This is a genomic window from Streptomyces hygroscopicus subsp. hygroscopicus (assembly GCF_030269125.1).
GTDB classification, from domain to species: domain Bacteria; phylum Actinomycetota; class Actinomycetes; order Streptomycetales; family Streptomycetaceae; genus Streptomyces; species Streptomyces hygroscopicus_C.
In genome coordinates, this window is record NZ_BSSM01000016.1 from 55,918 (window position 1) to 111,485 (window position 55,568).

Consider the following 55,568-nt stretch of genomic DNA (forward strand, 5'->3'; position numbering starts at 1 on the left):
CTTCCGGCTGCCCGACCTGCTGGTGTCCACCGGCGCGCGGCTGCGCGAGGTGGGGACGACGAACCGCACGACCGCCGCCGACTACGCGGCGGCGATCGGCCCCGCCACCGGGTTCGTGCTGAAGGTGCACCCGTCCAACTTCCGCATCACCGGCTTCACCCGTGCGGCGGAGGCCGGTGAACTCGCGGGGCTGGGCGTCCCGGTCGTCGTGGACATCGGCTCCGGACTGCTCGCCCCGCACCCGGGCCTGCCTGGGGAACCCGACGCCGACACCCAGCTGCGGGCGGGCGCCGCCCTCGTCACCGCGAGCGGCGACAAGCTGCTCGGCGGCCCCCAGTGCGGGCTGCTGCTCGGCGACCGGGACCTCGTGCGCACCCTCGCCCGGCATCCGCTGGCCCGCGCCCTGCGCGTGGACAAGCTGACCCTGGCAGCCCTGGAGGCCACCCTCGCCGGACCGCCCACCCCCACGGCGCGGGCCCTGACGGCCGACCCGGCCGGTCTGCGGGCCCGCGCGGACCGGCTCGCCGCCGAGCTGGGCGCCCATGGGATCGAGGTACGCGCCGTCGACTGCACCGCCACGGTCGGCGGGGGAGGGGCACCTGGGGTCGGACTGCCCAGCGCGGCCCTCTCCCTGCCCGAGCCGTACGCCGCCGCGCTGCGCGCCGGCCGGATCCCCGTCGTCGGCCGCCTGGAGGCCGGCCGCTGTCTGCTGGACCTGCGCTCGGTGCCGCCGCAGGACGACGAGCGGCTCGGGCAGGCCGTGCGCTCGGCGCGCACGAGCGGCGATCCGGCCGCGGGGAAGGAGCGGGCGTGATGCGGGTCCTCGCCACCGCCGGCCATGTCGACCACGGGAAGTCCGCCCTGGTGCGGGCGCTCACCGGCATGGAGCCCGACCGGTACGAGGAGGAGCGCCGCCGGGGTCTCACCCTCGATCTGGGCTTCGTGTGGACGCGGCTCGACGCGCTCGGTGACCACCTCGCCTTCGTGGACGTGCCCGGCCACGAACGCTTCGTGCCGACCATGCTCGCCGGCGTCGGACCCGTGCCCGCCGTGCTGTTCGTGGTCGCCGCCGACCAGGGCTGGCAGCCCCAGTCGCAGGAGCACCTGGCCGTCCTCGACGCGCTCGGCGTCCGGCACGCCGTCCTCGCGGTGACCCGCAGCGACCTCGCCGACCCCGGACCGGTGCGCGCGGACGCCGTCGGGCGGCTGGCGGACACCTCCCTCGGCAAGGTGGCCTCGGTCGCCGTGAGCGCCGTGACCGGCACGGGACTCGACGAACTGCGCGCCGCACTCGCCCGGATGGCGGCGGAGCTGCCCGCCCCCGACCCGGCCGCCGACGTACGGCTGTGGCTGGACCGGGCGTTCACCGTGCGCGGCCACGGCACCGTGGTGACCGGCACACTCGGCGCGGGCACCCTGCGCCTCGGCGACCGGCTGGTGACCGGGGACGGCTCGGCGCCGCTGCGGGTGCGCGGGCTGCAGAGCCTGCACGAGGACCGGGAGGCCGTCAGCGGGGTGGCCCGCGTGGCGGTCAACGTGCACGGGCAGGGCGACGCGGGACTGCGCCGGGGGCAGGTGCTGCTGACCCCGGAGCGCTGGCGGGAGACCGAGGTGATCGACGTCAGGGTGAACGGCGCACCGGTGGCCGGTCTGCCCCGCCGGGTCACCCTGCACATCGGCACCGCCGCCGTCCCGGTGACCGTCCGCCCGCTCGGCACCGACACCGCCCGGCTGACCCTCGCCCGCCCGCTGCCCCTGCGGATCGGCGACCGCGCGGTCCTGCGCGAACCGGGCGGCACCCGGACGCCTCAAGGGGTCACCGTCCTCGACGTACGGCCGCCCCGCCTGACCCGGCGCGGCGCGGGCCGGGCGCGCGCGGCCGAACTCGCCGCTCTGACCGGCCGCCCCGACGGAGCCGCCGAACTGCGCCGCCGCAAGCTCGTCCGCCGCGCCGACCTCACGGCCATGGGCGTCGCGGCCCCCGCCGATCCCGTCGCGGGCGACTGGCTGGCCGACGCGGCGTACTGGCGCGAACTGCGCGACCGGCTGGCCACGGAGGTCGCACGACACGCCCGCGCCCACCCGCTGGAGCCCGGCCTGCCCACCGAGGCCGCCCGTCGGCTGCTCGGCCTCCCCGACCGCGCCCTCGTCGACGCGCTGGCCGAGGAGTGCCCCCGACTGCGATGCGGACAGGGCCGGTTGTACGCGTCGGGCGACTCACACCCCGACCTCCCCCCGTCCGTGGACGCCGTACGCCGGGACCTGGCCCGGAACCCGTTCCGCGCGCCCGAGGCGGGGCGACTCGCCGCCCTGGGACTCGACCGCCGGACGCTGGCCGCCGCCGTGGCCGCCGGTGCCCTGCTGCGGATCGCCGACGGCATCGTGCTGCTGCCCGGCGCCGACGCCGAGGCCGCCGCCGTCCTCGCCGGCCTGCCCCAGCCCTTCACCCTCAGCGAGGCCCGCCGCGCCCTGGACACCACCCGCCGGGTGGCCGTACCCCTGCTGGAGTTCCTGGACGCCCGCGGCTCGACGGAACGCGTGGACGACCAGCGCAGACGCTGCCGACCCGGGCCGGGGAGCGGAGGCGCGGGAGAGTCGCGCCGGCCGGGCACCGCACGCGGGGACGACTAGCGGATGGTTCCCGCACGGGCCCGCGGCCGCGATCCGGCACCGCCGGTACGGCAGCCGAGGGGGATGCGCACGGCCGGCGTTTGGCCGTGACGTCCACCGGTACAGGTAGGGAGCGGAGGCGGACGGGAATCGAACCCGCCTGCCCGAGATCCTCGGGCACCTCGGTTTTGAAGACCGGGAGGGCCACCAGGCACCCACACGCCTCCACCGCTCGTCAGGCTAGTGCCCCAGGAGACCGCGATGACACCGACCCGCCAAGCGACCGTCCGCCTCACGCAGTTCGCCCACGGCGGCGGCTGCGCCTGCAAGATCCCGCCCGGTGAGCTGGAGGAGGTGGTCAGCGGGCTGACCGTGCCCCAGCTCGCCGGGGGCGACACCCCGCTGCTGGTCGGCCTCGCCACCGGCGACGACGCGGCCGTCGTCACCCTGCCGGGGCAGCCCGGTACGGCCATGGTGTGCACGGCCGACTTCTTCACCCCGGTGGTGGACGACCCCTACGACTGGGGGCGCATCGCCGCGGCCAACGCGCTGTCCGACGTGTACGCCATGGGCGGCCGGCCGGTGCTCGCCGTCAATCTGCTGGCCTGGCCGCGCGACCGGCTCCCCTTCGAACTGGCCCGCGAGGTGCTGCGTGGCGGCCTCGACATCGCCACCGAGGCCGGCTGCCACGTCGGCGGCGGTCACAGCGTGGACGATCCGGAGCCCAAGTACGGCATGGCCGTCACCGGCGTCGCCGACCCCGGCCGGCTGCTGCGCAACGACACCGGCCGGCCGGGACTCCCGCTGTCCCTGACCAAGCCGCTCGGCCTCGGTGTGCTGAACAACCGGCACAAGGTCACCGGCGAACGCTTCGAACAGGCCGTCGCCACCATGACGGCGCTCAACCGCGAGGCGTCCGAGGCCGCGCTCGCCGCCGGAGCCACCTGCGCCACCGACATCACCGGGTTCGGCCTCCTCGGTCATCTGCACAAGCTGGCCAAGGCCTCCGGGGTGACCGCCGTGCTCGACACCGCGGCCGTGCCCTACCTGGACGGCGCCCGCGAGGCGGTTCGGGACGGCTACGTCAGCGGCGGCACCCGGCGCAACCTCGAATGGGTCGCCCCCTACACGGAGTTCGGCACCACCGACGCCGACACCCGGCTGCTGCTGGCCGACGCCCAGACCTCCGGCGGGCTGCTGGTCGCCGGCGAGGTGCCGGGGGCGCCGGTGGTGGGGGAGCTGGTGCCGTACGAATCCCACACCATCGTGCTCGAATAGCCCGCCCGCGCGGGGGACCCCGCAACCGCCGTCCCGTTGCGGAGGACCTCTCGAACGCCCGCCGGCGCAGGGGCTTACGGCTCCATGCCCGTGTGCTCGTCGATGCCCGCCCGCGCCCGGTAGCCCCGCACCAGCTCGATCGCCGCCGGGCCGCGCGGCCTGCGGCCCGGCCGGATGTCCACCGCGATCGCCTTGGACTCCTGGATGTGGGTGTTGGGGTCCAGGGACAGATGCAGCAGTTCGTTGGCCGCGTCGCCGGTGGTGTAGCCGTTGGGGCCCCAGTGGTAGGGCAGGCCCACCTGGTGCAGCCGGCGGCCGTGCACGGTCAGCGGGGCCATCCGGTCGGTGACCAGCACCCGCGCCTCGATCACCCCGCGGGCGCTGACGATCGTCGCCCACCCGGTGTGCTCCAGGCCCCGCTCGTCGGCCAGCTCCGGGGAGACCTCGCAGAAGAACTCCGGCTGGAGCTCGGCCAGATACGGCTGCCAGCGCGACATGCCGCCCGCCGTGTGGTGCTCGGTGAGCCGGTAGGTGGTCGCCACGTACGGGAACACCTGCGAGCCGCGCTCGTCACCGCTCGGCTGGTAGCGGTTGTCGGGCACCGGGGGCATCAACTGCCGTACCGGGTTGCGCTGCTGGTCGTAGAGCAGGTTCGGGAACGGCGAGTCCTGCGGCTCGTAGTGCGTGGGCAGCGGACCGTCCGTGAGCCCCGACGGCACGTACAGCCACGCCTTGCCGTCGGCCTGCATGATGAACGGGTCGCGGCCGGACAGCGCCGCGGGCCCGGTCGCGTCCTCGGCCGGCTCGTAGTCCGGCGCCCTGTCCTTCTTGAAGTCGGGGACGTCGTGCCCCGCCCACTCGCCCTTGTCCGCGTCCCACCACACCAGCGCCTTCCGCTCGCTCCACGGCCTGCCCTCGGGGTCGGCGGAGGCGCGGTTGTACAGGACGCGGCGGTTGGCGGGCCACGCCCACGCCCACTCGGCGGCCACCCAGTCCTGCTCCCGGCCCGGCTTGCGGCGCGCGGCCTGGTTGACGCCGTCGGCGCGCACCCCGCAGTAGATCCAGCAGCCGCAGGAGGTGGAGCCGTCCGGCTTCAGCTGCTCGTACGAGGACAGCGGCTCGCCCTGGGCGTCCTGGCCGTTGATCTCGGCGAGCACCGCCTCCGCGTCCGGCTCGGTCAGCGGGCCCTTCGTCGGGTAGTCCCAGGCGAGGTCCAGCACCGGCCGGTCCATCTCGTCGGCCGACCCGGCCAGCTTCTCCCGGATGATCCGCCCCAGATGGAAGGCGAACCACAGATCGCTGCGCGCCTCCCCGGGCGGTTCCACCGCCTGGTGGTGCCACTGGAGCAGCCGCTGGGTGTTGGTGAAGCTGCCGTCCTTCTCGGTGTGCGCGGCGGCCGGCAGGAAGAACACCTCGGTGCGGATGTCCTCGGTGCGCAGCTCCCCGGTCTCGATCTCCGGGCCGTCCTTCCACCACGTCGCCGACTCGATCAGCGAGAAGTCGCGCACCACGAGCCAGTCCAGGTTCGCCATGCCGAGCCGCATCAGCTTGGTGTTGGCGTTGCCCACCGCGGGGTTCTCACCGAACAGGAAGTAGCCCTTGCAGGTGCCCTCCAGCTGGGCCATCGTCGTCTCGTACGCCGAGTGGGAACCGGTCAGCCGCGGCAGGTAGTCGAAGCAGAAGTCGTTCTCCTCCGTAGCCGCGTCGCCCCAGTAGGCCTTGAGCAGGCTCACCAGGTACGACCGCATGTTGCCCCAGTAGCCCTTGTGCGCCGCCTCCGCCTCGACGAAGGCGTCCAGGTCCTGGTTCTGGTGCGCGTGCGGCATCGGGATGTAGCCGGGCAGCAGGTTGAACAGGGTCGGGATGTCCGTCGAACCCTGGATGGAGGCGTGTCCGCGCAGCGCGAGGATGCCGCCGCCCGGCCGCCCGATGTTGCCCAGCAGCAGTTGCAGGATGCAGGCCGTGCGGATGTACTGCACGCCCACCGTGTGCTGCGTCCAGCCCACCGCGTAGGCGAAGGCCGTCGTGCGCTCCCGCCCGGAGTTCTCCGTGACCAGCTCGCACACCTGCCGGAACAGATCCCGCGGCACCCCGCACACCTGCTCGACCATCTCCGGCGTGTAGCGGGAGAAGTGCCGCTTGAGCACCTGGAAGACACAGCGCGGGTGCGTCAGCGTCTCGTCCCGCTCGGGCTCGCCCTCGCCGATCACCGCGCCGCCGGAGCCGTGGGCCTCGCCGCGCGCGGCCTCGGTCACCGACTTGCCGCCGTGGGTGCGTTCGTCGTACTCCTGGTCGCGCTCGCCCGAGGCGGCCTGTACCTCCGTGCCCTCGTACTGCCAGCTGGCGTTGTCGTACGAGCGGGTCTCGCTGTTCAGACCGGAGAAGACGCCGGACAGGTCCTCGGTGTCACAGAAGTCCTCGCGCAGGATCATCGGCGCGTTGGTGTAGGCCACGACGTAGTCGCGGAAGTACTTCTCCTGCTCCAGCACGTAGTTGACGATCGCGCCGAGGAACGCGATGTCCGAGCCCGCGCGCAGCGGCACGTGCAGGTCGGCGAGCGCGCTGGTGCGGGTGAACCGCGGGTCGACGTGGATCACCTTCGCGCCCCGCGCCTTGGCCTCCATCACCCACTGGAACCCGACCGGATGGCACTCGGCCATGTTCGAGCCCTCGATGACGATGCAGTCCGCGTTCTGCAGGTCCTGCTGGAAGGTGGTCGCGCCGCCGCGTCCGAACGAGGTTCCCAGACTGGGAACGGTGGAGGAGTGTCAAACGCGCGCCTGGTTCTCGATCTGGATCGCGCCGAGCGCCGTGAACAACTTCTTGATCAGGTAGTTCTCTTCGTTGTCCAGCGTGGCCCCGCCGAGACTCGCGATGCCCAGGGTGCGCCGGGTGCGGGTCCGGTCGACCTCCCACTGCCAGCCCGCCCGGCGGGCCGCGATCACCCGGTCCGCGATCATGTCCATCGCGGTGCCGAGGTCGAGACGCTCCCACTCGGTGCCGTGCGGGCGCCGGTAGAGCACCTGGTGCTCGCGGGCGTCGCCGGTGGTCAGCTGAAGGCTCGCCGAGCCCTTGGGGCACAGCCGGCCGCGGGAGACGGGGGAGTCGGGGTCGCCCTCGATCTGGGTGACCTTCTCGTCCTGGACGTACACGTTCTGGCCGCAGCCCACCGCGCAGTACGGGCAGACGGACTTCACCACCCGGTCGGCCGAGGCCACGCGGGGGGTGAGCCGTGCGCTGCGGCCGCTCTTCGCGGCGGCGCCCCGGCCCAGCGGGTCCGTCCCGGTGAGCTGGCGGTAGACCGGCCAGGAGTCGATCCAGGTGCGTACGCCCACGGCCACTCCTCCCACTCGTCGTCCCGATTGTCCCGCGCCGGTGCCGCCGCGGCATCTCGTGCGGCGCCGGGGTACCCCGGCCGGCGGGGGTCAAACGGCCTCCGCGGGCACGCACCGCCCGGGGGCCGAGGGCGACCGGCGGACACGCACCGCCCGCCGCCGCGGACGGCGCTCGCAGGTGTGAGGCCGCTCCTCCGGGGGACCCCGGCGCTGCGGTGTGTCGGCCCACGGACCGTGACGGGCGCCCGTAATGTCCTGATGGTCACGGTCCCGGGCGAACGAGACGGCGGGAGTGAGCGCATGGCGGGCGGAGGCCCCGGCGGGAGGGGGACGGTGCGGTGAGGCAGCGGCATGTCTTCGGAACCGTGTTCACCCTGGAGTCGGCCGTCGCCGGGCTCGTCTTCCTCGTCGTCCTCGGGCTGCTGACGTGGGTCGTGGTCGAACGGCGCACGCAGGAGGCGTCGGACCGGACCGAGCGGCCTCGTGTGGAGGCCTTCTACGTCGCCGCTCTCGCCGCCTTCGCCGTCTTCCTGGTCGCCTGGACCGCCTGGCAGAACTCCCGGGAGCCCCGGACGGCCGTCGTACGCCCGCTACGGGTGGACGTCACCGGTTTCCAGTGGTGCTGGACCTTCGCCTACCCGCAGTCCCCGGCCCACCGCCAGGTCACCGGCGACTGCCACGGACGGTCCCTGCCCACCCTCGTCGTGCCGGCCGGCCGGCCGGTGCAGCTGCGGCTCACCTCCCGGGACGTCATCCACTCCCTCTGGGTGCCGGCCCTGCGCTACAAGATGGACGCCTTTCCGCGCCACGTGAACACCTTCACCCTCACCCTCGACCACGAGGGCCGCTGGCGCGGGCGCTGCGCGGAGTTCTGCGGGCAGCGGCACTACGCGATGGACTTCTGGATCAAGGCGGTACCGCCCGAGCGGTACGACCGCTGGGCGCACGGCGCGGCGGCCGCCGTATGACGGTCGCGCCCCCGGCGGCGCGGCGCGACGGCGCCGGGCGCCCGGTGCCGCCGGGCAGCTGGCTCGGCTGGGTGTCCAGCACCGACCACAAGCGCATCGGCCTGCTGACCGTCGGCACCTCGCTGGTCCTGCTTCTGGTCTTCGGCGTCTTCGCGCTGCTGATGCGCACCCAACTCGCCCGGCCCGACGAGACGTTCCTCGCCGCGCAGGCATACGACCAGCTGTTCACCCTGCACGGCTCCGGCATGATCTACATGGTCATGACGCCGTTCGCGCTCGGCATGGGCGTCTACCTGGTGCCGTTGCAGATCGGCGCCCCCGGCATCGCGCTGCCCCGCCTCACCCTGCTCGGCTACTGGCTCTACGCGCTCGGCGCGCTCACCATGCTCGCCGGGTTCGCCGCCCCGGCCGGGGCGCACGCCGGCGGCTGGTTCTCCTACCCGCCGCTCGCGGACAGCGCGTACTCGCCGGGCGCCGGCACCGATCTGTGGATCGCGGGCGTCTTCGTCGCCGTCACCGGCACCATCCTGATGGGCTGGGCGGTGCTCTGGACGGTGCTGCGCCGGCGCACCCGCGGGATGACCATGCTGCGGCTGCCCGTCTTCTGCTGGGCGATGATCGCCACCTGTCTGATGGTGATCGGCGCCTTCCCCGCGCTGCTCGCCGCGCTCACCCTGCTCGCCGTGGGCCGCGCGGACGCCTCGGTGTTCCTGCACAACACGTGGAACATCGGCTACCAGCACATCTTCTGGTTCTACGGCCACCCGGTCGTGTACGTCATGTTCTTCCCCTACCTGGCCGCGGTCGCGGAGGTGCTGGCGGTGTTCTCCGGGCGCCGCTTCTTCGGCTACCGGGGCACCGCGCTGTCGCTGCTGGTGTTCGCCGCGCTGTCGATGAGCGTGTGGGGCCACCACATGTTCGCCACCGGGCAGGTCGCCAACGACTACTACTCGTTGACCTCCATCGCCCTGCTCGTGCCCGCGGGCGTGGAGTACTTCGGCATGCTCGGCACACTCCTGGGCGGGCGGCTGCGGGCCACCACCCCGATGCTGTTCGCGCTCGCCTTCCTGCCGCAGTTCCTGATCGGCGGCCTCACCGGGATCATGGTGGGCACGCCGGTCATCGACTACCACGTCACCGACAGCTACTTCGTCGTGGCCCACCTGCACTACGTCCTGTTCGCCGGCAGCGCGTTCGGCCTCTTCGCGGCCGTCTACTTCTGGTTCCCGAAGGTCACCGGCACGCGGCTCGACGACCGGATGGGCCGCTGGCACTTCTGGCTCCTGGTGATCGGCACCAACCTCACCTTCCTGCCGATGTTCGCGCTCGGCTACCTGGGCATGCCGCGCCGCGTCTCCACGTACGCCCCCTTCGACGGCTTCGGCGCGCTGAACCTGCTCGCCACGATCGGCGCCGGGTTCCTCGCGGCCGGCATGGCGGTCTTCGTCGTCAACGTCCTCGCGACCCTGCGCCGTTGCTCCCTCGGCCGCGCCCGGCCGGCCGGGGACGACCCCTGGCAGGCGCACACCCTGGAGTGGGCCACCACCTCACCGCCGCCGCGCCTCAACTTCCCCGCCGACCGGCCCCTGCCGCCCGTCACCAGCTTCGCGCCGCTGCTGGACCTGCGGCGGCGGGAGAGGAGCGGCGCGTGAGACGGCACCTGTCCGCCGCGGTGGTCGCCGGCTGGGGCCTGCTCAACGGCCTGCTGCTCGCCGTCCTCGCGGTCTACGGCGAGAGCGCGATGGTCTACTGGCTGTGGGGCTCGGTCGTGCTCGTCCTCCAACTGGTGGCCCTCGCCGTCCTGTTGTCCTCCCGCTCGGGCCCGGACCAGCATGTGCGCTACCGGGTCCCGGACCGGGGCGCGGGCGCCGTCCTGCCCACCGCGATCGGCCTGCTCCTGGTCGCCCTCTGCTTCGTCTACGGCCGCTGGCTGCTGGTCGTCGCCGTCCCCCTGCTGGCCGTCGCCGCGGTCATGCTGGCGCGGGGCACGACGGCACGGGAGCGGTGAGGACCGTGGGGCACGCGGCGTCCATGTCCGTCACGGGGATGGCCTGGTCGGCGCTCCTGGTGTCCGTCGCGGTCCCGGCCGCCGTCCGCGCCCTGCGGCACTCCCCCCTGTGGAACCGGATCAGCGTGCCCGCGCCCCTCGCCCTGCCCCTGCTGGTCCTGACCCACGCCTGGGCGATCCTCGCCGGTCTCGCGGACCTGGGCCCACCGGGCGCCGCCCTCGTCACGGAATCCCTCCTGCCCGTCACCGCCGTCCTCTTCTGGCTCCCGGTGCTCACCCGCACCCGCCACCGCCTGGACGAGGGGGCCCGCTGCCTGTACCTCTTCCTCGCGGCCCCCCTCCTCGACCTGCCCGCGGTCGCCGTCATCGCCGCCGGCCACTCGGCGGCCGGCCTGGCCATGATCGTCGGCATGCTGCCCCTCGGCGGCGCGGCGGCGGCGCTCACGTGGTCCTGGGCCGACCGCGAGGAACGCGAGGCGCGGCGCCTCGCCCCGAACGCGTCCGGAGGCGATCCCCTTGCCCGTTGACCCGCGGGTCGTGGTGTTCGACGTCAACGAGACGCTCACCGACATGAGCCCGCTCGCCGAGCGCCTCACGGCCGCCGGCCTGCCCGGCCACCTCCTCGCCGCCTGGTTCGCGGGGGTGCTGCGCGACGGCGTGGCCCTGACCCTCGCCGGCGGATACGCGTCCTTCGCGGCCGTCGCCCGGGACGGACTGCGGGCACTGGCGGCCGAGGAGGGCCTCGGCGGCCGGGCCGCGGACCACATCCTGGCCGGTCTGGCGGAGTTGCCCCTGCACCCGGACGTGCCCGAGGGCGTACGAGCCCTGCGCGCGGCCGGGTTCCGGCTGCTCACCCTGACGAACGGCGCCGCCGACACCACCCGTGCCGTCCTCGACCGCGCCGGCCTGACCGGCCTGTTCGAGGCTCACCTGGATGTGGCCGCCCCGGCCCGCTGGAAACCGGCCCGCGAGGCCTACGCGCACGCGCTGGCCGCGGCGGCCGTGCCCGCCGCCGCGGCACTCCTGGTCTCGGTGCACCCCTGGGACCTCGACGGCGCCGCCCGCGCGGGCCTGGCCACCGCCTGGCTGTGCCGGGCCCCGCGGCCGTACCCCTCGGCCCAGCACCCCGCCGATGTGACCGCCTCCTCGCTGCCCGAGCTGGCGCGGAAGCTCAACCCGCCCGCCGGGTGAGCCTCTCCCGCTGCGGTACCACCGTGTACCGCGGGTCCTCCGCCGAGGCCACGCCCGCGTGGAAGACACCGAAGCGCAGGGCCGCCGAGCCGGTGAGCAGCGCGGCGCCGGCGGCCATCGCCACGCGGCGGTCTCTGCGGCGGCCGGAGAGGAGGGCCAGGCCGGCCCCCGCGACGGTCAGGGCCTCGGAGGCGCGCAGCAGGACGCGGGGCCGGCCCTGGTCGAACGGCTCGGCCGGCAGACCCATCCCGCGTTTCATCAGCTGGAAGGCGCCCAGCTCCAGTGCCGCGCCGAGCAGGGCCATCCGGCGGGCCGGGCCGGCCTGCGCGGTCGGGGCGGCGACCAGGGCCAGGCCGGAGGCCGCCGTCGCCGCGGAGCCCGCGAAGACGAAGGGCAGCCGGCGGTAGCCCTCGTGCCAGGAGGGGACCGCCGTGTCCGAGAGCAGGACCGCGGTGTAGGTGGCCACGGCGGGGCCGAGCACGGCCGCGGCCACCGTCGCGGCCGAGCCCACCAGCCGGTAGCGGCCCGCCACCTCGGTGGCCGCGGCGGCCACGGTCAGCGGCGCGTAGCCCACGAGGATCCAGGAGCCCACGCTCATCGGCGAGGTCGGCTTGAACACCCGCAGCATGTTCAGGAACCGGGCCGGGCGGCCCAGGTCGTGCACCAGCGCGGCGAGGGAGAGGGAGATGGCGCCGGCCGCTCCGAGCTTCGCCGGGGCCGCGAGCCCCGGTCGGCCCGTCAGCTGGCCGCCCGCCGCCAGCAGCGAGGAGGCCCCCGCCAGGCCGCCGAGGTACAGGTACCCGGCGATGTCCAGCGCCTTCCACGTCGGCTTGTTCAGCACGGGTCTGCCGTAGTACGACGAGAACGACGCGTCGGGCACCATCGGCTGCTCGCCCCGACCGCGCCGCCGCCTGCGCCGCCCCGCGTACGCCCCGGTCGGCGCCTCCCGGCCGGGCCGCTCGTCCCCGGCACCGCGCCGGGTGCCGTCCGGTCCGCTCATCACGCCCTCCTCGAACGACCGACGAATCCACCCACCGCGAGCCCTACCAGCGTCGCCGCCGCCAGTGCCGCGTGCCGCCACATGTCCGGCAGATCCCGGGTGGTGACCACCGGGTCCGGGGGCAGCCCGTAGACCTCGGGTTCGTCCAGCAGCAGGAAGAACGCGCCGTCGCCGCCGACCCCGTCCCGCGGGTCCTCGCCGTACAGCCGCGCGTCCGTCACCCCGGCCGCGTGCAGTTGCGCCACCCGGCCCCGCGCCCGCTCGCGCAGCTCGTCCAGCGGCCCGAACTGGATCGAGTCCGTCGGGCACGCCTTGGCACAGGCGGGCTCCATGCCGGCGCCCAGCCGGTCGTAGCACAGCGTGCACTTCCACACCCGGCCGTCGTCCTCGCGCTGGTCGATGACGCCGTAGGGGCAGGCGGGCACGCAGTAGCCGCAGCCGTTGCAGACGTCCTCCTGCACGACGACCGTCCCGAACTCGGTGCGGAACAGCGCGCCCGTGGGGCACACGTCCAGGCAGGCCGCGTGGGTGCAGTGCTTGCACACGTCCGAGGCCATCAGCCAGCGCAGCTCGGTGCGGCCGTCGGGGGAGAGCGGGGAGATCCGGCCGGCCGGTGCCCCCTCGGGGGCGTGTCCGGGCGGGGGAGCGGTGGCGCCGGGGCCCGGGGAGGCGGCGTCGGTGCCGAGCCGGGCCGCGGCCGCGAAGACGTCCGTGTCCTCGTGCCGGACGCCGGGCTCCTGCCCGCCGAACGGTTTGCGCTGCTCGACGAAGGCCACGTGGCGCCAGGTGTCGGCGCCCAGGCCCTGCGTGTTGTCGTAGGACATGCCGGTCAGTTCGAGGCCGTCCTCCGGTACCGCGTTCCACTCCTTGCAGGCCACCTCGCAGGCCTTGCAGCCGATGCACACCGAGGTGTCGGTGAAGAACCCCATCCGCGGCGGGGCGTCCGGGTAACCGGCCGCGCCGGCCACGTTCGGCTGGGGGCCGTACCACTGGTTCCCGTGGACCTCACGGCCGTCGCTCATGGCATGCCTCCTCGCTCACGACTCCCGTCCGGGTACCTCGTCGGGCGCCGCCCGTACCGCGGCCACCCGGTGCCGCTGCCACGGCGTGGCCGGCATCTCCACGCTCCGGGCGAAGTACCAGCGGCTCAGCGCGTTGCGCAGCCGGTGCCGGCGGAACCAGCGCCAGACCTCGGTGCCCTCGGCGCGCGGCCTCGGCACCTCGCGCACGAGGATGCGGTAGGCCCGCTCGCGGGACAGCAGGGTGTGCGCCTCCTCGTACCCGCCGCCCGCCGTGCGCCGCACCTCGCCGGTCGCCTCGCCGTCCGACAGCCGCTGCCGGTCCGACGCCTGGAGCCCGAGACAGGCCCTCTTGGTGGCGTGGTAGGTCAGGAACGGCACCACGAACAGCAGGGCGCGCAGCCACCGGGTCACGAAGTCCATCGGCAGCCCGAAGCGGTACGCCAGCACGTCCTGCCCGCCCGCCGTCAGCAGCACCCCGTACGCCGCGACGGCCGCCGCGCCGAGCGCGGTGCGGGTCGGCTGGTTGCGTGGCCGGTCGCACAGATGCCGCTCCGGCAGCGGGCCGGTGAGCCATCGCTCGAAGAACGGGAAGCCGTACAGGACGGCGAACAGCAGCGCGGGCAGCAGCACGCCCGGCAGCAGGACGTCCCAGACGATCGTGTGCCCGGCGACGTTCGTCTCCCAGCCCGGTATCAGCCGCAGCGCGCCCTCCAGATAGCCCACGTACCAGTCGGGCTGGGAGTCCAGCGAGACGTGGTCGGCGCGGTACGGACCGAAGGACCAGATCGGGTTGATCTGGAACAGCGCGCCCATGGCCACGAGGACGCCCGCTACCGCGAAGAACAGGCCCGCCGACTTCGCCGCGTACTGGGGGACGAGGGGCTTGCCGACCGCGTTCCGGTTGGTGCGGCCGGGCAGCGGCCACTGGGTGTGCTTGTGCACCACGACGTACGTCAGGTGCACGCCGAGCAGCGCCAGCAGCAGGCCCGGCACCAGCAGGACGTGCGTCACGTACAGCCGGGGGATGATCGCGTGCCCCGGGAACTGGCCGCCGAAGACGAAGAACGACAGGTACGTGCCGACGACCGGGATCGACAGCACGATGCCCTGCGCGGTGCGCAGTCCGGTGCCCGAGAGCAGGTCGTCGGGGAGCGAGTAGCCGCAGAAGCCCTCCAGCAGGGAGAACAGGAACAGTGTCACACCGACCGTCCAGTTCACCTCGCGGGGCCGCCGGAACGCCCCGGTGAAGAAGATCCGCAGCAGGTGCACCCCGATCGCGCCGACGAACACCAGCGCCGCCCAGTGGTGCGTCTGCCGCGTCAGCAGCCCGCCGCGCACCTCGAAGCTGATGCGCAGCACCGACGCGTACGCCTCGGTCGTCATGGTGCCGTGCAGCGGCGGATAGGGCCCGGAATACGGCCGTTCGGCCATGCCGGGGCGGAAGAAGAACGTCAGCCAGACCCCGGTGAGCACCAGCACCAGCAGGCTGTACAGCGCCAACTCGCCCAGCAGGAACGACCAGTGGTCCGGGAACGACTTGCGCAGGAACTCCTTGCCCGCGGCGGAGACCGGCAGGCGCTGGTCGAGCGCCCGCACCAGACGCCCGCCGCGTCCCGCGCGCCGGGACGACCGCCGCTGTTCCGACACCGCCACTGCGTGCTCGCCCTCCGCCCGGTGCTGGGTCGTTCACTCTCGGTGCTCCCCTTCGAGCGTGGCACGGGTGCCCGCGCTCCGCGCGTCCGAAACGGACCCCGGCCGCCGCGCGGGTGCCGTTTGCGCGGGTGGGCGCGGGGCTACCCGGGCGGCCGGAGGAGTGGGCCGCGCGCGAGGAGGGCACCGTGGGAAACATGGCCGAGGTCGTGGCCGCCCGGCTGCGGGGCGCGGGCGTGGACCGGGTGTACGGCGTGCCGGGCCCGGCGCTCGACCCGTTGCTCCGCGCGCTCGGAGCCCCTTGGTTCGTGCAGGCGCGCGGGGCGGAGTCCGCCGCCCTCATGGCGTGCGCGCACGCCAAGCTCACCGGCCGCCTCGGCTGCTGCCTCGCCCCGCCCGGCGCGGGCGTGCTGCGGCTGCTGGGCGGCCTGTACGACGCGGCGGCCGACCGGGCGCCGGTGCTCGCCCTGGCGGGCCGTGCGGACGGGGACCCGGCCGTGCGGCATCTGTCGGAGGTGTCCGTGTTCTGCGAGCCGGTGTCCCGCCCGGAGCGACTGCCCGACGCCCTGGACCGGGCCGTGCGGGCCGCGCTCACCGAGCGGGGGGTCGCGAGTCTCGTCGTACCGCGTCATGTCCTGGAGGCCACGGCACCGAGCGGGCCGGCCGGTGACGGCGGCCCGGAGCCCGCGCGGTCACGAGGAGGGCCCGACGAGCGGCGTCTCCGCCGTGCCGCCGGCGTCCTGGCCGCGGGCCGCAGGCCCGCCGTGGTCCTGGGCAACGCCGGGCGCGCGGCGGCGGCGCAGGCGGCGGGCGTGGCCTCGCTCCTCGGCGCCGGGGTGGCCGTCACCGCCCTCGCCCGGGACGCGCTGCCCGACGACCTGCCGTACCAGGCCGGCGTCGTGGGACGGCTCGGCAGCGCGGCCGCCGCCACGCTGCTGGAGGAGTGCGACACGCTGCTGCTCGTGGGGGCGGAGGACCTGGACCCCGTGGTGCTGCCCGCCCCCGGCCGCTGCCGGACCGTCGCGGTGGAACCGGAGGACTCCCCGCGCGCCGCGGCCGTACGGGCGGCCGGTGAGCCCTCTCCGGACGCCGCCGTCCGCGTGACCGGCGATCCCTCGGCGGCGCTCGAAGCGCTGATCCCGCTGCTGCGCCGGAGCACCGACCGCGCCTGGCGCGACCGCGTCGAGGACACGGTGCGGACCTGGCGGGCCGAGGGGCGGGCGAAGGCCGACCGCTACTTCGGCACCTCCGTGAACCCCCGCTCGGTCGTCGCCGAGCTGTCCGAGCGGCTGCCCGACCGGGCCGTGGTGGTCACCGACTCCGGGACCGCGCTCGACTGGTGGACCCGCCACCTCCGGCTGCGCAACGGGATGCGCTCCCTGCTGTCGGGACACCTGGGCCTGCCCGGCGCGGCCGTGCCCTACGCCGTCGCCGCCAAGTTCGCGGTCCCCGAACGGCCCGTGATCGCCCTCGTCGGCGACGGCGCCTTCCAGGGCGGCGGACTGAACGAACTCATCACCGTACGACGCCACCTGGCCTTCTTGAGTGGACTGCCGCCCCTCGTGTTCTGCGTCCTGAACAACGGCGACCTCAACCGGCTCACCTGGCAGCGCCGGGCCGCCGCCGGCGATCCGCTGATCCCGCTGTCCGCCGAGGTCCCGGCGATGCCCTACGCCGAGTGGGCCCGCCTCGCCGGGCTGCCCGCCGTGCGCTGCGACCGTCCCCGGCACGTCGCCTCCGTCTGGGCCGACGTGCTCACCCGCCCGGGGCCCGTGCTGCTGGAGTTCGTGGTGGACGCGGAGATCCCGCCGGACTGGGCGGCCGTCGCCACCTCAGCCGCCGTGGCGTGAGGCGGCGCGTTCGGTGACGAGCGGCACCGTGGCGGTGACCCGCTTGCCCTCGGGCAGCACCGTCACCTCCAGGTTCCGCGAGAGCATCGTCACCAGGTGCAGCCCGTGGCCGCCCACGCGCCCGGGATCGGGCGGGCGGGAACGCGGCGGTTGGGTGGAGGTGTCCGTCACGCAGATGCGCAGCGCGTGGGCGCCGGGTCCCAGTTCCAGGCTGAGGGCGCATGGGCCGGGGGCGTGTTTCTCCGCGTTGGTGACCAGTTCGCTCACGACGAGCTGCGCGTCCTGCACCGAGCGCCGGGCCGGCGCCGGGTGCGCCGAGGCGAGCAGGGCGGCCACGGCGTCGCGTGCGTCGGCGCTGCTGCACATGCCGGTGTCCCAGGTGCGGTCGTAGCGCGAGTCGCGCGTCCTCGCATGCGTCCTCATCGGGATGTCCATACTCGTCGCCCTTTTCCCTCCGGGTTCGGGGTCCCTTCCCGCGAGCGTGGGAACGTGCCGTCCTTGCCCGGATACCCGCTGGTCCGTCGATCAAGGGGACGTGCGCCGGGAATCCTCCGGTTGCGCACGGACCCCTGACGGGGAGGGGTGCCGACGTGACAACGGGCCCCGGGAATCCGCTCGGACGGACTCCCCGGGACCCGCTGCGATCGGTCGTCCGGGTCAGCGCCAGGGCCGACGGCGGGCCTCAGTGTTTGAAGGTGTCCTTCGCCTTCTCCTTGGCCTGCCGGGCGTCTCCGCGCGCGCCTTCCGCGCGACCCTCGGCCTCCATGCGCTCATTGCCGACGGCGCGGCCCATGGCCTCCTTCGCCTTGCCCTTGGCCTGCTCCGCCTTGCCCTTCGCCTTCTGGCTGCCAGCCATCGGAGTCTCACATCCCAACGTCTCGTGATGTCCGTTCGCCATTCGGTTTGCCACTGCGACGCCCCTCAAACCGATGAGCCGCCCTCTCTTGTCCGGGCCGGCACGGCCGCGGGCCCCGGGGTTCAGCGCTCGTGGCGCCGTCGCAGGGCGTGGCGGGCCACGAGCGCGAGGGCCAGGGCCGCGAGGGCCGCGAGGAAGTAGACCTCGTAGCGCTTGATGTCGGCGTAGACCTTGTCGATGTGGCTGCCCGCCAGGTAGGCGAGGGTGGTCCACAGGCCCACCCACAGGGCCGCGCCGAGGGCGTTGAAGGCGAGGAAGCGGCGCCAGTGCATGCCCGAGGTGCCCGCGACGATGCCGTTGGCCTGGCGCAGGCCCTCGATGAACCGGGCCACGGTCACGATCACGCCGCCGTGCCGGGCGAAGAACTGCTCCGCGGCCGCGAACCGTTTCGGCGTGAGGAAGACGTACCGCCCCCAGCGGTGCACGAAGGCGCGACCGCCGAAGTGCCCGATCAGATAGCCGATGTTGTCCCCGACCACGGCCGCGGCGAACGCGATGAGCGCCACCTTCACGATGTCCAGCTCACCCGCGCCCGCGTACACCCCGGCCGCGAGCAGGATCGTCTCGCCGGGAGCCGGGATGCCGAAGTCCTCGACGAGGATCACGGCACCCACGGCCCAGTAGCCGTAGTGGCCGAGCAGCGGCGCCAGATGAGCCAGCGGTCCCGGAAGCGGAGGGGCGGCCATGCCTCAACGGTACGGGCCCTCAGCGGAGCCGGCCCCCGGCGCCGGGGGCCGGCTGGCAACCGGGGCACAGCGCGTGTTCACCGTCGCGGGTGACGACGGTCCCCCAGCCGAGGCAGCGCTCGCAGTCGCGGGCGCGGCTCAGGTCCGGGTGGGGCGGCGGGATGTGACTGGGGCGGGCTGCGTGCACCATGCGGTGAGCGGCTCCTTGTGCTCGTAAGGGATCGGTAAGACTGTCCGAGTTGCCAGATTAAGTCTTATTTATCCCTGATTTCTGTGACGTGCGTCACATCGATCCGCTCAGTCGAGGTTTCCCAGCCGCGCGTCCCGCCACAGGTCGACGCCGCCGTCGGTGGCGTACGTGTCGATCTCGGTCAGCTCCTCGTCGGTGAAGTCGAGGTTCTCCAGCGCCGCCACGTTCTGCTCCAGCTGCTCCGTCCGGGAGGCGCCGATGACCAGGGAGGTCACCCGCTGGTCACGCAGCGCCCAGGCGAGCGCCAACTGGGCCAGGGTCTGTCCGCGTCGCGCGGCGATGTCGTTCAGGGCGCGCAGCCGGCGTCGCACGTCCTCGGTCAGCCAGGAGGAGTCGAACGACGTTCCGCGCGCCGCCCGCGAGTCCCCGGGGACCCCGTCCAGGTAGCGGCCGGTCAGCAGCCCCTGGGCGAGCGCCGTGAAACCGATGACGCCGAAGCCCTCCTCCTGTGCCACGTCCAGCAGGCCGTCGGTCTCGATCCAGCGGTTGAACATGTTGTACGACGGCTGGTGGATCAGCAGCGGGGTGCCGAGGTCGCGCAGGATCGCGGCGGCCTGCCGGGTGCGCTCCGCGTCGTAGGAGGAGATGCCGACGTACAGCGCCTTGCCCTGGCGCACGGCCGTGTCGAGGGCGCCCATCGTCTCCTCCAGTGGCGTGCTCGCGTCCAGCCGGTGGGAGTAGAAGATGTCCACGTAGTCCAGGCCCGTCCGGCGCAGCGACTGGTCCAGCGAGGCCAGCAGGTACTTGCGGGACCCGCCGCCCTGCCCGTAGGGGCCCGGCCACATGTCCCAGCCCGCCTTGGTGGAGATCACCATCTCGTCGCGGTAGGGCGCGAGGTCCCGCCGCATCAGCCGGCCGAAGTTGGCCTCCGCCGAGCCGTACGGGGGGCCGTAGTTGTTCGCCAGGTCGTGGTGGGTGATTCCGAGGTCGAAGGCGCGCAGGGCGATCTCGTGCTGGGTTTCGAAGGGGCGGTCGTCACCGAAGTTGTGCCAGTAGCCCAGGGACAGGACCGGCAGGTCCAGGCCCGAGCGGCCGGTGCGCCGGTAGCGCATGGCGCCGTCGTAGCGAGCGGGGTCCGCGACGTGGGTCATCGGGGGTTCTCCGGGTGGTGCGGTAGGGGTGCCCCCAGGGGCCTGAGGGGGTCTGTCCACCCTGCTCCGAGGTGATCCACAAGTCCAATTGCGCACCCGGATGGAATTGAGCAGGACGGTTTCTGAATGCGGCCGGGCCGGGGCGGGTTCCGCGGACTCCGTGCGGGGTCTGTCGGATCCTACGAACTTCGCCCGGGTCGGGTTACCGGCGTCCCGCGGCTCTGATAGGAAACTTTCCTACCAGTACTCGCACCGCCCTCGTACTGGTCCACTCGCCACCCCCCACCTTCACTTGGAGCCCCCGTGGCGCACACACACCGCGAGACAGCCCCCGCCCGCCTCTCTCGCCGCACCCTCGTCGCCGCCCTCGGCGCCGTGGCCGCCGGCGCCGCGTTCGGCGTCCAGCGCGCGACCACGGCGCAGGCTGCCCCCGCGCCCGGTCTCGACGACCCGGCCAAGAAGGAGATCGCGATGAAGCTGGTGTCGAGCGCGGAGAACTCCTCGCTCGACTGGAAGGCCCAGTACAAGTACATAGAGGACATCGGCGACGGCCGCGGCTACACCGCCGGCATCATCGGGTTCTGCTCCGGCACCGGCGACATGCTCGACCTCGTCACGCTCTACGCCGACCGCGAGCCCGGCAACGTCCTCGCCCGGTACCTGCCCGCCCTGCGCAGGGTGAACGGCACCGACTCGCACTCCGGCCTCGACCCCGACTTCCCCAAGGACTGGCGCAAGGCCGCGCGGGACACGGCGTTCCAGAGGTGCCAGGACGACGAACGCGACCGCGTGTACTTCGATCCCGCGGTCGCCCAGGGCAAGACCGACGGACTGCGCGCCCTCGGCCAGTTCTGCTACTACGACGCCATCGTCATGCACGGCGACGGCGGTGACCCCACCAGCTTCCGCAACATCAGGAAGCGCGCCCTGCGCACCGCCAAGCCGCCGGCGCGGGGCGGCGACGAGAAGACGTACCTCAACGCCTTCCTCGACGCCCGGGTATGGGCCATGAAGCAGGAGGAGGCCCACAGCGACACCACCCGCGTCGACACCGAACAGCGCGTCTTCCTGCGCAAGGGCAACCTCGACCTGAGGACCCCGCTCGACTGGAAGGTGTACGGCGACAGTTACCACATCGGCTGACGGCCGTCCTGGGCTACGAGGTCCGCGGCGGACCGGCGGGCGCGGGGGCCACGGCCCCCGCGGCGATCCCGGCGGCCTGCCGCGCCGTGACCCGCTGGATCACGGCGACCGCGAGCACGGCCGCCGCGCCGTAGAGGACCTCCGCCGCCACCTCCGCGGGCAGCGACCCGCCGACGCCGTACCAGGCGCATATCGGGGCGAACAAGGTGTGCGCCACCCAGGCCGCCCACCAGGCGTTCACCAGCGCGTCCGAACGTGCGGGGGCGCCGTCGCCGGGCGTGCTCGCGCGCAGCACGTCCCGCACCAGGACCCACGGCGCCCAGAGGTTGACCACGGGGATCAGCCAGGCGAGGACGCCCCAGGCCGGGGAGAACCCGTTCACCGTGCCGTGGGAGAGGAGGTGGGCGTTGCGCCGGCAGCGGGCGAACCACACCAGGAACACCGCGGCCGAAAGCACCATCCCCCACACGAGGACCGGCGTGAACCAGGCCCCCGCGGGCAACGCGTGCCGCGGCCGGGAGCCGACGGACACCGCCCGCGTCAAGTCGACGGCGACCACCGCCACCACGGCGACCTGCGCGCACCGAGCGGCGATCCAGGGGGCTTCGACGACGTGCAGGGGGGCGGGTGCGGTCACGGTGGCGGGCCTGTCTGTGAAGCGCCCCGCACGGGTGGCGGGGACGGCGCGGTGATCAGCGGATCATAAGGTGAGGCGCACTCGCGCGTCATGCTCCTGACGAGCAAAGATGGGCGGGAGCGAGCGACCGAAACCGACGCGGAGGAACGCACTCATGGCGCACGAGCGAGCCGGCCGGCCGGCCGGTCCCGAGGACCTTGTCGATGTGGCGAGGCTGGTCACGGCGTACTACGCGCTGCACCCGGACCCCGCCGACCCGGCGCAGCGGGTGGCCTTCGGGACCTCGGGGCACCGGGGCTCGTCCCTGGCGAGCGCCTTCAACGAGGACCACATCGCCGCCACCAGCCAGGCCATCTGCGAGTACCGGGCCCGACAGGGCGTCGACGGCCCGCTGTTCCTCGGCGCCGACACACACGCGCTGTCGGAGCCCGCGAAGGTCACCGCGCTGGAGGTGTTCGCCGCCAACGGGCTGACCGTGCTCATCGACAGCGCGGACGGCTACACGCCCACCCCCGCCGTCTCGCACGCCATCCTCACCCACAACCGGGGCCGTGCCACGGGGCTCGCGGACGGCGTCGTCGTCACCCCCTCGCACAACCCGCCCGCCGACGGCGGCTTCAAGTACAACCCGCCGAGCGGCGGTCCGGCCGCCTCCGACGCCACCTCCTGGATCCAGGACCGCGCCAACGAGATCATCACCGGCGGTCTGAAGGACGTACGACGGCTGCCGTACGCCCGCGCGCTCGCCGCCGACACCACCGGCCGCCACGACTTCCTCGGCACCTACGTCGGCGACCTGCCGAGCGTGCTGGACCTCGACGCCATCCGCGCGGCCGGGGTGCGCATCGGCGCCGACCCGCTCGGCGGCGCCTCCGTGGCCTACTGGGGCCGGATCGCCGAACAGCACCGCATCGACCTCACGGTGGTCAACCCGCACACCGACCCCACCTGGCGGTTCATGACGCTGGACTGGGACGGCCAGATCCGCATGGACTGCTCCTCGCCCTACGCGATGGCCTCGCTGATCGAGCAGCGCGCCACGTACCGCATCGCCACCGGCAACGACGCCGACGCCGACCGGCACGGCATCGTCACCCCGGACGCGGGACTGATGAACCCCAACCACTACCTCGCGGTCGCCATCGACTACCTCTACCGGCACCGCGAGCAGTGGTCCGCCGATGCGGGCGTCGGCAAGACCCTGGTGTCCTCCACGATGATCGACCGGGTCGCCGCCGACCTCGGCCGCCGCCTCGTCGAAGTGCCCGTCGGCTTCAAGTGGTTCGTGGACGGACTGATCGGCGGCGACCTCGGCTTCGGCGGCGAGGAGTCGGCCGGCGCCTCCTTCCTGCGCCGGGACGGCTCGGTGTGGACCACCGACAAGGACGGCATCATCCTCGCCCTGCTCGCCTCGGAGATCACCGCCGTCACGGACAGGACCCCGTCCGAGCACTACGCGGGCCTGACCGCCCGCTTCGGCGAGCCCGCCTACGCCCGCATCGACGCCCCCGCGACCCGCGAGGAGAAGGCCCTGCTCGGCAAGTTGTCGCCGGCCCAGGTCACCGCGGACACCCTCGCCGGGGAGCCGGTCACCGCCGTGCTCACCGAGGCGCCCGGCAACGGCGCCGCCATCGGCGGCATCAAGGTCACCACCGACAACGCCTGGTTCGCCGCGCGGCCCTCCGGCACCGAGGACGTCTACAAGGTGTACGCCGAGTCCTTCCTCGGCCCGGACCACCTGGCCCGGGTGCAGGACGAGGCGCGGGCGGTGGTGCGGAGCGCGCTGGGCGGCTGAGAGGCGGCCCGTACCCGGACGCGGTCCGCGGCGGCCTCCGGTACACCGTCGGAGGCCGCCGCGCCCGGATCAGTGGTGCCCGTGGTCCCCCGCGAGCCGGTCCACGACCGCCTGCGCCATCGCCTCCTCGCCCCGGGCGTTGGGGTGGGCCGGGGCCGCGGGCGCGGCCGGCTGGAGCGGCTCGATCCAGCGGTCCGCCGGCGCCTTGCACATGTCGTGCCCGATCGTCGGTCCGTACGTGTCCACGTACTCCGCACGGTTGCGGGCCGCCACCGTGCGCAGCATCAGGTCCAGCCGCTTCTCGGTGTCCCGCAGATAGGCGAAGTCACCCTGGGCGAAGGGGACCTGCGGGAAGCAGCCCACGCCGTCGTCGGGCAGCAGGTCGGGGTAGCCGACGACCACGACCCGGGCGTGCGGCGCCCGCGCGTGCACGGCCCGCAGCACCTCGGCGATCTTCGGCGCGGTCTGCCGCACCGCGAGCGCCAACCGGTCCTGCCCGGACGCCTCGTAGGCGCGCTCGCACGGGTTGCCCGTGGGGTCCTGGACACCGAGCCGGGCGCATGTGCCGATGATGGTGCCGAACCCCACGTCGTTGCCGCCGATCTGGACCGACACGAGGTCCGTGTCCCGTGACACGGCGTCGAGTTGGGGCGGGTTGCCGCCCTGGGCCTGCCACATCTGCGCGGTCGTCGCGCCCGAACAGCTGGCGTCCGTGAAGCTGCTCGCCCCCTCCCGTTGCGCCACCAGCGAGGGGTAGTCGTGGTCGGAGCGGGCGCAGTCGGCGTCCACCTGGGTGGGTATGCCGGGGCCCGAGGTGTAGGAGTCGCCGAGCGCCACGTAGTCGAGGCGGTGGCCGTGCCCCGCCGGATGCGCGGTGGCCGGTGCGGTGGACGCGGCGACCAGGGCGCAGCCGCCCACCGCCGCCGCCAGCACCGCGGCCCGCCGCCGGGCTCTCGCCCCGTCCGTCGTACGTCCGTCGTTCGTCATGGTTCCCCCTGGGACCGGTACACGGCGCGGACGGCGGCGCCATGGAGCGGCCCTCACGCGATCGACTGGGCCTGTATACCGTTCGGCAGGTCCCGCCGACCAGAAGCGGGAGCCCATGAGTTGGGGGGAGCGCGGCCGGGAGCCGCTGGTGGGGCGCGGTGCCGACGGCGGTGTGCGGCCCCGCGCCCCGGCGTCAGACGCCGGATGCCGCCGCCTCCTGGAGCAGCGAGTCGTCCTCCGGGCGAGCCCCGGACAGCCGGTGGCGTGCCGCGATCAGCGCCATGTCGACGTCCCGCGTGCCGGTGGCCACGCACAGCGTGTACGAGACGTCCGCGAGCCGCTGTCGCGCCCTCGGCGTGCTCTCCTCGGCGCCGAGCAGAGCGAGGGTCTCGTACTGGGCGATGAGGTCTTTCAGTACGGCGGGGTGTGCCATCAGCATGGGGTCGGCCTCCCTGGTGTGTCGCCGATGTACGAAGTCGCATGCGCGACTACCCCCGCCGGCGTCCGGCATGCCGCCCCGGTGGTCCCCTCCGTGCCGTCCGTGGCGTCCGTGGCGTCCATGCCTCCGTACCGGACAGGGAGACGGGTGCGTCACTCGGACGGGTGCTCTCCGGCCGCCGTGTGCCGGTCGCGCCCCCGTCGCCCTACTCCTTCGCTGATCATGCCCGTGTGAGTCTGCACACCCGAAGTGCCGTACCGCGCCGGGTCGTTCCGGCCGTGCTCGGCACCCTCAGTGTCCTGTCCCTGCTGTCCGCCCTGCCCGCCGCCGCGCAGCCCGCGCACGCGGGTGCCCGGCCCGCCGCGCCGCCGCCCCGGCCGGCCACGGCCGCCGAGGCGCGCACCGACGCCTATCTCCGCTCGGTCGAGGACCGGCCCGCGGCCCTGCGGGAGTTCTTCCGGCAGCTCCCCAAGGGCGGGGACCTGCACAACCACCTCTCCGGCGCGGTGAGCACGGACTACCTCATCGAACTGGCCGCCGAGGACGGCCTGTGCGTCGACACCGCGACGATGACCGCGGTCGCCCCGCCCTGTGGCGCCGGCACCCGCCCGGCCGCCGACGCCCGCACCGACCGCGCCTTCCACGACGCGATCGTGCGCGCCTGGTCGATGCAGGACTTCCCGCCCGACGAGAACGGGCACGACCACTTCTTCGACACCTTCGGCAAGTTCGGCGAGGTCACCTGGCGGCACCGGGGCAAGCTGCTCGCCCAGGTCGCCGACACCGTCGTCGCCAACAACCAGTCCTACCTGGAGACGATGGTCACCCCCGCCTCCGACGGCGCGAAGAAGCTCGCCGACGCGGTCGGCTGGGACGACGACCTCGCCGCCCTGCACCGCAAGCTGGTCGCGGGCGGCAGGCTGGACCGACTGGTCGCCGACGCCCGCGAGGAGGCCGACGGCGGCGACGCCGAGTTCCGCGCCACCGAGCACTGCGGCACCTCCGGCGCCCGGCCCGCCTGCGGGCTCACCGTCCGCTGGATTTCCCAGGCGTCCCGCGGCAGTTCACCGGTGCGGGTCTTCACCCAGCTGGACCTCGGCATGCGGCTCGCCGAGGCGGACCCGCGCTTCGTCGCCGTCAACCTGGTGCAGCCCGAGGACTGGGACAGCTCGCTGCGGAACTACAGCCTCCAGATGCGCATGGTCGGCTATCTGCGCACGCAGTACCCGAAGGCCCACGTCACCCTGCACGCGGGCGAGTTGTGGCCCGGACTGGTCAAGCCCGAGGCGCTGAAGTCCCACATCGAGGAGGCCGTCGACGTCGCGCACGCCCAGCGCGTCGGACACGGCGTGGACCTCGTGCACGAGGACGACTGGCAGCGCACGGCCCGCACCATGGCGGCCCGGCAGATCGCCGTGGAGGTGCCCTTCTCCAGCAACGCGCAGATCCTCGGCGTCAAGGGCGCGGAGCACCCCTTCACCACGTACCGCCGCTATGGCGTCCCGGTCGTCCTCGCCACCGACGACCCCGGCGTCTCGCGCATCGACATCAGCCACGAGTACCAGTACGCGGCCGCGACCTACGGCCTCGGCTACCCCGAGCTGAAGGACCTCGCCCGCGCCTCGCTCCAGTACGCCTTCCTGCCCGGCGCGAGCCTGTGGCAGGGCAACCCCACCGCCCAGGGCTACCACCCGGTCGCGGCCTGCCGCGCCGAACGCCCCGGGGAGCCCGTGCGGAGCGCCGCCTGCCGGCGGCTCCTCGACGGCAGCGCCAGGGCGCGACTGGAATGGCGCCAGGAGGCAGCTTTCACGGCGTTCGAGCGGGCGCACGCCCGGGGCTGACGTGAGGACCGCGCCGGTCCCGCACAGCGGTTCGGCGCGGCCCCTCGGCCCGCGGGGGTGCCTGCTCGGGAGCGCGGCCGCCGGGGCCGGCGGTCGTGCGACGGCGCGTCAACCGGCGGTGCGGCGGTGCCACCTCCGCGACGTCATCACAGCGCGTCACCTTCACCGGGCGACCGCCTTCGTCCGATCGCGCTCCGGGCCCTCCCGGCGGGACCGCCCGTCCGCCGGCGCACGGGCCGGGAGCCGCGCGGGCTCGGCGCGGCGCGGCGGTGCTCGACCCCGGCGTCCGTTCGGCGCCGGGGTACGTCCGGCTCGCGGACCTCACCGTCACGTTCGAGGGACACCGGTCAACGTGTGCCTCGGCGTTCACCCTGCCTTCCCGGGCCGCGCGCCGATCGGCCGGGCGGCTCCGCCGCCTCGTCCACGGCGTCCCTGCCGCCCCGCTCCCGCGCGGGGCGCACCGCGCGGGAGCGGGGACCGTGCTCTGCGGGCCGGTGACCGGTGAAGGCCCCCGACCCCTGGCGGCGCCGGCATCGGCACCGGTCCTCGCGGACGGTGTGCGAGGCTGGGCGTGATCAGTACGCGCACACCGGGGAGACCAGCACCGCCATGGCCGTCATCCATCACACCACCCTCACGCCGTCCAAGGTCGAACTGCTCGCCGAGTGGCTGCCCGGCCGTCCCTGGTACCGCGGCGGCCCCGGCACCCCGGCCCTGGAGAAGTCCGGCGGCTTCCGGCTGGACGACCCCGAGGGCGAGGTCGGCATCGAGATCATGGTCGCCACCGACACGACGAGCCCCGAGCGGACGGCCTACCTGGTGCCCCTGAGCTACCGCGGCGCGCCGCTCGAGGGCGCCGAGCACGCGCTCGTCGGCACCATGGAGCACGGCGTCCTGGGCAAGCGCTGGGCGTACGACGGGCTGTGCGACCCGGTGCTGGTCACCGAGCTGCTGCTGCTGATCGAGGGCAAGGCGCAGGCGATGGCCCAGAGCATCACGGACACCCCGGACCACGAGGTGACCCGCGCCCACACGGGCGGCGCGCTCCTTCTGGAGGGGTTCACCCCGGCTCCGGCCGACGGCCCGGAGGGTACCCGTGTGCCCACCCCGAACGGCACGGTCCTCCACGTCCACCGCGTCCTCGCCCCGACGACCGCCAACCCGCCGCTCCCGGCCGAGGGCGCCCTCGGCCACGTGGCCACGGGCTGGCCGGGCCCCGACGGAGACCGCCTGCGTGCCGTCCTGATGACGCTGCGCTCGGCCTGACCGCGACCGGCCGCCGCCCGCGACAGCCGGGTGGCGGCCGGAAGCCGCTCGCCCCGACGCCGTCCCCGAACCGGCCTCGGCTCCCGCTCTCGGCCGTCCGGGCCCCGCTCTCCGCTTCCGCCGCACCCCCGCTTCCGGACACTGGTTCCCGGCCCTTCCGTCCCCGGGGCGGCTCCCGATCGGCTTGTCGGTTCCGGCTATCGTGGCCTCTCGGCTTGCTTCGGGCGGTGGTGGTCCGGCCGTTCCGTTTCTCGTTTCCGCCGTGCGGCCGTCTCGGGCCCGGTGTCTTCGCTCGGCCGTCGGTCCCGGTCGTTCCGCTCCGGTTCTTCGCCTGCGGGGCAGACCCTCGCGGCCGCCGGTCCCCGGCCGTCCCCGTCTCCGGGCTTCCGCTTGCCGACCGTCCCGACCTCGGCGCGGGCCAGGGCCGTTGCGACGGGATGCCTCCGGTGCGGGCCAGGGCCGTTGCGGACCAGATCCCGACTTCGGTGCGAGATAAGGCCGTTGCGACCGGGCCCCGGCCCTCGGTGTCGTCCCGGCCCTGGCCCCGGCTGCCGGTCCCCGGCCCTTCCACCCCCGGCTCGTGAGCCCCGGAGGTACCAGCGCCTGCTCCAGGGCGCGCCCCTTCCCCGGCCGAACCGGCGGAGCCGTCTGGCATGGACGGGTCAAATCTGGCACTCTTTCGGCAGTCGTCGCCCCGGCCCCAGCGGGTGCGACCGGTTGCTCAGCACAGCGCTCGCGCAAGCCCCATCCGCGGCCGCCCCGGCGCACCCCTGCCGGCCGGGCGGTCGTCGAGCAGGCCGGGACCCCGGCCGCCGCAAAGGAGTAGCGTGTGAGACCGACCCCCCACAAGGCCGCAGGCGTAGCCGCGCTCACCGCCGCCGCACTGGCCGCCTTCTTCCTCCCCGCCGTCCCCGCCGCCGCGCACACCGCCCCCGCGTCCGCTGCCGCCGCCCGCACCGCCCCCGTGTCCGCCGCGGCCGACTGCACCCCCGCCCAGGTCGTCACCGACGGCGGCTTCGAGAACGGCAGTCCGGCGTGGACACCGTCCGCGTCGACCGTGATCACCAACCGCACCGGGCAGAGCCCCCACGGCGGCAGCTGGTACGCCTGGCTGGACGGCACCGGACAGACGCACACCGACACCCTCAGCCAGAGCGTCACCATCCCGAGTGGCTGCGCCACCGCGACCCTCACCTTCTGGCTGCACGTCGACACCGCCGAGACGACGTCCGGCACGGCCTACGACAAGCTGACCGCCAAGATCGGCGGCACCACCCTGGCCAGCTGGTCCAACCTGGACAAGAACAGCGGCTACGCGCAGAAGTCGTTCGACGTGTCGTCCTTCGCCGGGCAGACGGTGACCCTGTCCTTCACCGGCACCGAGGACTCCAGCCTCCAGACCAGCTTCGTGCTGGACGACATCGCCCTCGACACCTCCGGCGGCACCACGCCCCCGCCCACCGACACCACCCGCACCCCCGCCGCCCCCTCGTACACCGTGAACCTCAGCAGCGACGCGAGCGGCACCACCTGGACCGGCCACGAGAGCGCGACGTTCACCAACGCCTCCGCCACCGCGCTGAACGAGGTCTACCTGCGGCTGTGGGACAACTACCACGGCACCTGCGACGCGATGCCCATCAAGGTAGGCAACGTCACCGGCGGCACCGCCGGCGACCTCTCCGTGGCCTGCACCGCCCTGAAGATCACCCTGCCGGCCCCGCTCGCCCAGGGCCAGAGCGCCACCATCGGCTTCGACCTCGGCATCACCGTGCCGAGCGGCGCCGACCGCTTCGGGCACGACGGCGCGTACAACTTCATCGGCAACGCGCTGCCCGTCCTCGCCGTCCGGGACGGCACGGGCTGGCACCTGGATCCGTACACGGACAACGGCGAGGCGTTCTACTCCCTGGCCGCCGACTTCAAGGTCACCCTCGACCACCCGAGCAGCCTGCTGGTCCCGGCCACCGGCACCTCCACCGACACCCCCGGCACGAGCGGTCGCACCGTCACCACCGCCACCGCCTCCCAGGTCCGTGACTTCGCCTGGGCCGCCGGGCCCTTCACCAAGATCTCCGGCACCTCGCCGGCCGGCGTCGCGGTGAACGTCTACTCCGTCTCCGGCATCAGCTCGACCAGCGCCCAGTCGATGCTCAGCACCGCCAAGTCGGCCGTCGACGCCCACGCCGCCCGCTTCGGCGCCTACCCGTACGGCGAACTCGACGCGGTCCTCGACAACAACTTCTGGTTCGGTGGGATGGAGTACCCCGGCTTCGTCCTCGACCTGGTCAGCAGCACCGCGCTCACCCATGAGATCGCCCACCAGTGGTGGTACGGCATCGTCGGCGACGACGAGTACAACAACCCCTGGCTGGACGAGTCGTTCGCCGACTACTCGACCGACCTCGCCCAGGGCAACACGGGCACCAACTGCTGGAGCGGCGTCTCCTGGGCCTCCAGCACGGAGAAGATCACCAACTCGATGGCCTACTGGGACGCCCACTCCTCCCGCTACTCCACCGTGGTCTACGGCTACGGCAAATGCGCGCTGCACGACCTCCGGCGCCTCATCGGTGACACCGCCATGGCCAAGCTGCTGAAGGACTACGCGACCGCGCACTGGTACGGCGTGTCCACCACGGCCGACTTCAAGGCCGCGGCCCAGGCCGCCACCAGCACGGACCTGACCTCCTTCTGGACCCAGCACCGCATCGACGGCTGACGGGCGCCGGCCGGCCGCGGGCCCTCGCTCCCGGCCGGCCGGTGGCCACCCGGATGGCCCAACCCGGCCGGTAGCCGCCTTCGTTGGGCGGAACCCGGAGTGCGCCGCGGCCCGATGCCGGGTCAGATGGAAGCCGTGCGAAGCTCGATACCCCTCATTCGGGGCCGCTCACGCCTGACCGTCACCGGCGTGCTGACCGGCCTCCTCCTCACCCTGTCGGTCCCGGCGGCCGTGCCCCGAGGCGGCGCCGTGACCCCCGAGCGGGGCAGTGCCTACATGGGCATGGGCGTCCTCGCCCACGACGGTTCCGCCGCCGGCACCGCCACCGACTCGCTCTCCGACTCCCGCACCGGCCAGACCGAGGGCGTGGACGTCTCCAGCTACCAGCGCGACGTCGCCTGGTCGACCCTGTACGACAGCGGGGTGCGCTGGGCGTACGCCAAGGCCACGGAAGGGACGTCGTACGAGAACGCCTACTTCACCCAGCAGTACACCGGCTCCTCCGACGTCGGCATCGTGCGCGGCGCCTACCACTTCGCCACCCCCGACACCACCGGCGGCGCCGCCCAGGCGGACTACTTCGTGGACCACGGCGGTGGCTGGTCGGCGGACGGCAGGACGCTGCCCGGGGTCCTCGACATCGAGTGGAACCCGTACGGCGGCGACTGCTACGGCAAGTCGAAGAGCCAGATGGTCACCTGGATCGGTGACTTCCTCGACCGCTACAAGGTCCGCACCGGCCGCGCCGCCGTGATCTACACGGCCACCAACTGGTGGACCAAGTGCACGGGGAACTACGCCGGGTTCGGCAGCAGTCCGCTGTGGATCGCCCGCTACGCCTCGACGGTGGGCACCCTCCCGGCGGGCTGGGCGTACTACACGATGTGGCAGTACACCTCCACCGGCAAGACGGTGGGCGACCACGACCGCTTCAACGGCGGCAAGGAGCAGCTCGACACCTTCGCCGCCGGCTGACCCCACTACCCTGGGCCCGGCGTGCCGCGCCCCGGTGGCCGTCGACCAGGGGGAGGCCCGATGGCGTTCGGCGCGCACGATCTGCTGCCCGGCGAGGCCGTGCGGCTCGGCAAGAACGCGAACGCCGTCGTCTCGGTGGACGCGGCGGGGCTGAGCCGGTTCGTCTTCGACCGGTTGATGTGGACGGTCGGCATGGCGGGCAAGGAGGCGATCGGCGGCAAGCTGCACGTCACCGATCACCGGCTCGTCTTCGACGCCCACCCGGCCAACCGTCTGCGCGGCCGGTTCAGCGTCTTCCTGCCCCTGATCACGGACGTCCGGGACACCTCGCGCGGCATCAGGAAGCAGATCCAGGTCTCCACGGGGACCCAGCGGTTCACCTTCGTCGTCCGGGGCGTCCCTCGGCTGATCGCGACCATCGACCACGTGCGGCGCGCGGTCACCCCGGAGCAGGCCCGCCGGCTGGCCGGCGCCGCGCTCGCCGACTACGCCCGGGTGGGCGAGGGCCTGCGGATCGCGTCGGGCGTCGAGGCCGCCAACGTCGCCCTGCGCGAGGCCCTGTCGGCCGTCCACGCCCTCCGCTCCGCCATCACCCCCTCCCTGAACGCCGTCGAGCCGGCGGGCGCCCTGGGCCTGCTGGAACTCCTCGACCGCCTGGAACGGGACGCCGAGTAGGCTCGCGACGTGGCGCGCGTCGAGATCCTCCAGCTGCTGGTCTCCCCGGTGCACCGGCTGGCGGGCCGGCCGGGCGACGGCGTACCCGAGCTGCCGGCCGACGAACTGGTGGAGCGGGCGGAGGTGCGCGCGGGGCTCGGCATCGTCGGCGACCGGTACTTCAACCGGCCCGCGCACCGCAATGCCTCGATCACCCTCATGGCCGCCGAACGGCTGCCGCGTACGGGCCCGCCGGAACCGGGTCTGCTGCTCACCCGGCGCAATGTCCTGCTGTGCGGCGTCGACATCGACGCCCACATCGGCGCGACGGTCTTCCTCGACTGCGGCGCCGGACGGGTGGAGCTGGAGGTGCGCGGTGCGGCGCGGCCCTGCGCCTGGATGGAGGTCACCCTCGGCCCCGGGGCCCAGCGGGCGCTGCGCGGCGGCGGGGGAGTGCGGTGCCGCCCCGTGAGCGACGGTGTGCTCGCGGTGGGGGACGCCGAGTTCGGGGTGGTGCGGGCCGCGGGGGCGTGAGGACGGTCAGGCGGACGAGGCCAGGAGACGGTCGGTCAGGCGGTTGGCCTGGGCCAGCAGGGTGCCGTAGGTGGCGAGGTCGTCCGGATCGTCGGTGGTGGAGCGCGCCAGGTCCCGGCGCAGGGTGCCGAGGGCGGCGCGCAGGGCGGTCACCTCGGTGCGCAGCTCGTCCTCGCAGGCGGCGTCGAAACGGCTGTGGCTGTACAGGCGCAGCGCGCGGGCGGTACGGCACAGGAACCGGGCGTAGCCGAGGGCGAGTCCGGGGTGCGGGCGGGGTGCCGCGCGGTCCTCGGAGGCGACCTCGAGCACCGTGCGGGTCACCCCCGCGGTGTGCACGGCGGCGTGGTCCAGGACCGCGAGGGCGTCGTCGTACCCCTGGCCGGGCACGGGTACGGCCCCGCGGCGCACGTTCGCGCGGAGGCTCTCGCGGCTCCACTCCAGCGCCGAGCGGGCGTCGTCCACCAGCCGGCGCGACCGCAGCGCCCGGTCGTGCCAGGCGCTCGCCTCCTCGGCGTCCCAGCGTCCGCCGGTCAGCCCGTCGGCCACCGCGTGCAGGATGTCGTGGGCCTCCTCGGTCGCGTCCCGCAGCACCGCTCGGGTGTCGCGCGGATACAGCGGCGGCCGGACCAGCGCGTTCACGGCGATGCCCATCGCCGCGCCGAACAGCGACGCAGCGATCCGGGCGGCGGAGGTCGTGACGGTGACGGCGCCGTCGGTGAGCACGAACAGGGCGCCGGTGGCCGCGTAGACGCCCTGGTCGCCCAGGCGCCGCCAGTGCCCGAGCAGCAGCGCGAGAGGCAGCACCACCGCCATCGCCACCGCGGTGCTGTGCAGCACCAGGCCGGCCGCGGTCGCCGTGACCGTACCCGCGGTGATCGCCCCGAGCTGCTGGAGCCCGTGCGCGATCGACCGGTAGACGGTGGACTCCACCAGCACCACCGCGACCCAGGGCGCGACGAACGCCACCGGCGCGTGCAGCCACCAGCCCGCGATCAGCCAGGTCAGCCACGCGGCCAGGGCCGCTTTCAGCGCCTGCGCGGCCAGGTCCCGCTCCCGGCCGGGCCCGGCACAGGCCCGACGCAGACCGCCCACCGCCGCCGACAGATCCAGCCGCACGGCGCGCCCTGCCCGTCGTACGGCGTCCGCACGCCCATATCGCATAGGCGCCGGGTGACCAGTGGGCCCGCGCCTACGCCCCCCGCATCGGCGTCACGAGCCACGGTGTCCCGTCGGGATCGCCGGCGGGGTCCAGTCGGCGTGCCGGAGGATCGCCCGGACGGCCGCCTTGGACGGCACGAGCCGCATCGCGGTGTCGCGCAGCCCGACGGCGAGGGGCCCGGACAGCTGCTGGCCGATCCGGCCGGCCCGCCGGGCCGCGCGGGCCACCGCCTGGGCCCGGGGCCGGCGCTCGGCGTCGTACCGGGACAGCGCCTCGGGGATCGAGGACGTGTCCGCGAGCGCGGCGGCCAGCGTAGCGGCGTCCTCCAGCGCCTGGCAGGCACCTTGGCCGAGGTTCGGTGTCATCGCGTGCGCCGCGTCGCCGAGCAGGGCGACCCGGCCGGCGACGAACGAGGGCAGGGGAGTGAGGAGTTCGTTGATGTCGTGGTGCAGCACGTCCTCGGGCCGGGTGGCCTCCAGCAGGGCGCGGACCGGCTCGTGCCAGTCGGCGAAGCGGCGGCGCAGCATGCCGAGCGGATCGGAATGCCGTACGCCGGGCGGCGAGTTGAGCACCGCGTGCCACTCGGCGTGGCCGTCCGCGAAACGGATGTGCCCGAACTCCGCGCCCTCGCCCCAGGTCAGCTCGAAGTCGGTGGAGAGGTCCAACGGCCGTTCCGTGACGGCCCGCAGCACGGTGGAGCCGCTGTAGGAGGGGCCGGGATGGTCCGGGAACAGCAGGGCACGGGACCGGCTGTGCACGCCGTCCGCCGCGACCACGAGGTCCGCCGCCAGGATGCCGTCCGGCAGGGGCACGCCCACCACGGCGGGATCGGAGCGGAGGAGCGAGGGCACGGTGGCGCCGACGCGCAGGCAGTCGTCCGGCAGCTGTTCGCGCAGCAGACGGTGCAGGACCGAGCGCCGGATGCCGACGATCGGCGTGCCCAGCGCCCGCTCCAGCAGGGCCCCGTCCATGTGCGCCAGCCATCGGCCCGACGGGGTGCGCGTGCCCCCGGTGTACTGCGGGTGCGCCGCCGCGCGCACGGCCGCTCCGGCGCCGAGGGCGTCCAGCGCCCGCAGCCCGTTGGCGTGCAGCGAGATGCCGGCGCCCGCGTCGTCCAGGACCGTGGCGCGTTCGACGACCCGCACCCGGAAGCCGATCCGGCGCAGCCCGATGGCCGCCGCCAGCCCGCCGATGCCGCCCCCGACCACCACCGCCGTGTCGCCCATGCCGGCCCCCTTCGCCTTGGCGTTTCTACAGCTGTAGAAACCGTACAGGCGGGTTCTACAGCTGTAGAAAGCGGGGTGTAGAAAGAGGAGGGTGTCCACAGACCGACGTACCCTCCTCGCCGACACGGCCATCTCGGTGCTGGCCGACACCGGCATCCGGGGACTGACGCATCGCGCCGTCGACCGGGCGGCGGACCTGCCCGCCGGTACCACCTCCGCCTACTACCGCACCCGCCAGGCACTGCTGACCGCGCTGGTACGACGCCTGGTGGCCCTTGACCAGGCGGAGCTGGAGGGGATGGGGGAGCGGGTGCCGGTGCCGCGGACCGCCGCCGAACTGACGGCCGGGATCGGGGAGTTGATCAGGGTGCGGCTCACGGGGGACGGGCGGCGGCGGACCCTGGCGCGCTACGCCTGTGTCGTCGAGAGTGTGTACCACCCCGAACTGCGCGAGATCCTCGTGCCGCGCGAGAACCGGGCGCGCCGGTCCGTGTGCGAGTTCCTCGCCGCACAGGGGGTGGCGGACGCGGAGGAGCGTACGGTCTGGCTCCTGCTCTGCGTCGACGGTCTCGTCTTCGACCGGCTGGTGAACGGGGGCGGGGTCCGGGACGAGGAGATCGCCGGGCTCGTCGCCGCTGCGCTGCGCTGAGGAACCGGGGGCGACACGACGGCGGCGCCGCCTCCCTGGGACGGGGAGGCGGCGCCGCTCTGCTTCACACGCCCTGCGGCGTCAGACCAGCCACCCGACGAGGTGGATGAGGCCGGCGAGGACGTTCGTGAGGATGTTCATGGTCGTGCTGCTCCTTGCAACTTAGCTATGAGTGGGACCTGTGCTCGGATACGGTCTGCAGCCCGTCGCTCGCACAACGTAAGTATCACCTGGTCGGCCTAGTCACCGTGGCCCTGGGAGCCAGGGTCACTCGTTCGGGGGAGCGAGTGGTCTTGTGTTCGTATCCTGTCGGGTCCGGGGTTCTTCCGCGTCCGGCGGCCACGGGATTCCCGGGCTCCGGGGCGCCGCTCACGGCGGTACGGCCCGCAGCGCCCGCAGCACCGACCACACCACCGAGATCAGCGGAACCGCGACGACCGCGCCGATCACCCCCGCCACGATGCTGCCCGCGATCACGGACACGGCAACGACCAGCGGATGCAGCCGCACCGCCCAGCTCATCACCACGGGGTGCAGCACATGTCCCTCCAACTGGCCGATCACCACGATGAGCGCCAGCACGGCGAGGGCGGTGAGCGGACCACGACCGGCCAGCGCGACCACCGTGGCGACCGCGAGCGCCACCGGCGAGCCCACCAGTGGCACGAACGCGGCGAAGAACTCCAGCAGGGTCAGCGGCAGCGCCAGCGGCACCCGCAGCGCCAGCAGCGCCACGCCCACCAGGACCGCGTTGGTGGCGGCCACGATGATGATGCCGCGCGTGTACCCGGCGAAGGTCCGCCAGGCCGCCCGCCCCGCCCGGTCCCAGGCCGGGCGCGCCCCGGCCGGCAGCAACTCCTCGCGGGCCCAGCCCCACAGCCGCTCCCCGGAGTGGATGAAGAACACCGAGGCGAACAGCGCGAGCGCCCCGCCGGTCACCAGCTCCACCACCCGGCCGAGCCCGCTGACGGCACTGCTGAGCAGCTTTGAGCGGTGTGCGCCGATGTAGTCCGTCACCTGACGTTCGAGCGCGAGGAGCCGGCCGGGGCTGAGCCGGAACGGCGGCCGCCGCAACCACTCCTCGATCCGGTGCACTCCACCGCGGAACTCGCCCGCCAGCCTGGGCGACTCGCCCGCCACCGCGTTGCCCACCAGCGCGAGCAGGGCGAACAGCAGCAGCAGGCTGCCCACCAGCGCGACGGCGACGGCCAGCGGCCGCGGCAGCAACCGGCTCAGCAGATCGGCGAGCGGGCGCAGCACCGAGGTGATGACCAGGGCCAGGAAGAGGGCGCCGGCGATCAGCTGGAAGCTGCCGAGGACGCTGAAGACGCCATAGACGACGATGCCGACGAGAACGAGCCGCCAGGCGTAGGCCGCGGCGACGCGCAGCCAGGGAACGGTGCGTTCGGGCAACGGCTCGCGCGGCTCGGGGCGCGGGGAGGCCGCGAGCCGTACGGAGTAGGCCGGCCGGCTGCCGAGCACGGCGCGACCGGCCCGGCGCCCGCCTTCCTCCGGCCCGGCCGCCCTCCGGCGCGCATCGCCCACCATCGCTCCCGTCCCACGCTCCTGGGAGCACCGTAAGCACAGGCCCGGGTGCGCGGCCCGTCCAGCGCCCGCGCCCGGGTCACTCGCCCGCGCCCCGGGTCGCTCCCGCCCGGGAACGTCACCGTCTCCGCCGTCGGCGCCCGGCCGGTCGGCGCGGCGGGGGCCGACGCATCCGTGCAGCCGATGGGCGCGCCCGCGAACAGGACCGGCTCCGGGGACGGCCCCACCGCCGCACCGCGGCACACAACGGGTTCCCCGCCACGCCCGGTGGCCGCCACGGCCGCGCGCCGGGCCTCGGTGCCGCCGCGCCGATGCCGGGCGCCCCGAACCGCCGGGCGGCCACCGCCGCTCGTGGTACGAATGCGCGCGGCGGATACACCCGGTGGCTCCCGCTCGCCCCCGGGATCGCCGGCCGCGGCGCGCTCACCGGCGCGCTTCCTCGACTCGGCCGAGGGGGCGCGGTCGGCACGTACGCGCGCCACGGCTGGAGACCGCCGCCGAGGGCGCGCGGGAGGGGCCCCGAGGACCCGCCCCAGCACCGTCCGCGGTACCGGCTCCCTCGTGAAGGCGCGCACCGCCGGCTCGCCACGCCGCGTACACATGGAGGTCCGTCTTCCGTCCCGTGCTCCCGCCGAGCCGGCGTGTGTCGGCCAGGAGATGTGACAGGAGACGAGTGGTGTGACAGTGGACGTGGGCCACGCGGCCCTGGTGCGGGTGGTCACAGGACCTTCACAGCCCTCCCGGATGGGGGGCCCGTGCCGGGGCACTCGCGGGGTGTCGTCGGCCAGGAGGGGGTACCTCCAGTGATCACCGTCGCGGTTCTGCTGCTCCCCGTTCTCAGCCTGCTGCTGTTCGGTCTCGATCAGGTCGAGGACCGATGGGTGACCCGCCCCTCGAAACCCCGTACCGCCCGCGTGCGCAGGCGCCGCCGGATCCGGCCGGGGCGTCGCTGACCGTCTGGGGCCGGGCCGCCGCGGGAGGCGGGGCCGCTGCCGGCGGCGGCGAAGCGGTCGGCGGAGGGCGGAGCGGACCGCCCCCGGCTCCTCGCCCGGCATCGGCCCGGCTTCTCGCCGCCCGGCATCGGCCCGGCTTCTCGCCCGGCATCGGCCCGGCTTCTCGCCCGGCACCGCCCCGGCTCAGCGGCCGGCCTCGCCGCCCTCGTTCGCCCGCTCCACCGGCAGCAGCTCCCGGATGTCCGCGGGCAGCGCGCCCGCCATCCGCTCGGTCAGTTCCGGTGCGAGTGCGGCGTCCAGGACCTCAAGCACGGCGGCGGCCTCCCGTATCGCCGTGTCCTCGTCGGTCCCCGCCCGGTCGGCGATGCGCCCGGCGAAGGCGGTCAGCCCGAACCGCTCGCCCGACGCGCCCGATCCGTGCGCGCCCGTGTCGGGGGCGCCGGACACCGCGGCGGCATCCGCGGCCTGCCGCATCGCGTCGGCCATGTCGGGCGGCAGCTGGGCGGCCACGTGCCGGGCCAGCCCGGACGGCAGCCGCTCCGACAGCGTCGTCACGACCGCGTGCGCGGCCCGCTCGGCCGTGCCCCGGTCGGGCAGCCGGGCGAGCGCCTGCACCTTTCCGATCATCTCGTCGTGCCGCATGAGTCCGTCCCCTTCCCCACGCATCTCCCCCGCACGGGTACGGGCCCCGAGTACCCCGGTCGCGGCGGATGCCGACAGCCGTGCCACCACCCGTCCCGGTGGCGTCGGGGGACCACCTCATGGGCAGGCGTCCTCGATCTGCGTCCCCGACAGGGCAGGGCAGGGCAGGACATCGGCGAGGCGGCGGGCGAGGTGTGCGTGGCGGGAGCGTGGTCGGCGGCACCGTTGTGGGACCTGCACAACGGCCAGGACCCGAGACAGCCGGCCGAGCTGGGACTCGCGCTGCTGCTGTCGAGCCTGATCGGCCGGGAACGCGCGTCGACCCCTCCCGCGTCGCGGCCCGGATCGTCTCCGGCATCGGCTTCATCGGCGGCGGTCTGATCTTCGTACGGCGGGACGCGGTGCGGGGCCTGACGACCGCGGCCACCGTCTGGCTGACCCGCGCCGTCGGCATGGCCTGTGGTGGCGGACTGCCCACCTCGCGCTGGTGGTGACGGCGCTGCACTTCCTGGTGGTGCGCTGCTCCTCGTATTTCTCCGGCAGGCCGCCCCCCGGCGCGGCGGCCGCCGCCTTCGAGGCCCGGCCGACCTACCGCACCGGCTCCGCCCTGCTGCCCCGCCTGATGCAGACCCGCACCCGGCTGGGCTTCCGGATCGTGCGGGTCAGGCTCGAACGGCTGCCCGGCTGCCCGGCTGCCCGGCCGCACGGACGACGCCGCCCGCGTCCTGCTCGAACTGGAGGGCGGCGCGGACCCGGCCCGCCTGACGTCGGAACCCTTCCAGGACGAGGGCGTGCTCGACGTGGAGCTGACCCCGGCGGCGGACGAGGAGTGAGGACGGGGGCGGAGGGGGCGGACGGGGGATTCAGTCCTCCGCCGCCCGCTGCGTCCACGTCCAGGCGTACTGCAACCAGTCCGCCACGGTCAGCGCGCCGAAGCCGGCGCAGACCAGGCGGGTGAGCCGGGGCGCCGCCACGTAGGAGCACACCAGCGTGCCGGCGGCCCAGGCGGAGACGCAGAACGGGCAGGACAGCAGGTCGCCGACGGCCCGCCGCGGCCCGCGCCCGCGCGGCTCGTCCATGACCTCGTTCGCCTCGCCCTCGCCCGCCCGCCGCGTGAACGGCGCCCGCACGAAGCTGGTGACCTTGTCCCTGGCCACCAGGCGGGACGCCTTGTAGGTCGCGCTGCCGAGCAGGACGACATCCCACGGCGGCACCCGCTCGGGCAGCCGTACGCCGCGGCGCCGGGCCAGCAGCGCGAAGGTGCCGGTGCCCGCCGCGAACGCGGAGGCGAGGACGGCGTAGCCGGCCAGCGGCACCTCGCCCCGGTCGTCGTAGCCCGCGGCGTCCGTCGTCATGTGTCCTCCAGCCGGTCGGTTCCGCCGAGCACGGACCGGGTTCCCGGAGGTGGCGGGGCGACACGGGGCGGATCCGGCGTCCTCGGCCCGGCTGCGGCACGACCGGCTCCCACCGCCGACGAGCACCGCCCGCGCGGTCCGGATGGCGCAAGCGTGCCCGGCGGCGGGGGTGAAACGCCGTGCCGGTCCTTCGCGGGGCCGGGCGCGGGGGCGAGCATGCCGCCTCATGGACATCCTGCTCGTGGCCAGCGCTTTCAACAGTCTCTCCCAGCGCGTCTACGCCGAACTGACCGACCAGGGACACCGCGTGGACGTCGTCCTGGCCTCGCACGGTGACGAACCGGTGCGGGCCGCCGTACGGGGATTCCGTCCGGACCTGGTCATCGCCCCGATGCTCACGACCGCCCTGCCCGAGGACGTGTGGCGGGAGCACACCTGTCTGATCGTGCATCCGGGGCCGCCCGGCGACCGGGGGCCCTCCGCGCTGGACTGGGCCATCGCCGGACAGGCCCGGGAGTGGGGCGTGACCGTGCTCCAGGCCGAGGCCGGCATGGACGCGGGCCCCGTCTGGGCGGCCGAGCCGTTCCCCGTGGCGCCGGTCGGCAAGAGCGACCTGTACCGCAACGAGGTCGCCGACGCCGCCGTCACCGCCGTCCTCACGGCCGTACGACGCCACGCGGAGGGCGCGTACAAGCCCCGCCCGCAGAGCGCCCCGTCGATCGGCGTCGTCTGGCGGGACCCCTTCCGCCAGGAGCGGCGGCGCGTCGACTGGGAGCACGACGACACCGCCACCGTGCTGCGCAAGCTGCGCGGCGCCGACTCGCGGCCCGGCGTCCTCGACGAACTCGCCGGCCGGGAGCTGTTCCTGCACGGCGGTCACCCCGAGGACGAACTGCGCGGCCGGCCCGGCGACCTGCTGGCCCAGCGGTCGGGGGCGGTCTGCCGGGCCACCCGGGACGGCGCCGTGTGGATCCCGGAACTGCGTCCGCGCCGGAACTCCGGTGACCCGGCGCCCTTCCGCCGCCCGGCGGCCGACGTCCTCGGCGCCGTCGGGCTCCCGGAGATCCCCGCGCCGTTGGAGCTGCCCGCGCACCGGCGCACGTACGCCGACATCCGCTACCGGCAGCACGGCGACGTCGGCCTGCTCGGCTTCTCCTTCCCGGCGGGCGCGATGAGCACCGGCCAGTGCCGCCGCCTGCTCGCCGCCTACGAGTACGCGCTCACCCGCCCCACCCGGGTCCTGGTGCTCGGCGGCGCCCGGGACTTCTTCTCCAACGGCATCCATCTGAACGTCATCGAGGCGGCGCCCGACCCCGCGCAGGAGTCCTGGGCCAACCTCAACGCCATGGACGACCTGGTGGAGGCGGTACTGCGGACCACCGACCGGCTGGTGGTGGCCGCGCTGGCCGGCAACGCGGCCGCGGGCGGCGCGATGCTCGCCCTCGCCGCCGACCAGGTCTGGTGCCGCACCGGCACGGTCCTCAACCCGCACTACCGGCGCATGGGCCTGTACGGCTCCGAGTTCTGGACGTACACCCTGCCGCGCCGCGTCGGCCCGGACGAGGCCCGCCGGCTGACCGAGGAGGCGCTGCCGGTGAGCGCGGCGACCGCCCGGCGGCTCGGGCTGGTGGACCGTCTCGTACCGGCCGCGCCGGGGGAGTTCGCCGCCGAGGTGGAACGGCTCGCGGCCGCCCTCGCCGCCACCCCCGGTCTCCACCGCCGGCTCGCCGCGAAGGCGTCGGCCCGTGCCGCCGACGAACGGCACCGGCCCCTCGCGGAGTACCGGCGGTCCGAACTCGCCCGCATGCACGCCCTCTTCTTCGACCCGCAGGCCCCGTACCACGCCCTGCGGGCGGCCTTCGTCCGCAGGACACCGTCGGGCTCGCCCCGGCCGCCGGCCGCACCCGCGGACGCGCAACGGCTCCCCGGGGCGCCCGCCGGGCGTCCCCCGCACGCATCGCCCAGCGGCCCCGCCGGAGCCCCCCGATGACCGCGCCCCTCCTCGTCGCCGGGGTCGGCAACATCTTCCTCGCCGACGACGCCTTCGGGCCCGAGGTGATCCGTGCCCTCGACCAGCGTCCCCTGCCCCCCGGGGCACGGGTGCGGGACTACGGCATCCGCGGCCTCGACCTCGCCTACGACCTGCTGGGCGGGTGCGGGACCGCCGTCCTGGTGGATGCCGCGCGGGGCGGGCACCGGCCCGGCACCCTGTCGCTGATCGAGGCCGAACCCCCCGACGGCACCGTCCCGCCGGAGGCGCACGGCATGGACCCCGCGAAGGTGCTGGCCCTGGCCACCCACCTGGGCGAGGAGCCGTTGCCCCGCGTACTGGTCCTGGCGTGCGAGCCGGAGGTGCTGCCCCATGGGGACGAGGACATCCTGCCGGGGCTCAGCGCGGCCGTGCGCGCCGCCGTCGGGCCCGCCGTCACCGCGCTGCACGCGATCGTCCCGCTGCTGCTGGCCGATCCGGGCGCACCGGCCGCCGCATTGGGCCGCTCGATGGAATCCGGCCCGGCGCACCCGGCTGCGCTGCCCGTCCACGCGGCCGGCACGGCCGAAGATCGGTGACACCCGGGCCGCGCGGGACGCGGCCCGGGGCCCAGCCACCCGACCCGAGGAGCAGCGCCCATGTGCCGGTCCGACGTCCGACAGGCCGTCCTGGCGAAGAACGACGACCTCGCCGCGAGCCTGCGCGAGGAACTGGCCGGGCAGGGGGTGGCCGTGGTCAACCTGCTGTCCAGTCCGGGCAGCGGCAAGACGGAACTCCTCGGCCGGATGCTCGCCGACGCGGTGGCGCGGGGTGTGCCGGTGGCCGCGCTCACCGCCGACCTCGCCACCGAGAACGACGCCACCCGGCTCGCCCGCTCCGGCGCCCCCGTCCAGCAGGTCCTCACCGACGGGCTGTGCCACCTGGAGGCCCGCCAGGTACGCGAACGGCTCACCGGCTGGCTGCCCGAGGACACCTCCGTGCTCTTCGTGGAGAACGTCGGCAACCTGGTCTGCCCCGCCTCCTACGACCTCGGCGAAACCCTGCGCATCGTGCTGATGGCGGTCACCGAGGGCGAGGACAAGCCCCTGAAGTACCCGACCGCGTTCGGCTCCGCCCATCTGGTGGTCATCACCAAGACCGACCTCGCGCAGGCCGCCGGCTTCGACGAGACCGCGTTCCGCGCGAACGTGCAGAGGGTCAACCCGGGGGTGGAGATCGTACGGTCCTGCGCGCGGACCGGCGACGGCGTCGGCACCCTCCTCGAACGCGCCCTCGCCGCCCGCGACGGCTCCCCCGCGCACCGGCCGCCCCTCGCGCCGCACCCGCACGGACACCACCACACCGAGTCCGCGCCCGTCGCATGACCGCTCCCGCGACCGGCCCGGTCCGCCGCCGGGTCACCGTGCACGGCACCGTCCAAGGGGTGGGCTTCCGGCCGTACGTGCACCGCCTGGCCGCCCGGTCGGGCCTGGCCGGGTTCGTCGGCAACACCGGCGACGGCGTGCTCATCGAGGTCGAGGGACCGGCGGACGAGGTGGACCGGTTCTGCGCGCTCCTGGCCCACCAGCCGCCGCCGCTGGCCACGGTGACCGCCGTCGCCCACGAGGAACTTCCCGCCACCGGCGCCGCCGGGCCGTTCGCGATCCGCTCCACCGAGCGGGCGGCCGGCCGCGCCCAGCTCCCGCCCGACACCGCGACCTGCGCCGACTGCCTGCGCGAACTCGCCGATCCGGGGGACCGCAGGTACCGGCACCCGTTCGTCACCTGCACCCACTGCGGCCCCCGCTTCACCATCGCCACCGGCATGCCGTACGACCGGGTGGCGACCACCATGGCCGGCTTCCCGATGTGCGCCGACTGCGCCCGGGAGTACGGCGATCCCGCCGACCGGCGCTTCCACGCCCAGCCCGTCGCCTGCCCCCGCTGCGGGCCCCGGCTCACCCTGACGGGACCCGGCGTGCGCCCGGCGCGGGACGCGGACGCCCTCGCGGCGGCCCGGGAACTGCTCGCCGCCGGACGGATCGTCGCCGTCAAGGGGCTCGGCGGCTACCACCTGGCCTGCGACGCCACCAGCCCCGAGGCCGTCGCCGCGCTGCGCGACCGCAAGGAGCGGGGCGGCAAGGCGTTCGCGGTCATGTGCGCCGACCTCACCGTCGTCGAGCGGCTCGCGGTCCTCACCGGCGCCGAGCGCGCCGCGCTGACCGGGCCCCGCCGCCCCATCGTGCTGGTGCGCCGCCGCGTCCCCGCCGACGGCCCCGAACCGGCCGGCCAGGTCTGTCCGGGCAGCCCGCACCTCGGGGTCATGCTGCCCTACACGCCCGTGCACACCCTGCTGTTCGGCCTGCCAGGTGATCCGCCCGGACCCCGGATGCTGGTCATGACCAGCGGCAACCGCTCCGGCGAACCCATCGTCACCGACGACGCCGAGGCGCTGACCCGGCTGGCCGGGCTCGCCGACGCCTGGCTCGCCCACGACCGGCCCATCGCCTCGCCCTGCGACGACTCCCTGCTGCGCGTGCGCCCCGACGGCACCGAACAGGTGCTGCGCCGCTCGCGCGGTCACGTGCCCCGCCCCCTGCGCCTGCCGGTCCCGGTGCGGCCCGCCCTCGCGGTCGGCGGCGACCTGAAGAACGCGCCCTGCGTCGGTGAGGGCGACCTGGCCTGGCTCGGGCCGCACATCGGTGACATGGGCGACCTGGCCACGCTGGACGCGGCCCGGCGGGCCGAGCGGCACCTGAGCCGCCTGACCAACGTCGAGCCCCGGCTGATCGCCGCGGACCGGCATCCCGGGTACCACTCCACCGGCTGGGCCCGCAGACGCGCGGGCACCGGGCTCCCGCTGCGGCTCGTCCAGCACCACCACGCCCACATCGCCTCCGCTATGGCCGAACACGGCCTCGACGGCACCACCCCGGTCATCGGCGTCGCCTTCGACGGCACCGGATACGGCGACGACGGCACGGTGTGGGGCGGCGAGGTCCTGCTCGCCGACTACACCGGCTACCGCCGCTTCGCCCACCTCACCCCCGCCCCGCTGCCCGGCGGCGACGCGGGCGTGGCCAACCCCTGCCGGCTGGCCCTGGCCCGGCTGTGGGCAGCGGGCCTGCCCTGGGATGCGGACCTGCCCAGCGTCACCGCCTGCTCCCCGTCGGAACTCAGGCTGCTGCGGCAGCAGTTGGACCGGCAGGTGGCGTGCGTCCCCACGTCCAGCATGGGGCGGCTCTTCGACGCCGTCGCCTCTCTCGCCGGCGTCTGCCACCGTGCCGGATACGAGGCGCAGGCGGCGCTGGAACTGGAGGCCGCGGCGCTCGGGGCGAGGGACGCGGACGCGGTGGCGTACCCCTTCGGGCTCACCGGGGGCGCCACGCTCGCCTGCGACCCCGCGCCGATGCTGCGAGCCCTGCTCGCCGACCGGCGCCGCCGTACCCCGGCCCCGGTGCTGGCGGCCCGCTTCCACCGGGGCGTGGCCCGCGCCGTCACCGAGATCTGCCGCCGGGCCCGCGCCGCGACCGGACTCGACACGGTCGCCCTGACCGGCGGGGTGTTCGCCAACGCCCTGCTGGAGGAGAAGTGCTCCACCCTGCTGCGGGCCGACGGCTTCACGGTCCTGCGGCACGGCGAAGTGCCCCCGAACGACGGCGGGTTGGCGCTCGGCCAGCTCATGGTCGCGGCCACCGCACCCCACCACGAGACGGAGTGAGACATGTGTCTTGCAGTGCCCGGCAAGGTCGTGTCCATCGACCACCAGGCCGACCCCCTCACCGGCCTGATCGACTTCGGCGGCGTCCGTAAACAGGCATGTCTGGAGTACCTGCCCGATGTGCGGGTCGGCGAGTACGTGATCGTGCACGTCGGCTTCGCGCTCCAGCGCCTCGACGAGGAGTCGGCGCGGGCCTCCCTGGAGCTGTTCGACCAACTCGGACTGCTGGAAGAGGAGTTCGGCGACGCATGGGAACAGGCGGCACGCCAGGAGAAGGAGAGTGAGGTCCGGTGAAGTACATCGAGGAGTTCAACGACCCCGAGCGTGCGGGCCGGCTGCTGGACGAGATCCGCGCCACGGTCACCCGCCCCTGGGCCCTGATGGAGGTCTGCGGCGGCCAGACCCACTCCATCATCCGGCACGGCATCGACCAACTCCTGCCGGAAGAGGTCGAGTTGATCCACGGCCCCGGCTGCCCGGTGTGCGTCACCCCGCTGGAGGTGATCGACAAGGCCCTGGAGATCGCCGCCCGACCCGGCGTCGTCTTCTGCTCCTTCGGGGACATGCTGCGGGTGCCCGGCACCGACCGGGACCTGTTCCGGGTCAAGGGCGAGGGCGGCGACGTACGCGTGGTCTACTCGCCGCTCGACGCGCTCGACCTCGCGCGCAGGAACCCCGACCGGCAGGTGGTGTTCTTCGCCATCGGCTTCGAGACCACCGCCCCCGCCAACGCCATGGCCGTCCACCAGGCCCGCCGCCTGGGCCTGGACAACTTCAGCCTGCTGGTCTCCCACGTCCGGGTCCCCCCGGCCATCGAGGCGATCATGGCCGCGCCCGGCTGCCGGGTGCAGGGCTTCCTCGCCGCGGGGCACGTGTGCAGCGTGATGGGCACCGCCGAGTACCCGGACCTGGCCGAGAAGCACCGCGTGCCCGTCGTCGTCACCGGGTTCGAACCCCTCGACATCCTGGAGGGCGTCCGGCGCGCCGTGCACCAACTGGAGCGCGGCGAGCACCGGGTGGAGAACGCCTACCCCAGGGCCGTGCGCGAGGAGGGCAACCCGGCCGCCCTCGGCATGATCGAGGAGGTCTTCGAGGTCACCGACCGCAACTGGCGCGGCATCGGCCGCATCCCGGCCAGCGGCTGGCGGCTGAACGACGCCTTCCGCGCCTACGACGCCGAGCACCGCTTCGACGTCTCGGGCATCCGCACCGAGGAACCCGCCGTGTGCCGGGCCGGCGAGGTCCTCCAGGGCCTGATCAAGCCGACCGAGTGCGAGGCGTTCGGCACGGCCTGCACCCCGCGCACCCCGCTCGGCGCCACCATGGTCTCCAGCGAGGGCGCCTGCGCCGCCTACTACCTCTACCGCCGCATGAACGCCCCGGCACCGCGCGGGTCCCGCGTCCCGCAGGAGGAGATGAACCCCGTTGGCTGACCTCGCCACCCCCGACACCGCCGTCGACCCGGCGAACTGGACCTGCCCCGCCCCGCTGCGCGACCAGCCGGTCGTCGTCATGGGCCACGGCGGCGGCGGCGCCCTCTCCGCCGAGCTGGTCGAGCAGGTCTTCGCCCCCGCCTACGGCAACCCCACCCTCGCGGCCCTCACCGACTCCGCCGTCCTCGAACTCGGCGGCGCCCGGCTCGCGTTCTCCACCGACTCCTACGTCGTACGGCCGCTGTTCTTCCCCGGCGGCTGCCTCGGCGACCTCGCCGTCAACGGCACCGTGAACGACCTCGCGATGAGCGGCGCCCGGCCCGCCTACCTCTCCACCGCCTTCGTCCTGGAGGAGGGCGTGGAACTGGCCGTCGTCGGGCGGATCGCCCGCGCGATCGGCGCCGCCGCCCAGGCCGCGGGCGTCACCGTGGCCACCGGCGACACCAAGGTGGTGGAGTGCGGGCACGGCGACGGCGTCTACGTCACCACCGCGGGCGTCGGCCTCGTCCCCGACGGGGTCGACATCCGCCCCCAGCGCGCCCGGCCCGGCGACGCGGTCATCGTCAGCGGCCCGATCGGCCTGCACGGCGTGGCCGTCATGAGCGTGCGCGAGGGGTTGGAGTTCGGTGTCGAGATCACCTCCGACACCGCGCCCCTGGCCGGCCTGGTCGCCGCCGTGCTGGAGGTCACCAAGGACGTCCACGTGCTGCGCGACCCCACCCGGGGCGGGCTCGGCGCCTCCCTGAACGAGATCGCGCGCGCCTCCGGCACCGGGGTACGGCTGCGCGACCGGGCCATCCCGGTCCCCGACGAGGTCGCCAACGCCTGCGGCTTCCTGGGCCTCGACCCGCTGTACGTCGCCAACGAGGGCCGGCTCGTGGCCTTCGTGCCCCCGGAGCACGCCGAGGCGGTGCTCGCCGCGATGCACGCCCACCCGCAGGGCGTGGGCGCGGCGCTGATCGGGGAGTGCGTGGCGGACCACCCGGGCATGGTCGTCGTCGCCACCGGCCTCGGCGGCACCCGGGTCGTGGACCTGCCGCTGGGCGAGCAACTGCCCCGCATCTGCTGACCGGCCGCGGCACGCACGGGTCCGGCCCCCGCCGTCAGCGGCGGGGGCTGGACCCGTGTGTGTCGACGCCCGTGATCTCCAACTCCCGTCCGCTGCGCAGATCCCGCGAGGGACGGTCGCACCGCGGGCACCAGAAGAACGGCGGCATGCCCACCGCGAACTCCTCGGCGCACCCGCCGCACCAGGCCAGCGCGGGCACCGCCTCCACCACGAGCCGGGCACCCGCGAGCGCCGTGCCGTCGCGGGCCACCTCGAAGGCGAAGTCCAGCGCCTGGGGCACCACCCCGGACAGCTCGCCGACACGGACGGTCACCGCGGACACCCGGTCCGCACCGTCCGCGCGGGCGATCTCCTCGGCCTGTTCCACGATCGACGTCGCGATCGACAGTTCGTGCACGGCCCGCCTCAGGGGTAGCGGCGGTTCGCGCCCGGCCCGCCGGTCATCCGGAAGATACGCAACTCCCGCATGATGCCCGGGATTTCCTTGATCACAAGGGCGGTGATCGCCCCGCCGACCAGCGCGGCCTGGAGCAGCAGCAACTGCCGTCCCGACATTCTCGACCGGGCGCGCCTCCTGCATCTGCACTCGCTCATGGCGGTCACTTTCCGTCCTCTCATCCGGGCGAGATGTTCGGCATGTCCTCGCCCAGGGCGTCATGCCGCTTCCAGTGGATACCGGTGGAGCGGCGCGCGTCGGAGCTGCCGTCCCGGTGATGTCCGGTCTGTTCCTGGTACGGGCCCTTGTTCCCCTGGTGCAGCCCGGGAATGTGGCTCGGCGTGTCGGGCTTCGCCTGGGGGTGGCCCACTCGAATGGTGCCCATGTCCGTCTCCTTCCAGGTCCTACGACCGTTCGCTGAGGTCCCCGAAGAACTGTTCTACGGCCGGCCAGACCCGCCCGCCACCGGAGAGGCCCCGCCACTCGCGGCGGACCAGCGCCGTCATCCGGAAACAGTCGTCGACCGGCACGATCCAGTGCTCCGACAGGCCCCGCACGGTGTTGATCAGCAGCGCCTCGACGTCCGGGGCCATGGACGCCAGCTGCGGGACCCCGGCGGCCAGCCGCCGCCAGGCGGCCGCGTCCACCTCCCAGCGCATCGCCCCGGCCGGGCTGGGCCCCTGCGCGGTGACCGTGCCGTCGGAGCGGGGCACGAAGAACACCAGCCCCACCGGGACGCCTAGCACCCCCGTGTCGAGGGGCGCGAGCCGCACCCGGCGCCGGGGCACCAGCCGATAGCGGCCCTCGCCCGCCGCGCCGTCCGCGAACAGCACCGAGCAGGGGCCGCACACACAGCGCACCTCGGCGGCCCCGGTGTCGTACAGATGCGGGTGCTCACCCGCCACCCGGGCCGCGCACAGCTCGCAGACCTCGGCCCCCGAGGTGGCCGCGCGGTCGGCGGCGGAGCGGATGACCCGGGCGAGTGCCCCGTCCACGCTCACCCCGCCTCCTGCGGCACGGACCGGCGCTTGATCGTGCCCAGCGGGACGAAGGCGGGGGCGGCCCTGCGCTCCTCGCCGCCCGGCACGATCTCCACGGCGGTCAGCTCGGGGGCGACGGCCAGCACGGCCTCCCGCACCGCCGCCGCGATGTCCGCGGACCCGCCACCGCAGCCGCCGCCGCAGCCGCTCGATGAACCGGAGTCCAGCCGCACCCGCGCGACCTCGCCCTCGATCCCGGCCCACTCCAGGTCGCCACCGCGCTCCCGCACCGCCGGCCGCAGCAGCTCCACCGCGCGCGCGGCCCGGTCGGCCGGGGGGCGCGGGTGGACGCCGTGCAGCACCATGAGGTGCCCGACCAGCTCGTCACCGGACAGCCGGGCCCCGAGCCGCTCGTCCGCGCCGTCCAGGACCCGGGCGAGGGCCTCGCCGTAGACCTCGGTCAGCAGCCGCACCGCCTCCAGGGCCGGGCCGGGTGTGTTCTCCAGCCCGGCCAGCACCTCGTCCAGCCGCGCGAGCCGGGCCTCCACCGCCGGGTCCGCGAGGCGCCCGGCCGGTTCAGCCATGGTCGGCCCCGTACGTCGGCGAGTGCACGGTGGTCAGGGTCTTGCCCTTGCCCATGTACATGTGCACCCCGCACGGCAGACAGGGGTCGAAGCTGCGCACCGTGCGCATGATGTCGACGCCCTTGAAGTCGTCGGGGCCGTTCTCCTCGAAGACCGGCTGGCCCTGCACCGCGTCCTCGTAGGGACCGGGCGTGCCGTAGATGTCGCGGGGGCTGGCGTTCCACGGGGTCGGCGGGTACGGGTGGTAGTTGGCGATCTTCTTGTCCCGGATCACCAGGTGGTGCGAGAGGACCCCGCGCACCGCCTCGTGGAAGCCGCAGCCGATCGCCTCGTCCGGCACCTCGAAGTTCTCGAAGACCTTGGTGTCGCCGCTCTGCAGCATCCCCATGGCCTCCTCCAGGAACTGCAGGGCCATGGCGGCGGCGTAGGCGATGAAGTACGGCCGGGCGCGGTCGCGTTCGAGGGTGTTGCTCCACTTCGGGATGCGCCACTCCAGGGTGGTCTCCGGCAGCTTCTCGCCCCTGGGCAGCGTGATGCGGACACCGCCCCCGGTCGCCTTCACGTACGGCGTGTCCACCAGGCCGCTCAGCGCGGTCGACCAGAGCCGGGCGAGCGGGCCGCCGCCGGTGTCCAGGGCCAGGTGCTCACCGGTGTCCGGGTGGTACCAGCGCGGGCTCATGACCCAGCTGTAGTTGCCCTCGAAGTCCCGCTTCTGCGGCACCGGGACCGTCGTCTGGTTCCACGGGTGGCGCATGTCGACGGGGTTGCCCAGCGGGTCGTGGGTGACGAACGGGTCCTCGTTCACCCAGTCCTCGTAGAAGGAGCTGCCCAGCATGACGCGCAGCCCGAGGTTGATGTCGATCAGGTTGTTGGTGACCAGCTTGCCGTCCACGATGACGCCCGGGGTGACGTACATCGCCTTGCCCCACTCGTTCATGGTGGCGTAGCGGTAGTCGACCACGTCCGGGTCCTGGAACGCGCCCCAGCAGCCCAGCAGGATACGGCGCTTGCCGACCTCCTCGTAGCCCGGCAACGCCTCGTAGAAGAAGTCGAAGACGTCGTCGTTCATCGCCACCGCCTTCTTCACGAAGTCGATGACGCGCATCAGCCGGCTGAGGTAGTCGGTGAAGACGCTCGGCTGGGGCATCGTGCCGACGCCGCCCGGGTAGAGCGTGGAGGGGTGCACATGGCGCCCCTCCATCAGGCAGAACATCTCCCGGGTGATCCGGCTGACCTTCAGCGCCTCCTTGTAGACCTCGCCCTCGAAGGGGTTGAAGGCCTTCATGATCTCGGCGATGGTGCGGTAGCCGTGCACGTCGCCGCGGGGCGCGTCGGTGCGCTCGGCGCGGGCCAGCACACCGGGGTTGGTGGCCTTGACCATCGCCTCGCAGAAGTCCACGAAGACCAGGTTGTCCTGGAAGATCGTGTGGTCGAAGATGTACTCCGCCGCCTCGCCCAGGTTGGTGATGTGCTCGGCCAGCTTCGGCGGTTTGACGCCGTAGGCCATCTGCTGGGCGTAGTTGGAGCAGGTGGTGTGGTTGTCGCCGCAGATGCCGCAGATCCGCGAGGTGATGAACCCGGCGTCGCGCGGGTCCTTGCCCTTCATGAACACCGAGTAGCCGCGGAACAGCGACGAGGTGCTGTGGCACTCCACGACCTCACGGTTGGCGAAGTCGATCTTCGTGTAGATACCCAGGTTGCCGATGATCCGGGTGATGGGATCCCAGGACATGTCCACGAGCTGGGCGGGTTTGCGTCCTGATGTCCGCGCTTCTGTGGTGGTCATCTGCGGTACTGTCCCTCGCTGTTCGGGTCGGGCGGGGCGGATGGCGGAGTGGGCGCGGGGCTGGGGGAGTCCGGCCTCACGCGCGCCAGTGCGGGTTGTAACCGCTGGTCAGCTTCTGCTTGTTGTGGCGCCAGCGGGGCTCGTGGTTCACCATGTCGTTGGTCAGCCCGCGCAGCCGTCGGATGACCGCCCCGTACGGCTTGATCACCATCGACGACAGTGTGCCGCCCGGGGGTTCGTCCATGAACGGCATGAAGGCGTCGGGGAAGCTCGGCATGGTGCAGCCGATGCAGATGCCGCCGACGTTCGGGCAGCCGCCGATGCCGGACATCCAGCCCCGCTTGGGCACGTTGCAGTTGACGACCGGACCCCAACAGCCGACCTTCACTTGGCACTTGGGGGAGTTGTAGTCCTTGGCGAAGTCGGCCTGCTCGTAGTACGCGGCCCGGTCGCAGCCCTCGTGCACGGTCTTGCCGAACAGCCACTGCGGCCGCAGCATGTGGTCCAGCGGCGGCGGGGGCGCGGTGCCGGCGGCGTGCTGGAGCACCCACACCAGGGTCTCCATGAAGTTCTCCGGCTGGATCGGACAGCCGGGCACATTGACCACCGGCAGCCCCGAGCGCGCCTTGAACTCCCAGCCCAGGTAGTCCGCGAGGCCCATGCAGCCGGTCGGGTTGCCGGCCATGGCGTGGATGCCGCCGAACGTGGCGCAGGTGCCGGCCGCGACCACCGCCCAGGCCCTGGGCGCGAGCTGGTCGATCCACCAGTTGAGGGTCTGCGGCTCGCCGGTCTCCGGGTCGTTGCCGAACGACGTCCAGTAGCCGTCGCCCTCGATGATGTTCTGGTTCGGGATCGAGCCCTCGATCACCAGGATGAACGGCTCCAGTTCGCCGCGGGCCGCCTTGCGGTAGGGGGCCAGGAAGTCCTCGCCGCCCAGGCTCGGGGAGAGGACCTTGTTGACCAGGTTCACCCTCGGCAGCCCTGGGATGAGGCCGAGCACCACGTCCTCGATGGACGGCTGCCCGGCGGCGGTGAGCGACACGGTGTCGCCGTCGCAGCTCATGCCCTCGGAGATCCAGAGGATGGTGATCTCGTCGACGCCCTCGCGGGCGTCGGCACGGGCCTCGGTGGTACCGCTCTGTGTGGTCATCTCTGCGGCCTCCGTCGCAGTCGGTCGTGGTCCCGGCCGGGGGCGGCCGGGGAGCCCGTGGTTGCGAGGGGTTCGACCTCGTCGGGCCGGAAGTAGTGGAAACGGCCGTACCAGCCGTGCAGTTCGGCCGCCGGATCGTCGTCCACGGTCACGGCGAGCCGTACGCCGCCGTCCACGTCGTGGAAGACTCCGGCGACGGTGGCGGACCGCCCGGCCAGGAACATGTCCTGGGCGTCGGCGCCGCGCAGGTGCGGCCGCAGGAGCACCGGGCTGCCGGCGCCGACGGGGATCCCCGCCACCGGCACGGTGTCGGTCGTCGGCGACAGCCCTTCGTCCCCGCCTTCCCGCCACCAGGCGGGGCGTTCGGGGGAGTGGGCCCCGGACGTGCCCACCGGCCTCGTTTCCGGGGGGCCCGCCGGCGTCCGTCCCGGGGGGCCCGCCGGTGTCAGCGAGCGGATCGCGCCGTGCAGGCGTTCGTAGACCTCACGGGGCATGGTGTCGACCCGGTCGATGATCCGCGCGGCCCGGGGATCGGTCGCCCGCGCCTCCGCCTTCTCCTCGTCGGTCAGCAGCATCGTGCGCAGCGTCAGGATCTCGTCGATCTCCGCCGCGTCGTGCAGATCGCCCGGACTCTCCGGCGCCACCTGGGGGTGGTCCGGCAGGATGATCGGCGCCGACAGCATCACCGGACCGGTCTCGCCGTCGCCGCCCGCCGACCGCGGGGGCGCGCCACCGAGGACGGGGAACGTGAACGCGTTGCGGCAGTCGCGCGCCTGCCCGGCCAGCCCGCGCGGCGGATCGATCAGCGAGACGAACTCCACGCCCTCGCCGCCGAGGAGCGTGTGCGTGGCGATCAGCGCGTCGCGCAACGCGTCGCTCCGGGAGGCATCCGGGTCGCCCGGCGTGCCCGTGTTCTCGGTGCGCACGCGCAGCCGGTACAGGCCCGGCGCGAGCGGCTCGGCGGCGACCGTCGTCGTGGCCCGCAGCTCCCGGTGCCGCCGCACGATCCGGCCCCCGTCCGCCGGCAGCGGCTCTTCCACGGCCCCGCCGGGCGCGCCGACCGCGACGGCGCGGCCGCCGTCCAGGAGTTCCGCGAGCGGCACCGCCAGTTCGGTCTCGCGCGCGATCGCCTCGTCGAAGGAGAGGTGCGTGGTGCCGTCGGCCGTGCGCAGGGACTCCACAGGGGTCCCGTCCGCGGCCTCCACCTGCTTGTGCTGCATCTGGAGGTACCGCACCCGCAGCCGTACGACCGCGTCGCCTCGGTGGGCGCGCACCAGGCACTCGGTCCGCTGGTACCAGGAGTCCGCGGAGCCGGACACACCGGGCACCACCGGGCCGTCGCGCTCCACCCAGCTCCGGGGCGGCAGCACCCCGAACTGCCAGCGGACGCGGTTCTTGGCGGAGGACCGGCGGTACGGGTAGAGCAGGTAGCCCTCGTACAGCACGGCGTCCGCGACGGCGCCCAGCTGCTCGAAGGCGACCCGAGCGTGCTCCGCGCCGGCACCGTCCCTGAGCAGGGGCCCGCGCACGCCGACCTGGTCCGCCATTCCGCCTCCTCGTCACTGGTGCGCCCCGGGCAGTCCTGGCGCACCCGGGGATTCCTTCCACCACGGTCACACCCGTCACGGCTCCTCGCCCCTCCGGCGCACCCGCATTGGGCCGGTCGGGCGACGCGCCCGTTTCGGGGCGGCGGACGCGCGGACCGGACCGCCGCGCGGGGCCCGCGTGGACGAAGGGGCAAGAGGGACATCAAGTCCCCCTGTACGGGCCTGTGTTGGGGCTACAGCGGGTGTGCCGGCGGCTAGAATCGGAGGCCGTGGGGGTTGTCGGAAACGGGGGGAGTCGTCATGTCCGGAGGTTTCGGGGGGCCCGAGGGCCCGAGAGAGGCCGGGGGACCGGCCGGTTCCCGGGATGCCGCGGGACCCGGGGCGCCTGGGGGGTCCGGAGCCCCGGGGGGACCCGGGGGACCCGGGGGTTTCGGGGGGCCGTGGCCGTACGGTCCCGCGCAGGGCTCCGGCGTGCCGCCCATGCCCGCGAGCCCGCCGCCCGCGCCCCCGGACGCC

The 55,568-nt window shown here is 74.1% G+C and carries 53 protein-coding genes and 1 tRNA gene (2 of these 54 only partly in view); 28 read left to right on the forward strand and 26 right to left on the reverse strand.

Annotated elements, in window-relative coordinates; genetic code table 11:
* Together selA and QSK45_RS29635 are read left to right on the forward strand one after the other, a co-directional pair.
* On the forward strand, positions 1–814 hold the 3' portion of the coding sequence (gene selA, locus QSK45_RS29630; RefSeq protein WP_285561957.1) for an L-seryl-tRNA(Sec) selenium transferase. The gene continues 635 nt to the left of window position 1, outside the view; only the last 814 of its 1,449 coding nucleotides appear in the window; its start codon lies beyond the left edge, outside the window; it ends in the stop codon at positions 812–814.
* A complete protein-coding gene (locus QSK45_RS29635) occupies positions 814–2,631 on the forward strand; it encodes a selenocysteine-specific translation elongation factor (protein ID WP_285561958.1) in 1,818 nt (605 codons plus the stop codon). The genes selA and QSK45_RS29635 overlap by 1 nt, the downstream gene beginning before the upstream one ends.
* A gap of 113 nt (positions 2,632–2,744) precedes the next feature.
* On the opposite strand, the gene QSK45_RS29640 is transcribed toward QSK45_RS29635, so the two are convergent.
* Positions 2,745–2,837: transfer RNA gene (locus tag QSK45_RS29640), tRNA-Sec, on the reverse strand.
* A 34-nt stretch (positions 2,838–2,871) separates the two neighbouring features.
* On the opposite strand from QSK45_RS29640, the gene selD reads away from it, so the two are divergent.
* Positions 2,872–3,888, forward strand: coding sequence for a selenide, water dikinase SelD (gene selD, locus QSK45_RS29645; protein ID WP_285561959.1), 1,017 nt, complete (start codon positions 2,872–2,874; stop codon positions 3,886–3,888).
* A gap of 74 nt (positions 3,889–3,962) precedes the next feature.
* Here selD and fdh read toward each other — a convergent pair whose 3' ends face one another.
* Complete coding sequence (gene fdh, locus QSK45_RS29650) at positions 3,963–7,223, reverse strand: formate dehydrogenase (RefSeq protein WP_285561960.1); 3,261 nt, start codon at positions 7,221–7,223, stop codon at positions 3,963–3,965.
* A gap of 338 nt (positions 7,224–7,561) precedes the next feature.
* Between fdh and QSK45_RS29655 the strand changes: the two genes are divergently transcribed.
* From QSK45_RS29655 to QSK45_RS29675, 5 genes are read left to right on the forward strand one after another with little or no spacing between them, the layout of a single operon-like run.
* Complete coding sequence (locus QSK45_RS29655) at positions 7,562–8,191, forward strand: cytochrome c oxidase subunit II (RefSeq protein WP_285561961.1); 630 nt, start codon at positions 7,562–7,564, stop codon at positions 8,189–8,191.
* Positions 8,188–9,843, forward strand: a complete 1,656-nt coding sequence (locus QSK45_RS29660) for a cytochrome c oxidase subunit I (RefSeq protein WP_285561962.1) — start codon at positions 8,188–8,190, stop codon at positions 9,841–9,843. Before QSK45_RS29655 ends, QSK45_RS29660 begins: the two co-directional genes overlap by 4 nt.
* Positions 9,840–10,199 (forward strand): hypothetical protein, encoded by a 360-nt coding sequence (locus QSK45_RS29665; RefSeq protein ID WP_285561963.1) that lies wholly within the window; start codon positions 9,840–9,842, stop codon positions 10,197–10,199. Before QSK45_RS29660 ends, QSK45_RS29665 begins: the two co-directional genes overlap by 4 nt.
* A 23-nt stretch (positions 10,200–10,222) precedes the next feature.
* A complete protein-coding gene (locus tag QSK45_RS29670) occupies positions 10,223–10,726 on the forward strand; it encodes a hypothetical protein (protein WP_285561964.1) in 504 nt (167 codons plus the stop codon).
* The gene (locus tag QSK45_RS29675) at positions 10,716–11,390 is read left to right on the forward strand and encodes a haloacid dehalogenase type II (protein WP_285561965.1); all 675 of its coding nucleotides are present in this window, start codon (positions 10,716–10,718) and stop codon (positions 11,388–11,390) included. Before QSK45_RS29670 ends, QSK45_RS29675 begins: the two co-directional genes overlap by 11 nt.
* Here QSK45_RS29675 and nrfD read toward each other — a convergent pair.
* Genes nrfD through qcrB form a run of 3 tightly spaced genes read right to left on the reverse strand, consistent with a single transcriptional unit; the run spans position 11,371 to position 15,059 of the window.
* Positions 11,371–12,390 (reverse strand): NrfD/PsrC family molybdoenzyme membrane anchor subunit, encoded by a 1,020-nt coding sequence (gene nrfD, locus QSK45_RS29680; RefSeq protein ID WP_285561966.1) that lies wholly within the window; start codon positions 12,388–12,390, stop codon positions 11,371–11,373. The genes QSK45_RS29675 and nrfD overlap by 20 nt on opposite strands.
* The gene (locus tag QSK45_RS29685) at positions 12,390–13,412 is read right to left on the reverse strand and encodes a 4Fe-4S dicluster domain-containing protein (RefSeq protein WP_285561967.1); all 1,023 of its coding nucleotides are present in this window, start codon (positions 13,410–13,412) and stop codon (positions 12,390–12,392) included. Before QSK45_RS29685 ends, nrfD begins: the two co-directional genes overlap by 1 nt.
* Before the next feature lie 15 nt (positions 13,413–13,427).
* On the reverse strand, positions 13,428–15,059 hold the full coding sequence (qcrB, locus tag QSK45_RS29690; RefSeq protein WP_285561968.1) for a cytochrome bc1 complex cytochrome b subunit: 1,632 nt from the start codon (positions 15,057–15,059) through the stop codon (positions 13,428–13,430).
* 200 nt (positions 15,060–15,259) lie between these two features.
* On the opposite strand from qcrB, the gene QSK45_RS29695 reads away from it, so the two are divergent.
* On the forward strand, positions 15,260–16,912 hold the full coding sequence (locus QSK45_RS29695) for a thiamine pyrophosphate-binding protein (protein ID WP_285561969.1): 1,653 nt from the start codon (positions 15,260–15,262) through the stop codon (positions 16,910–16,912).
* Here QSK45_RS29695 and QSK45_RS29700 read toward each other — a convergent pair.
* The 5 genes from QSK45_RS29700 to mgrA form a co-directional block, all read right to left on the reverse strand.
* Positions 16,895–17,335 (reverse strand): ATP-binding protein, encoded by a 441-nt coding sequence (locus QSK45_RS29700; protein WP_285561970.1) that lies wholly within the window; start codon positions 17,333–17,335, stop codon positions 16,895–16,897. The genes QSK45_RS29695 and QSK45_RS29700 overlap by 18 nt on opposite strands.
* Positions 17,336–17,594: 259 nt before the next feature.
* Entirely contained in the window at positions 17,595–17,768 is a 174-nt protein-coding gene (locus QSK45_RS29705) for a CsbD family protein (protein ID WP_285561971.1), read from the reverse strand.
* A gap of 122 nt (positions 17,769–17,890) precedes the next feature.
* The gene (locus tag QSK45_RS29710) at positions 17,891–18,514 is read right to left on the reverse strand and encodes a DedA family protein (RefSeq protein WP_285561972.1); all 624 of its coding nucleotides are present in this window, start codon (positions 18,512–18,514) and stop codon (positions 17,891–17,893) included.
* Positions 18,515–18,533: 19 nt separating this feature from the next.
* The gene (locus QSK45_RS29715) at positions 18,534–18,704 is read right to left on the reverse strand and encodes a hypothetical protein (protein ID WP_285561973.1); all 171 of its coding nucleotides are present in this window, start codon (positions 18,702–18,704) and stop codon (positions 18,534–18,536) included.
* Positions 18,705–18,811: 107 nt separating this feature from the next.
* Complete coding sequence (mgrA, locus tag QSK45_RS29720; RefSeq protein ID WP_285561974.1) at positions 18,812–19,855, reverse strand: L-glyceraldehyde 3-phosphate reductase; 1,044 nt, start codon at positions 19,853–19,855, stop codon at positions 18,812–18,814.
* A 303-nt stretch (positions 19,856–20,158) separates the two neighbouring features.
* On the opposite strand from mgrA, the gene QSK45_RS29725 reads away from it, so the two are divergent.
* Positions 20,159–20,998: a chitosanase gene (locus QSK45_RS29725; protein ID WP_285561975.1), complete on the forward strand. Its 840-nt coding sequence runs from the start codon at positions 20,159–20,161 to the stop codon at positions 20,996–20,998.
* 13 nt (positions 20,999–21,011) lie between these two features.
* Here the strand turns inward: QSK45_RS29725 and QSK45_RS29730 are convergent, their stop codons facing one another.
* A complete protein-coding gene (locus QSK45_RS29730) occupies positions 21,012–21,635 on the reverse strand; it encodes a DUF4328 domain-containing protein (RefSeq protein ID WP_285561976.1) in 624 nt (207 codons plus the stop codon).
* Positions 21,636–21,789: 154 nt separating this feature from the next.
* Between QSK45_RS29730 and pgm the strand changes: the two genes are divergently transcribed.
* Entirely contained in the window at positions 21,790–23,430 is a 1,641-nt protein-coding gene (pgm, locus tag QSK45_RS29735; RefSeq protein ID WP_285561977.1) for a phosphoglucomutase (alpha-D-glucose-1,6-bisphosphate-dependent), read from the forward strand.
* A 69-nt stretch (positions 23,431–23,499) separates the two neighbouring features.
* Here pgm and QSK45_RS29740 read toward each other — a convergent pair whose 3' ends face one another.
* The gene (locus QSK45_RS29740; RefSeq protein WP_285561978.1) at positions 23,500–24,417 is read right to left on the reverse strand and encodes an SGNH/GDSL hydrolase family protein; all 918 of its coding nucleotides are present in this window, start codon (positions 24,415–24,417) and stop codon (positions 23,500–23,502) included.
* Between the two features lie 193 nt (positions 24,418–24,610).
* Positions 24,611–24,856: a DUF5133 domain-containing protein gene (locus QSK45_RS29745; protein ID WP_285561979.1), complete on the reverse strand. Its 246-nt coding sequence runs from the start codon at positions 24,854–24,856 to the stop codon at positions 24,611–24,613.
* Between the two features lie 230 nt (positions 24,857–25,086).
* Here QSK45_RS29745 and QSK45_RS29750 point away from each other — a divergent pair, with 230 nt between their 5' ends.
* The 6 genes from QSK45_RS29750 (at position 25,087) to QSK45_RS29775 (ending at position 32,848) form a co-directional block, all read left to right on the forward strand.
* Positions 25,087–26,697 carry an adenosine deaminase family protein gene (locus tag QSK45_RS29750; RefSeq protein ID WP_285561980.1) on the forward strand — a complete coding sequence of 537 codons (1,611 nt, stop codon included), beginning with the start codon at positions 25,087–25,089 and terminating at the stop codon, positions 26,695–26,697.
* Between the two features lie 609 nt (positions 26,698–27,306).
* Entirely contained in the window at positions 27,307–27,963 is a 657-nt protein-coding gene (locus QSK45_RS29755) for a maltokinase N-terminal cap-like domain-containing protein (protein ID WP_285561981.1), read from the forward strand.
* An 829-nt stretch (positions 27,964–28,792) separates the two neighbouring features.
* Positions 28,793–30,685, forward strand: coding sequence for a M1 family aminopeptidase (locus tag QSK45_RS29760; RefSeq protein WP_285561982.1), 1,893 nt, complete (start codon positions 28,793–28,795; stop codon positions 30,683–30,685).
* Positions 30,686–30,811: 126 nt separating this feature from the next.
* Positions 30,812–31,660, forward strand: a complete 849-nt coding sequence (locus QSK45_RS29765; protein WP_285561983.1) for a lysozyme — start codon at positions 30,812–30,814, stop codon at positions 31,658–31,660.
* Between the two features lie 60 nt (positions 31,661–31,720).
* The gene (locus QSK45_RS29770; protein ID WP_285561984.1) at positions 31,721–32,335 is read left to right on the forward strand and encodes a hypothetical protein; all 615 of its coding nucleotides are present in this window, start codon (positions 31,721–31,723) and stop codon (positions 32,333–32,335) included.
* 9 nt (positions 32,336–32,344) lie between these two features.
* Positions 32,345–32,848: a molybdenum cofactor biosysynthesis protein gene (locus QSK45_RS29775; protein ID WP_285561985.1), complete on the forward strand. Its 504-nt coding sequence runs from the start codon at positions 32,345–32,347 to the stop codon at positions 32,846–32,848.
* A 6-nt stretch (positions 32,849–32,854) separates the two neighbouring features.
* On the opposite strand, the gene QSK45_RS29780 is transcribed toward QSK45_RS29775, so the two are convergent.
* Entirely contained in the window at positions 32,855–34,009 is a 1,155-nt protein-coding gene (locus QSK45_RS29780) for an aromatic acid exporter family protein (RefSeq protein ID WP_285561986.1), read from the reverse strand.
* Positions 34,010–34,057: 48 nt separating this feature from the next.
* Positions 34,058–35,233, reverse strand: a complete 1,176-nt coding sequence (locus tag QSK45_RS29785; protein WP_285561987.1) for an FAD-dependent monooxygenase — start codon at positions 35,231–35,233, stop codon at positions 34,058–34,060.
* Positions 35,234–35,324: 91 nt separating this feature from the next.
* Here QSK45_RS29785 and QSK45_RS29790 point away from each other — a divergent pair, with 91 nt between their 5' ends.
* Complete coding sequence (locus tag QSK45_RS29790) at positions 35,325–35,882, forward strand: TetR/AcrR family transcriptional regulator (RefSeq protein WP_285561988.1); 558 nt, start codon at positions 35,325–35,327, stop codon at positions 35,880–35,882.
* Positions 35,883–36,251: 369 nt separating this feature from the next.
* Here the strand turns inward: QSK45_RS29790 and QSK45_RS29795 are convergent, their stop codons facing one another.
* Positions 36,252–37,430 carry an AI-2E family transporter gene (locus QSK45_RS29795; protein ID WP_285561989.1) on the reverse strand — a complete coding sequence of 393 codons (1,179 nt, stop codon included), beginning with the start codon at positions 37,428–37,430 and terminating at the stop codon, positions 36,252–36,254.
* An 800-nt stretch (positions 37,431–38,230) separates the two neighbouring features.
* Between QSK45_RS29795 and QSK45_RS29800 the strand changes: the two genes are divergently transcribed.
* Positions 38,231–38,380 carry a hypothetical protein gene (locus QSK45_RS29800; RefSeq protein ID WP_285561990.1) on the forward strand — a complete coding sequence of 50 codons (150 nt, stop codon included), beginning with the start codon at positions 38,231–38,233 and terminating at the stop codon, positions 38,378–38,380.
* 183 nt (positions 38,381–38,563) lie between these two features.
* Here the strand turns inward: QSK45_RS29800 and QSK45_RS29805 are convergent, their stop codons facing one another.
* Positions 38,564–39,022: a DUF2267 domain-containing protein gene (locus tag QSK45_RS29805; RefSeq protein WP_285561991.1), complete on the reverse strand. Its 459-nt coding sequence runs from the start codon at positions 39,020–39,022 to the stop codon at positions 38,564–38,566.
* Between the two features lie 119 nt (positions 39,023–39,141).
* Between QSK45_RS29805 and QSK45_RS38645 the strand changes: the two genes are divergently transcribed.
* Complete coding sequence (locus QSK45_RS38645; RefSeq protein WP_490993635.1) at positions 39,142–39,516, forward strand: MgtC/SapB family protein; 375 nt, start codon at positions 39,142–39,144, stop codon at positions 39,514–39,516.
* A gap of 369 nt (positions 39,517–39,885) precedes the next feature.
* Here the strand turns inward: QSK45_RS38645 and QSK45_RS29815 are convergent, their stop codons facing one another.
* Positions 39,886–40,377: a DUF1360 domain-containing protein gene (locus QSK45_RS29815; protein WP_285561992.1), complete on the reverse strand. Its 492-nt coding sequence runs from the start codon at positions 40,375–40,377 to the stop codon at positions 39,886–39,888.
* 226 nt (positions 40,378–40,603) lie between these two features.
* Between QSK45_RS29815 and QSK45_RS29820 the strand changes: the two genes are divergently transcribed.
* The 7 genes from QSK45_RS29820 to hypE are packed head-to-tail and all read left to right on the forward strand — an operon-like array spanning position 40,604 to position 48,569.
* Positions 40,604–42,367, forward strand: a complete 1,764-nt coding sequence (locus QSK45_RS29820; protein WP_285561993.1) for a hydrogenase maturation protein — start codon at positions 40,604–40,606, stop codon at positions 42,365–42,367.
* Positions 42,364–42,945, forward strand: a complete 582-nt coding sequence (locus tag QSK45_RS29825) for a hydrogenase maturation protease (protein ID WP_285561994.1) — start codon at positions 42,364–42,366, stop codon at positions 42,943–42,945. The genes QSK45_RS29820 and QSK45_RS29825 overlap by 4 nt, the downstream gene beginning before the upstream one ends.
* A gap of 60 nt (positions 42,946–43,005) precedes the next feature.
* Positions 43,006–43,731: a hydrogenase nickel incorporation protein HypB gene (gene hypB, locus QSK45_RS29830; protein WP_285561995.1), complete on the forward strand. Its 726-nt coding sequence runs from the start codon at positions 43,006–43,008 to the stop codon at positions 43,729–43,731.
* The gene (hypF, locus tag QSK45_RS29835; protein WP_285561996.1) at positions 43,728–46,067 is read left to right on the forward strand and encodes a carbamoyltransferase HypF; all 2,340 of its coding nucleotides are present in this window, start codon (positions 43,728–43,730) and stop codon (positions 46,065–46,067) included. The genes hypB and hypF overlap by 4 nt, the downstream gene beginning before the upstream one ends.
* Before the next feature lie 3 nt (positions 46,068–46,070).
* Entirely contained in the window at positions 46,071–46,361 is a 291-nt protein-coding gene (locus tag QSK45_RS29840; protein ID WP_285561997.1) for a HypC/HybG/HupF family hydrogenase formation chaperone, read from the forward strand.
* Positions 46,358–47,500, forward strand: a complete 1,143-nt coding sequence (gene hypD / locus QSK45_RS29845) for a hydrogenase formation protein HypD (protein WP_285561998.1) — start codon at positions 46,358–46,360, stop codon at positions 47,498–47,500. Before QSK45_RS29840 ends, hypD begins: the two co-directional genes overlap by 4 nt.
* On the forward strand, positions 47,493–48,569 hold the full coding sequence (hypE, locus tag QSK45_RS29850; RefSeq protein ID WP_285561999.1) for a hydrogenase expression/formation protein HypE: 1,077 nt from the start codon (positions 47,493–47,495) through the stop codon (positions 48,567–48,569). Before hypD ends, hypE begins: the two co-directional genes overlap by 8 nt.
* 34 nt (positions 48,570–48,603) lie before the next feature.
* Here hypE and hypA read toward each other — a convergent pair whose 3' ends face one another.
* The 8 genes from hypA to QSK45_RS29890 all read right to left on the reverse strand — a co-directional run bounded on the left by hypA (position 48,604) and on the right by QSK45_RS29890 (position 55,052).
* Positions 48,604–48,966 carry a hydrogenase maturation nickel metallochaperone HypA gene (gene hypA / locus QSK45_RS29855; protein WP_285562000.1) on the reverse strand — a complete coding sequence of 121 codons (363 nt, stop codon included), beginning with the start codon at positions 48,964–48,966 and terminating at the stop codon, positions 48,604–48,606.
* An 8-nt stretch (positions 48,967–48,974) separates the two neighbouring features.
* Positions 48,975–49,163 (reverse strand): hypothetical protein, encoded by a 189-nt coding sequence (locus QSK45_RS29860; protein ID WP_285562001.1) that lies wholly within the window; start codon positions 49,161–49,163, stop codon positions 48,975–48,977.
* Positions 49,164–49,183: 20 nt separating this feature from the next.
* Positions 49,184–49,390: a hypothetical protein gene (locus tag QSK45_RS29865; protein ID WP_285562002.1), complete on the reverse strand. Its 207-nt coding sequence runs from the start codon at positions 49,388–49,390 to the stop codon at positions 49,184–49,186.
* Between the two features lie 19 nt (positions 49,391–49,409).
* Positions 49,410–50,006: a DUF5947 family protein gene (locus QSK45_RS29870; protein WP_285562003.1), complete on the reverse strand. Its 597-nt coding sequence runs from the start codon at positions 50,004–50,006 to the stop codon at positions 49,410–49,412.
* On the reverse strand, positions 50,003–50,569 hold the full coding sequence (locus QSK45_RS29875; protein ID WP_285562004.1) for a NifU-related iron-sulfur-binding protein: 567 nt from the start codon (positions 50,567–50,569) through the stop codon (positions 50,003–50,005). Before QSK45_RS29875 ends, QSK45_RS29870 begins: the two co-directional genes overlap by 4 nt.
* The gene (locus tag QSK45_RS29880) at positions 50,562–52,355 is read right to left on the reverse strand and encodes a nickel-dependent hydrogenase large subunit (protein WP_285562005.1); all 1,794 of its coding nucleotides are present in this window, start codon (positions 52,353–52,355) and stop codon (positions 50,562–50,564) included. Before QSK45_RS29880 ends, QSK45_RS29875 begins: the two co-directional genes overlap by 8 nt.
* Before the next feature lie 76 nt (positions 52,356–52,431).
* Entirely contained in the window at positions 52,432–53,505 is a 1,074-nt protein-coding gene (locus QSK45_RS29885) for an NADH-quinone oxidoreductase subunit B family protein (RefSeq protein WP_285562006.1), read from the reverse strand.
* Entirely contained in the window at positions 53,502–55,052 is a 1,551-nt protein-coding gene (locus tag QSK45_RS29890; RefSeq protein ID WP_285562007.1) for a hypothetical protein, read from the reverse strand. The genes QSK45_RS29885 and QSK45_RS29890 overlap by 4 nt, the downstream gene beginning before the upstream one ends.
* Positions 55,053–55,532: 480 nt before the next feature.
* Between QSK45_RS29890 and QSK45_RS29895 the strand changes: the two genes are divergently transcribed.
* A protein-coding gene (locus QSK45_RS29895; protein ID WP_285562008.1) for a hypothetical protein crosses the window boundary here: on the forward strand, positions 55,533–55,568 show its 5' portion. The gene runs 1,479 nt beyond the window's last position; 36 of the gene's 1,515 nt are visible here — the first part of the coding sequence; its start codon is at positions 55,533–55,535; its stop codon lies off the right edge, out of view.

What these genes read in the sequence shown, in the direction of transcription:
- QSK45_RS29885 (WP_285562006.1), bottom strand. Translation starts at nt 53,505, where the DNA reads ATGACCACACAGAGCGGTACCACCGAGGCCCGTGCCGACGCCCGCGAG.
- QSK45_RS29820 (WP_285561993.1), top strand. Translation starts at nt 40,604, where the DNA reads ATGGACATCCTGCTCGTGGCCAGCGCTTTCAACAGTCTCTCCCAGCGC.
- QSK45_RS29795 (WP_285561989.1), bottom strand. Translation starts at nt 37,430, where the DNA reads ATGGTGGGCGATGCGCGCCGGAGGGCGGCCGGGCCGGAGGAAGGCGGG.
- QSK45_RS29635 (WP_285561958.1), top strand. Translation starts at nt 814, where the DNA reads ATGCGGGTCCTCGCCACCGCCGGCCATGTCGACCACGGGAAGTCCGCC.
- QSK45_RS29740 (WP_285561978.1), bottom strand. Translation starts at nt 24,417, where the DNA reads ATGACGAACGACGGACGTACGACGGACGGGGCGAGAGCCCGGCGGCGG.
- QSK45_RS29715 (WP_285561973.1), bottom strand. Translation starts at nt 18,704, where the DNA reads ATGGTGCACGCAGCCCGCCCCAGTCACATCCCGCCGCCCCACCCGGAC.
- QSK45_RS29745 (WP_285561979.1), bottom strand. Translation starts at nt 24,856, where the DNA reads ATGCTGATGGCACACCCCGCCGTACTGAAAGACCTCATCGCCCAGTAC.
- QSK45_RS29710 (WP_285561972.1), bottom strand. Translation starts at nt 18,514, where the DNA reads ATGGCCGCCCCTCCGCTTCCGGGACCGCTGGCTCATCTGGCGCCGCTG.
- QSK45_RS38645 (WP_490993635.1), top strand. Translation starts at nt 39,142, where the DNA reads ATGGGCAGGCGTCCTCGATCTGCGTCCCCGACAGGGCAGGGCAGGGCA.
- QSK45_RS29880 (WP_285562005.1), bottom strand. Translation starts at nt 52,355, where the DNA reads ATGACCACCACAGAAGCGCGGACATCAGGACGCAAACCCGCCCAGCTC.
- QSK45_RS29660 (WP_285561962.1), top strand. Translation starts at nt 8,188, where the DNA reads ATGACGGTCGCGCCCCCGGCGGCGCGGCGCGACGGCGCCGGGCGCCCG.
- QSK45_RS29860 (WP_285562001.1), bottom strand. Translation starts at nt 49,163, where the DNA reads ATGAGCGAGTGCAGATGCAGGAGGCGCGCCCGGTCGAGAATGTCGGGA.
- QSK45_RS29755 (WP_285561981.1), top strand. Translation starts at nt 27,307, where the DNA reads ATGGCCGTCATCCATCACACCACCCTCACGCCGTCCAAGGTCGAACTG.
- QSK45_RS29685 (WP_285561967.1), bottom strand. Translation starts at nt 13,412, where the DNA reads ATGAGCGACGGCCGTGAGGTCCACGGGAACCAGTGGTACGGCCCCCAG.
- QSK45_RS29825 (WP_285561994.1), top strand. Translation starts at nt 42,364, where the DNA reads ATGACCGCGCCCCTCCTCGTCGCCGGGGTCGGCAACATCTTCCTCGCC.
- pgm (WP_285561977.1), top strand. Translation starts at nt 21,790, where the DNA reads ATGGCGCACGAGCGAGCCGGCCGGCCGGCCGGTCCCGAGGACCTTGTC.
- QSK45_RS29890 (WP_285562007.1), bottom strand. Translation starts at nt 55,052, where the DNA reads ATGGCGGACCAGGTCGGCGTGCGCGGGCCCCTGCTCAGGGACGGTGCC.
- QSK45_RS29785 (WP_285561987.1), bottom strand. Translation starts at nt 35,233, where the DNA reads ATGGGCGACACGGCGGTGGTGGTCGGGGGCGGCATCGGCGGGCTGGCG.
- QSK45_RS29840 (WP_285561997.1), top strand. Translation starts at nt 46,071, where the DNA reads ATGTGTCTTGCAGTGCCCGGCAAGGTCGTGTCCATCGACCACCAGGCC.
- QSK45_RS29700 (WP_285561970.1), bottom strand. Translation starts at nt 17,335, where the DNA reads ATGAGGACGCATGCGAGGACGCGCGACTCGCGCTACGACCGCACCTGG.
- QSK45_RS29770 (WP_285561984.1), top strand. Translation starts at nt 31,721, where the DNA reads ATGGCGTTCGGCGCGCACGATCTGCTGCCCGGCGAGGCCGTGCGGCTC.
- QSK45_RS29780 (WP_285561986.1), bottom strand. Translation starts at nt 34,009, where the DNA reads ATGCGATATGGGCGTGCGGACGCCGTACGACGGGCAGGGCGCGCCGTG.
- selD (WP_285561959.1), top strand. Translation starts at nt 2,872, where the DNA reads ATGACACCGACCCGCCAAGCGACCGTCCGCCTCACGCAGTTCGCCCAC.
- nrfD (WP_285561966.1), bottom strand. Translation starts at nt 12,390, where the DNA reads ATGAGCGGACCGGACGGCACCCGGCGCGGTGCCGGGGACGAGCGGCCC.
- hypF (WP_285561996.1), top strand. Translation starts at nt 43,728, where the DNA reads ATGACCGCTCCCGCGACCGGCCCGGTCCGCCGCCGGGTCACCGTGCAC.
- mgrA (WP_285561974.1), bottom strand. Translation starts at nt 19,855, where the DNA reads ATGACCCACGTCGCGGACCCCGCTCGCTACGACGGCGCCATGCGCTAC.
- QSK45_RS29805 (WP_285561991.1), bottom strand. Translation starts at nt 39,022, where the DNA reads ATGCGGCACGACGAGATGATCGGAAAGGTGCAGGCGCTCGCCCGGCTG.
- QSK45_RS29670 (WP_285561964.1), top strand. Translation starts at nt 10,223, where the DNA reads ATGTCCGTCACGGGGATGGCCTGGTCGGCGCTCCTGGTGTCCGTCGCG.
- QSK45_RS29815 (WP_285561992.1), bottom strand. Translation starts at nt 40,377, where the DNA reads ATGACGACGGACGCCGCGGGCTACGACGACCGGGGCGAGGTGCCGCTG.
- QSK45_RS29765 (WP_285561983.1), top strand. Translation starts at nt 30,812, where the DNA reads ATGGAAGCCGTGCGAAGCTCGATACCCCTCATTCGGGGCCGCTCACGC.
- QSK45_RS29875 (WP_285562004.1), bottom strand. Translation starts at nt 50,569, where the DNA reads ATGGCTGAACCGGCCGGGCGCCTCGCGGACCCGGCGGTGGAGGCCCGG.
- QSK45_RS29695 (WP_285561969.1), top strand. Translation starts at nt 15,260, where the DNA reads ATGGCCGAGGTCGTGGCCGCCCGGCTGCGGGGCGCGGGCGTGGACCGG.
- hypB (WP_285561995.1), top strand. Translation starts at nt 43,006, where the DNA reads ATGTGCCGGTCCGACGTCCGACAGGCCGTCCTGGCGAAGAACGACGAC.
- QSK45_RS29705 (WP_285561971.1), bottom strand. Translation starts at nt 17,768, where the DNA reads ATGGCTGGCAGCCAGAAGGCGAAGGGCAAGGCGGAGCAGGCCAAGGGC.
- QSK45_RS29865 (WP_285562002.1), bottom strand. Translation starts at nt 49,390, where the DNA reads ATGGGCACCATTCGAGTGGGCCACCCCCAGGCGAAGCCCGACACGCCG.